Genomic DNA, 54,385 nt, shown 5'->3' on the forward strand with positions numbered 1-54,385 from the left:
CCGCGTCGCCGATCGCGTCCCGCGGCTTCACCTTCTGGTCGCCGCGCTCCGCGGACTTCACCAGACGCGGTGTGACCTTCTTGCCGTGGTTGTCGAAGGTCGCGTAGACCGACGCCATGTCGAGGGGGCTGGCGCCCATCACGCCGAGCGACATCGCCGGCCGCTCCTCGAAACCGCCCGCCTTCTTGCTCATGCCGAGGTTCAGTGCCGTCTGCTTGGTCCGGTCCAGGCCCACGTCGACGACCATCTGGGCGAAGACCGAGTTGACCGAGGCGTTCATCGCCTTCTGGACGGTGATCTGCCCGTAGTCCTTGTCGTCCTCGTTGGGCGGGGCGAAGGGAGTGACGCTGCCGCGCACGGGCCGCTCGCTGGTGCCGTCGTAGACGGTGCTCGCGGTGATGGGCACGCCGTCCTGGGTCTTGGATCCGTTCTGCAGGGCCGAGGCGAAGACGATCGGCTTGAACGTGGAGGCCGGCTGGTAGTCGCGCCGGGTCGCGTTGCTCAGGTAGTGCCGGGTGGCGTCCCTGCCGCCGTAGAGGGCAACGACGTCGCCGGTCTTCGGGTCGACGGACACGGCACCGGCCTGGACGTGGCCGTCCACCTTGCGCTTGTCCGGGTCGAGCTTGGCGTTCAGGGTCTCCTTGACGGCTCGCTCCAGCCGCTTCTGCTTGGACTCGCTGATGGCGAGGGTGATGTCCCAGCCGCGGGCGCCGAGTTCGGCCTCGTCGACGCCGGAGGCGATCAGCTCGTCGTTGGCGGCCTTCACCAGGTATCCGGCCTGGCCGCTGAGTCCGGGGGTGGGCTTCGGGTCCTCGGGCTCCGGGAACTTCATGTCCCGGCGCTCGGCGGGGCCGAGCCACTTCATCTCGACCATGTTGTCCAGCACGTAGTTCCAGCGCTGTTTGACGAGCCGCTTGGAGGTGTCGGTGGCCGACGACCAGTCGTACTGGCTGGGGGCCTGGAGGAGGGCGGCGAGGTAGGCGCCCTGCTCGGTCGTCAGGTCTTTGGAGTCCACGTCGTAGTAGGCCCGGGCCGCGGCCTGGACGCCGTGGGCCCCCCGGCCGTAGTAGCTGGTGTTCATGTAGCCGCTGAGGATGTAATCCTTGCTCCGCTGCTGGTCCACCTTCAGCGCGATGATCATCTCCTTCGCCTTGCGGGTCAGGGTCTGGTCCTGGGTCAGATAGAAGTTCTTCACGTACTGCTGAGTGATCGTCGAGCCACCCTGCTTGCGCCCCATGGCCGTGGATATCAGCCCGCGGAGGGTGCCCTTCAGGTCGACGCCCGCGTCCGTGTAGAACGTCTTGTTCTCGGCGGCGACGAAGGCGTGCTGAACGCCCTTGGGCACCTTGGAGATCGGGACCAGTTCGCGGTTGACCTCGCCGTCCCGGGCGAACACCTTGCCGTTGCTGTACCGGTAGATGTTGCTCTGCTTGCCCGCATCCGCGTTGGCAGTAGTGGGGACGTCGATGTAGATGTAGAGGCCGATGAACGCGGCCATACCGAGGGCGCACACCGCCAGAAAGGCGCCCATCAGCTTCTTCCAGGGGAAACGGCGGCGCCCGCCGCCCGGGGCCTCGGCACGGCGCCTGCCACCCGGCGACTCGGAACGGCGCCTGCCACCCGGCGACTCGGAACGGCCCATGCCACCCGGCGACTCGGAACGGCCCATGCCGCCCGGCGTCTCGGCGCGGCGCGCGCCCCGCTGCCGTGCCCTTCGCTCTTCCGCTCGGCCCATCTCACGCTCTTCCAGTCGATCCGCCCCGGGGAACTCACGAAGCTAGCAGTGCCGGTGGGGACAGCCTGATGCGGACCCCAGGGAAATCAGATAAAGTGATAGCACTTTGCTAGGAGCGGGTGAACGGCCCGCGTCGATACCGGAATCGGGGGCATCCCATGTCGAGCACACCGCATCCCACCACTCCGCACGAGAACGCCGACGGTCCCGACCTGCCGAAGCCCCGGGTGCGCGAGCGAGCGGCCCGCAGCATCGGCGGCGGGCTCGCACTGCTGCTCGGCCTCGTCGGCCTCGCGCTCGGCATCACCGGAATCGTCCTCGGCGCCGGACGGGCCGAGAACGGCGAGAGCGGCGGCACCCCGTTGATCATCGTGGGCGTCCTGGTCGCGCTCGGCTCGCTCTTCGCCATGGCCGGGCTGAACATGGTGGCACCCGGCGAGGCCCGGGTGGTACAGCTCTTCGGCCGCTACACCGGCACCATCCGCACCGACGGGCTGCGCTGGGTCAACCCGCTGACAAGCCGGAAGAAGATCTCGACCCGGGTGCGCAACCACGAGACGGCGGTCCTCAAGGTCAACGACGCCTACGGCAACCCGATCGAGCTCGCTGCCGTCGTCGTCTGGCAGGTCCGGGACACCGCGCAGGCCGTGTTCGAGGTCGACGACTTCCTGGAGTTCGTCTCCACCCAGACCGAGGCGGCCGTCCGCCACATCGCCATCGAGTACCCCTACGACGCCCACGACGAGAGCGGCCTGTCCCTGCGCGGCAACGCCGAGGAGATCACCGAGAAGCTCGCCGTCGAACTCTCCGCGCGTGTCGAGGCCGCCGGTGTCCGGATCATCGAGTCCCGCTTCACGCACCTCGCGTACGCGCCCGAGATCGCCTCGGCCATGCTCCAGCGGCAGCAGGCGGGTGCGGTGGTGGCGGCCCGGCGCCAGATCGTGGACGGCGCGGTCGGCATGGTCGAGGCAGCCCTCGCCCGCCTCACCGAGCAGGACGTCGTGGAGCTGGACGAGGAGCGCAAGGCCGCCATGGTCAGCAACCTCATGGTGGTGCTCTGCGGGGACCGCGCCCCGCAGCCGGTCGTGAACACGGGCACGCTGTACCAGTGACCGGTCGACCTCCGCAGCGGGAGCCGCGGCAGCGCAAGCAGGTGCTGCTGCGGCTCGACCCCGCCGTGCACGACGCGCTCGCCCGCTGGGCGGCCGACGAACTGCGCAGCACCAACGCCCAGATCGACTTCCTGCTGCGCAAGGCCCTGTCCGCGGCCGGGCGCATGCCCGGCTCCGCGGGGCCCGCCGCCCGCCGCGGCCGCCCGCCGCGCAACCGTCCGGAAGCCGACAGCGACGGCGACGGGCCGTAGCGGGGCGTGCGGCCGGGACGCCTCAGCCGGGCGCACTGCCGTGGAGGCCCCGGGGACTGACTGCGCGGCGACACTGTCCGCACCGGCCCGGCCCACTGCGCGCCCTGCTCGACGCGCTCCGCGACGTGAGGGGCGGGTGGAGCGGCCCGGGAACCGGCGCCCCCGCCACAGGCCGCCGTCCACTCCCGCTCAACCGGCGGCGATCCGCACCGGCAGGGACGCCAGCTCCTTGCGCAGCGCCGCCGCGAACTCCTGGAACTCGCCCTGACGGGCCGCCCCGGAACGCATCGCCAGCGCGACCCGCCTCGAGGGCGCCGGGGCGGCGAAGAAGCCGGCCGACAGGTGCTCGCTGCGCCCGGTCTCCACCCGCAGGGCGGTGCGCGGCAGCAGCGTCACCCCGAGCCCTCCGGCCACCAGCTGAACCAGGGTGGACAGTCCGGCCGCGCTGGCGGTGACCGGTGCGCCGCCGGTCCGCCCCGCGTCACGGCAGACGTCCAGCGCCTGGTCGCGCAGGCAGTGCCCCTCGTCCAGCAGCAGCAGGTCGAGGTCGCGCAGAACGTCGCGGGGGATGTCGTCGCGTCCGCCCAGCCGGTGCCCCTGTGGGGTGACGAGCACGAAGTCCTCGTCGAACAGGGGCAGTTCGGTGACCCCGGGCACGCCCAGCGGTACGGCGAGGAGCAGCAGGTCCAGCCGTCCGTGCGCGAGCCCGTCGAGCAGCGAGGCGGTCTGCTCCTCGTGGACCTGGAGGTCCAGTTCCGGATACCGGTCCTGGACCAGGCGCAGCACGGTGGGCAGCAGGTACGGCGCGACGGTGGGGATGACTCCGAAGCGCAGACTTCCGGTGAACGGCGCCCGCGCGGCCTCGGCCTCCTCCATGAGTTCGCCGACCGCTTCCAGAACGGTGCGCGCCCTCGCGGCCAGCCGGTCACCGGCGGGAGAGAGCAGCACCTTGCGGGTGGTGCGCTCCAGGAGTTGCACGCCGAGGCTCTCCTCCAGCGCCGAGACGGCGCCGGAGAGGGCGGGCTGGCTCATGCCGATCGCGGCGGCGGCGTCCCGGAAGTGCAGGTGCTCGGCGACGGCGGAGAAGGCGCGCAGCTGCGAGAGTGTCGGGGACTTCACGGCGCCGCGCGATGGGCCGGGGGTGGCGATGTGGCCCTCCTGGGACGTGGTGCGGTTCCGTCGCGGACGACCGGGGCGGACCGGGGGACGTCTGCGCGACCGCGACCGGCTCGAACGGACATTTCACCAGATAATTTACCGGATCGGGGCGGACAGTCCGGGCCGCCGGCCGTGCCCTTGCTCACACGACGACGACACGGCGCGACCCGCCCACTCTCCGGATCCGCTCCGGCGTCTCACCACCCGGGACGGTCCGCGGACGGCTTTGTGACCCGCGGAGGCCGGACCCTACGATGCCCTGCAGACCCCGCCCGAAGGCCCGGCGAGGCCTCGGCGGCCCACTCGCCCCGGCCGGCGAGGCCCTCCATGCCACCAACGGCGGCCTCCCCCGGCCCCGTTCCCCCGATCGGGCGCCGCACGCCCCGCCCCATGGCGGACGAAGATCCACAGCGAGGCTTCGACCAGCGGTGATAGCAGAACCCGATCAAATCATGCCGTTGATTCGATTTCTTGGATCAGTGCACGCCGTGCCAGGGTTGCCGAAGTCCAACCCCAAGGGAAGTGCGCAACCCGCATTTCCTGCACGAAGGAGCAGATTTGCTTACCGTCGGCGACAAGTTCCCTCAGTTCGACCTGACCGCCTGCGTCTCGCTGGAGAGCGGCAAGGAGTTCGAGCAGATCAACCACAAGTCCCACGAGGGCAAGTGGAAGGTCGTCTTCTTCTGGCCCAAGGACTTCACCTTCGTCTGCCCGACGGAGATCGCCGCGTTCGGCAAGCTGAACGACGAGTTCGCCGACCGCGACGCTCAGATCCTGGGCGTCTCCGGCGACTCCGAGTTCGTGCACCACGCCTGGCGCAAGGACCACGACGACCTGCGTGACCTGCCCTTCCCGATGCTGGCCGACTCCAAGCACGAGCTCATGCGCGACTGCGGCGTCGAGGGCGAGGACGGCTTCGCGCAGCGCGCCGTCTTCATCGTGGACCAGAACAACGAGATCCAGTTCACGATGGTGACCGCCGGTTCCGTCGGCCGTAACCCCAAGGAGGTCCTGCGGGTCCTCGACGCCCTGCAGACCGACGAGCTGTGCCCCTGCAACTGGAGCGCGGGCGAGGACACCCTCGACCCGGTCAAGCTTCTCGCCGGAGAGTGATCTGACATGGCCCTCGACGACCTCAAGGCCGCGGTACCGGCCTACGCCAAGGACCTGAAGCTCAACCTGGGCTCCGTCATCGGCAACTCCGAACTGCCGCAGCAGCAGCTGTGGGGCACGGTGCTCGCCTGCGCCATCGCCTCCCGCTCGCCGCGCGTGCTGAAGGAGCTGGAGCCGGAGGCCCGGGAGAACCTCAAGCCCGAGGCGTACGAAGCCGCGAAGGCCGCCGCCGCCGTCATGGCGATGAACAACGTCTACTACCGGACCCGGCACCTGCTGTCGGACCCGGAGTACGGCAACCTGCGCGCGGGTCTGCGGATGAACGTCATCGGCAACCCGGGTGTGGAGAAGGCCGACTTCGAGCTGTGGTCGCTCGCGGTCTCCGCGATCAACGGCTGCGGCATGTGCCTCGACTCGCACGAGCAGGTGCTCCGCAAGGCCGGCGTGGACCGGGAGACGGTCCAGGAGGCGTTCAAGATCGCCTCCGTGCTCCAGGCCGTCGGCACGACGCTCGACGCCGAGGCCGTGCTCGACCAGGCCTGACCGGACCGCTGTTCACCGAGGGCGCCCCGCCGTTTCCGGCGGGGCGCCCTCGCGGCGTCGGAGAGTCACACTGGGCTGCGGCAGTGAACCGGAAGGCGTACTTCACGCGACGTCGTTCCGTCGTTCGTCTGCGAAGAGATCGGCCAGCAACTCCGCCATCGACACGGTGGGCTCGTCGAGGTGCTGAACGGCTTCGCGCGCGAGCAACTCGTCGGCGGCGTCCTCGAGCGCCTGGTACTCGTCGATCGGCACGATCGCGGCTACGGGTACTCCGTTGCGGGTGATGACGGCGGAGTCGCCGTCCTCAGCCTGATTGATGAGCGCGGCATCGTGGCAATCATCCGGTGAGCGAGACCGGGACCCGGACGTACCGGGGGGCGGGGCCGGTTGCCCGGCCCCGCCCCGCTCAGGCTTCGTTTTCCCGCTGCGGAGCGGCGGCGACCGCTTCGGCCGGGGCGGCCTCCCGCACCGCGTCCCCCGCGACGGGTCCGGCCGACTCGGCCGCGTAGCGGCGCAGGTGGCCGACCATCGTGTTGGTGACGGCGACCAGCGGAACGGCGACCACCGCACCGCCGATTCCGGCGACGAGCGAGCCCACCGCCACCGACAGCACCACGGCGAGCGGATGCACCCGCACCGCGCGGCCCAGGATGAGCGGTTGCAGGACGTGTCCCTCGATCTGCTGCACGACGAGCACCACGATGAGAACCATGAGCGCGGTGAACACGCCCTGGGTCACCAGCGCGACGAGCATCGCCAGCACGCCCGAGACCAGGCCGCCCACGAGGGGGATGAACGCGAACAGGAAGATGATCACGGCCAGCGGAACGGCCAGCGGAACGTCGAGGAAGTACAGCCCGAGGCCGATGAAGACGGCGTCGATGAGGGCCACGAGGACCGTGCCGTGCACGTAGGCGGTCAGGGTGCGCCATGCGCGCGGCCCGGCGCCGGCCAGTCCGGGTCGAGCCTGCGCCGGCACCAGCTTGAGCGCCCAGGTCCAGATCTTCCGCCCGTCGTGCAGCAGGAAGAGCGTGCAGAACATCGCGAGCAGGATGCCGGTGAGCATCTCGACGACGACGGTGACGCCCTGGAGCCCGGCCGACGTCAGGGTCTCGGTGTTGGAGCCGACCGCGTCGCTCAGGTTCTGCGCTATGTCGTTGATCTGCTTCTCGGTCACGTGGAAGGGGCTGTTGAGCAGCCAGCGCTTCAGTTCGTTGATGCCGTCCTGCACCCGGCCGGAGAGGGTGTCGGCGTTCTCCATGACCTGCCAGGCCACGAACCAGCCGACGAGCGCCATGACCAGGAAGCCGAAGATGAAGGTGACGGCGGTGGCCAGTCCGCGGGGCAGCCCGACGCGCTTGAGCCGGGCGACGGCCGGCTGGAGCAGCGCGGTGATCAGCAGTGCGGCGACGAACGACAGCACCACCAGCCGGATCGTGCTGATGACCCGCATCAGCACCCACAGGGTCCCGGCGAGGACCAGCAGCCGCCACGCCGCCTCGCTCGCCACCCGCAGCCCCCAGGGAACCGCGGCGGCGGGTTCCGGCCGGGCCCCCACGGTCGGGGCGTAAGCGGGCCGCGCGGGGACCGGACGCGTCCCGCCGTCAACGGCGGCCGTCGCGTCGTCGAAATACCTGTCGTTGCGGGCCGCACGCGCGGCGAGCCGACGGTTCAGCCTGGCCCCCAGGCCGTCGATCCATTCGGGCAATGTCGCCATGCGGTCCCCCTACCCCGTGCTGAGCTCCGTGCCGCATCGACGGCAGAAGCTGTTGTCCCTTCGGGTCCGGGTCAGGACGAGGCGGCGCAACAGCTTCTCACACGCACCGAGCCCCCGACCGTTGTCGATCGGGGGCTCGGTGATGTCAGGGACCGGCCGCTGGGGCCCGGGGACCGCGCCGGGGCGCGTCCGGGATCAGTACCAGTGGTTTGCCTGCCAGAACGACCAGGCGCCGCAGGGGCTGTCGTACCGGCTGTTCATGTAGTTGAGGCCCCACTTGATCTGGGTGGCCGGGTTGGTGCGCCAGTCGGCGCCCGCGGTGGCCATCTTGGAGCCGGGGAGGGCCTGGACCAGGCCGTATGCGCCGGAGGAGGCGTTCGTCGCCTGATAGTTCCAGCCGCTCTCGCGCGACACGATGTTGCTGAAGCACTGGAACTGGTCGGTCGGCATCATCTGCCGGGCCATCGCCTGGACCTGCGCGACGGTGTAGGAGCTCTTGACCGCGAAGTCGGCGGCGTCGCGGGCCGAACGGCTCGCGGCCTCCTCGGCTTCCGCGCGCTCCTTGGCGGCCTTCTCGGCGGCTTCCTTCTTGGCGGCGGCGTCCTGGGCCGCCTGCTTCCGGGCGGCTTCCATGGCGGACTTCTTCGCCGCGGCGTCGGCCTCGGAGGACTGCGCGTCGATCTGACGCGTGAGGGTCTGCGCCTGTGCCTGGTTCCCAGCGGATATGTCGGCGAGGAGCGTGGCGTCGGCGGCGGTGGCCTCGACATCGGCCGAGCCCTGCTGCGTGCTGCCCGAGGCAACACCGACTACCGCTCCGACGGTGGTGACCGCGGTGGCGGATGCCACGGCGAAACCGCGGACCGAGATCCGGCTCACTCGGGTTTTCCTTCCAGCGTCGTCCGCTTGTGTGACCTCGCGGACGCAATCGTGCCCCTGGCGCGGTCCTCCCCTTGTTCCGTGCCCCGTTGTGCTCGTGGGGCCCGGCTGGTCACGGGAGGCACTGACCCGGTGCGTCCCTCCCTGGGGAGTTCGGCGTGTGCTCGGGCGGCGTACGGCGAACGCTGTTCTGTTGTGTCCGTGCCACTCCCGGACGGGGTCCGAGAAGCACCCGTAGGGGTGGTGACGCGGGATGGTGATGCCGTACGCGGGGCCTGACAGGAACCACACCCTGCCGGAGGACGATGCGTCCAGGCAATTCCCCGGGGGGTGGGAAAGGTCACATCCCGTTTAGTCCCTTGCGTTTTCGGAAATGCAGGCGCGCCAAGACGCCGCGCGGCTAAGCTCGTTGGCTTCCTCCGCGCGGCGTCCTCAACTCTTCGGTCGAAGCGGCCGCAATCGTCGATCGGCTTTCACAAAGGCTCAGATATGGCCTTCCTCCAGCATTTCGGTCACCAGTGCCGCAATCGGCGACCGCTCGGAGCGGTTGAGGGTCACGTGCGCGAAGAGCGGGTGACCCTTGAGCTTCTCGACAACGGCGACCACCCCGTCGTAGCGGCCGACGCGCAGGTTGTCGCGCTGCGCCACGTCATGGGTGAGCACCACGCGGGAGTTCGCCCCGATCCTGGACAGAACGGTCAGAAGCACGTTGCGCTCGAGGGACTGCGCCTCGTCGACGATCACGAACGCGTCGTGCAGCGAGCGGCCGCGGATGTGGGTGAGCGGCAGGACCTCCAGCATGCCGCGTCCGACGACCTCCTCGATCACGTCGGCCGAGGCGACCGCGGACAAGGTGTCGAACACCGCCTGCGCCCAGGGGTTCATCTTCTCGGCCTCGGAGCCGGGGAGATAGCCCAGCTCCTGCCCGCCGACGGCGTACAGCGGCCGGAAAACCATCACCTTGCGGTGCTGGCCACGCTCCAGGACGGCCTCGAGGCCGGCGCACAGCGCGAGGGCGGACTTGCCGGTTCCGGCCCGGCCGCCCATCGAGACGATGCCCACGTCCGGGTCCAGCAGGAGGTCGAGGGCGATGCGCTGCTCGGCGCTGCGCCCGTGGATGCCGAACGCCTCGCGATCACCCCGGACCAGCCGGATCCGGCCGTCGGCGGTGACGCGGCCCAGCGCCTTTCCCCGGTCCGACTGGAGGACGAGCCCGGTGTGCACCGGCAGTTCCGGCATCTCCGGGAGGTACACGCTCTCCACCGAGAACAGTTCGTCCACCTGCTCCGCGCTCATGGACAGTTCGGACATACCGGTCCATCCGGTGTCCGTGATGGCGAGCTCGGCCCGGTACTCCTCGGCGAGCAGGCCGACCGAGGACGCCTTGATGCGCAGCGGCAGGTCCTTGGAGACCACGGTGACGTCGTACCCCTCGGCCTGGAGGTTGCGTGCGACCGCGAGGATCCGGGCGTCGTTGTCGCCCATCCCTCCTCCGTGCCCGAGGAAGGAAGGGGGGAGTATGCCGGGGTCGGAGTGGTTGAGTTCGACCCGGAGCGTCCCGCCGAGCTCACCGGTCGGGATGGGGGCGTCCAGCCTTCCGTACTTCACCCGGTACTCGTCGAGCAGGCGCAGCGCCTGGCGGGCGAAGTAGCCGAGCTCGGGGTGGTGTCTCTTGGCCTCCAGCTCCGTCACCACGACGACGGGCAGCACGACTTCGTGCTCGTCGAAGCGGACCATGGCCGACGGGTCGGCCAGCAGGACGCTGGTGTCGACGACATAGGTGCGCCGGCCGCCTGAGCGGCGCTTCACATGGGTCACCACGATGGGACGAACCCCCTCGCATGAGGTCGGAATGCGACTGCGTCGCGGGAGAAGGGACCGGTTCCGGTCCGCTGCGAGGACCGGAGGCCGGCCCTCCACGTCATCCCCGCGAACGCGGGGTCGTCCGTGCGCAAGGGACCTCCCGGGCGGACGACCCGGTGCCGCCCGCTGTCACCCGGCGCCCGCGGTCGGGCGCCGATGTGTCAGAGGTATTCCCGAGATGACGCGCGGCCATGCCGGGACAAACCGGCCTCAACGGGGCTGCGGGCGGGTCATCAGGAGGCAACACGGCCGGAACGGCGGGTCCGAGGGCGCCTGCGACCAGGGGGTAAAGGCGCGGCAGGCCCACACGAAAGCCGTACGTGTCCTGCACCGGTACTCCGCGGATTTCGCACCGCGTCGGCACGGAGTTGGCCCGGCGCCCACGGAGGATTCACCCGTGCGGGGTGCCGGACCGGACGGCCCGGCACCCCGCCGGGACCGCGGCGACGGCGGTGGCCTCAGGCCCCGTAGCGCCGGTGGCGGGCGGCGTAGTCGCGTAGCGCCCGGAGGAAGTCGACCTTCCGGAAGGCGGGCCAGAAGACCTCGCAGAAGTAGTACTCGGAGTGCGCGCTCTGCCAGAGCATGAACCCGGACAGCCGCTGCTCACCACTCGTTCGGATCACCAGGTCCGGGTCGGGCTGGCCCCGGGTGTACAGGTGCTCGGCAATGTGCTCGACGTCCAGGGACTCGGCGATCTCCTGGATCGAGGTGCCGCGCTCGGCGTGCTGGGAGAGCAGGGACCGCACGGCGTCGGCGATCTCCTGGCGCCCGCCGTAGCCGACCGCGACGTTGACGAGCAGACCGCCGGCCCCGGCCGTGGTCTCCTCGGCCTCCTTGAGGACGGTCTGGGTGCGGGCGGGCAGCAGGTCGGCGTTGCCCACGTGGTGCACCCGCCAGCGTCCGTCCGAGGCGAGGTCGCGCACCGCGTCCTCGATGATGCCGAGGAGGGGGACCAGCTCCGCTTCGGGACGGTCGAGGTTGTCGGTCGACAGCAGCCACAGGGTGACCACCTCGACGTCGGTCTCCTCGCACCAGCCGAGCATCTCCCGGATCTTCTCGGCACCCGCCTGGTGCCCCTGCTCGGTGGTGCCGCCGGAGGCCCGCGCCCAGCGCCGGTTCCCGTCGAGGATGACGCCGATGTGCTTGGGCACCTGGGTGTGGTCGAGCCGGCCTTCGACACGGCGCGCGTAGAGACGTACGACCAGGTCACGGAGCGCCCGGGGGTAAGGGCGGCGCACCCCGAAAGATTGCTGCATCGAGTCCTTCCAACCCTCCGTGCCACGGCGTCCCCGAAGCATTCACCCTACTGCGCGCGCTGGTCGGGCGACCAACCGGACGCCTCGGGACCCGTGATAGGGAGGTGGGCGTGACGAACACCTCCCCTTATCGCGCAGCCGGCGGCCGCTACGACTCCATGGAGTACCGCCGCAGCGGCCGCAGCGGCCTCAAGCTCCCCGCCGTCTCGCTCGGCCTCTGGCACAACTTCGGCGACGACCGCACACTCGAGTCCCAACGGGCCATCCTGCGCCGTGCGTTCGACCTCGGCGTGACGCACTTCGACCTGGCCAACAACTACGGTCCGCCGCCCGGTTCCGCCGAGCTCAACTTCGGCAGGATCTTCGCGCAGGACTTCCGCCCCTACCGGGACGAAATGGTCCTGTCCACGAAGGCCGGCTACGACATGCACCCCGGCCCGTACGGCGAGTGGGGCTCGCGCAAGTACCTGTTGTCGTCGCTCGACGCCTCGCTGAAGCGGATGGGCGTCGACTACGTCGACATCTTCTACTCGCACCGGTTCGACCCGGACACCCCGCTCGAGGAGACCATGGGCGCGCTGGCGTCCGCCGTGCAGCAGGGCAAGGCCCTGTACGTGGGCGTCTCCTCCTACAACGCCCAGCAGACCTCCGAAGCCGCGCGCATCCTGGGGGAGATGGGCGTCCGGCCGCTGATCCACCAGCCGTCCTACTCCATGATCAACCGGTGGACGGAGGACGACCGGCTGCTGGACACCCTGGAGGTGGCGGGCATGGGGTGCATCTCCTTCGCGCCGCTGGCGCAGGGAATGCTGACGGACAAGTACCTCGACGGGATCCCGGAGGGCTCGCGGGCCACCCAGGGCAAGTCCCTCGACCCGGGGCTGCTGACCGAGGACGTCGTGCGGCGGCTGCGCGGGCTGAACGATATCGCCGCACGGCGCGGGCAGTCGCTGGCGCAGCTGGCGCTGTGCTGGGTGCTGCGGGACGAGCGGATGACGTCGGCGCTGATCGGCGCGTCGAGCGTCGGGCAGCTGGAGGCGAACGTGGCGGCGCTGGGCGCCCCGGCGCTCACCGACGAGGAACTCGCGGAGATCGACTCGTTCGCGGTCAGCACCGATGGCGTGAACATCTGGGCCCGCCGGTGATCCTTCCGTCCGGGGGCCGCGGAGCGGCGTAGTCCCCGGGGAAGGAAAACGGGCCGGTCCGTGGGGGGGATACGGACCGGCCCGAGGGGGGGTTTCCACCATAACCGGTCTCAGGCCGTGCTTCACGCGTCGACGGGGGTGACGTTGTGCATGATGCTGACGCGTTTGACGGAACACCGTCAGACAAAACCCCTCCGCCGATGGGATTTCCGCTGCTCAGAGCGGTCCTGGGCCACCCAGGAGCACGCCGAGGAATGCGCCGAAAATCATGAAGGGACCGAACGGCATCGCCGTCTTCCGCCCGGCGCGTCGCAGCAGCATCAGGCCCAGGCCGTACCCGGCACCTGCCACGAATCCGGCGAAAGCCCCGGCGATCAGCACCGGCCATCCGTACCAGCCGAGGGCCAGGCCCACGGCGAGCGCCAGCTTGACGTCGCCGAAACCCATGCCGTTCGGGTTGATCACGAAGAGCAGGACATAGACGGCGCCGAGGGCCGCCCCGCCGAGGAGGGCGCCGGGCCAGGAGCCGGCGTTCCCCGGCAACAGGTCGGCGAGCCCCAGCAGGACGGCGGCGGCCCCGGCGAGCGGCAGGGTCAGTACGTCCGGCAGCCGGTGCACCGCCCGGTCGACGAGGGCCAGGAGGACGGCGACGGGGGTCAGGAGCAGCCACACGGCGAGTTCCGGCCGCGGGCCGACGGCAGCGGCGATCACGGCGCAGCCGGCGCCGGTGACCAGCGATACGGCGACGGTGCGCGGCCCGTACCGGCCCCGTGGGCGATGGGCGCCGGCATGGGCGGTCGCCGGACCGGTGGGGCCTTCGGGGCCGGAGCGCTGGTCGGGGTCCTCGGCTCCCGGGAGGTCTTCGGGCGCGGTCGATGCCGGAGCGCGGGGCTCCGATGCCGTGGCGGGACCGTCCGTCGTCTGCCCGGCGCGGTCTGCGGCAGGGTCGGTGACGGGCACGGAGACCGCGGCCTCACCGGACGCCGCTGCGGCGGATGCAGCGGGACCGGACTCGCCGGACGCTGCGGACGTGGCGGGCGCCCGGCCCCCGCACGGGGCGCACCGTGCGGGGCCGAGCCAACCGCGAGCGGGGCCGGTCAGCGGATGTCCGGCGGGACAGGCCGTGCGCCACGGTTCGTCGGCGGGGACGGCGAGCCGGTACGCGGGGCGGGATACCAACAGCCCTGCGACAACGCCGTATCCGGCGGCGAACAGGCTCAGCATCATCTGCACGGGGCGACTCTACGGGCGCCCGGGCGGCCCTGCATGGGCCTGTGGACCCAGTGGCGGCGCGGCCGCGTTCCTGCAGCCCGGCCTCCGCCTGTCCGCCGCCCCGCCGGCCACGGATGCGCGCCACCGGCGGATCCGAGTCGTCGGCGGGTCCGTGACGTCGGGCCGGGCCCCGCCGCGGGGCCGGGGCTTCCGGGGGCCGCACGCCGGAGCGGTCCGGGCCATGGCCATGGGAGGGCGGCCGTCCCTCTGGTACAACACCGGCAGAGCCGATCGAGGGGGCAGGCATGGGCCGGTGGCGGGACGGCAGGGCGCGGTTGCACGTCGAGGGGGCGGGTGCCGCGGAGCGGGTGCCGGTGGAGGTCGCCGCGTCGTACCGGGCACGCACCCGCGGGCTCCTCGGACGGGACGGTGTCGAGGGCGTCCTGATGCTGACGCCCGCGGGCAGTGTGCACACCTTCCGGATGCGGTTCCCGATCGATGTCGCCTATCTGGACCGGCACTTCGAGGTCATCGCGGTGCGCACCATGCGGCCGGGACGTCTCGGTCTGCCGCGGGTCCGTTCCCGCCACGTCCTGGAGTCGGCGGCGGGCGCGATGGACGGCTGGGGGATCCGGCCCGGGGTGCGGGTGCAGGTGGAGCCGGCCGGAGAGGGCTGAGCGGCCCCGGGGCGGGGCCGGGCATCATGCGCCACCGTCAACAGCACTGCGATACAGGGGAGTTGCACATCCCGCTCTCTTGCGCGAACCGGCAGCGGGCAGCCACCCCGCCTGGCAGGATTCCCCTCATGTCGAACACACAAGCGATGACCTACCGGCGCGTGGGCATGGTCCTCCAGGAGATCGGCATGGTCTCCGAGGAGAAGGTGCGCAGCGTCCTGAAGGAGGCAGAGGAGTTCGCTGACGAGGAGATGGAGCACCACGAGGCGGCCGACGCCCTGGAGGAGTTCGGGGCAGCGGTCTCGGTCCACGCCGACGGCATCGACTCGATTCACTACGCCTACGCGGACCTGCTGACGGACGCCACCGCGGTGGCCGGCGACCGCGTCACCATCACCGACGTGCGACTCGTCGAGGGCGAGGGGGAACTCGCGAACGGACGTTTCGACACCCTGGAGTTCCGGCGGAACGGCAAGCCCGTCTCCATCAGCGCCGAGCACTTCGCCGACGACCACTTCAGTCTCGAGACCGCGTGCCAGGCCGTCCTCGCGACGGCAGACGAGGACGACCCCCGCTCATGGTGCGAAGTCGGCTTCGAGCGCAAGCAGTACGCCGGCGGCGACACCGTCCTGGTCCTCGCCACGCCCGAGCAGGCGGCGGCGCTGCAGGAGCATCTGGGCTTCACGTTCCCCCACGGCGTCCGACGGCGCCGGGTGCGGGTGGAGGCGGCCGGAGAGGGCTGAGCGGCCCCGGGGCGGGGCCGGTCATCATGCGCCACCGTCAACTTGTCCGGCAGACAGGTGGGTTGCATGTCGCGATCATTGTGCGAACCGGCAGTGGGCAGCCATCTCGCCTGACAGGATCCCCCTCATGTCGAACACACAAGCGATGACCTACCGGCGCGTGGGCAGGGTCCTCCAGGAGATCGGCATGGTCTCCGAGGAGAAGGTGCGCAGCGTCCTGAAAGAGGCGGAGAACTACGCGGACGAGGAGGTGGACCAGTACGAGGCGGCCTGTGCCCTGGAGGAGTTCGGGGTGGCGGTCTCGGTCCACGCCGACGACATCGATTCGATTCACGAGGACTACGCGGCCCTGCTGACGGACGCCCTCGCGGTGGCCGGCGACCGCGTCACCATCACCGACGTGCGGCTCGTCGAGGGCGACGGCGAGCTCGAGAACGGACGTTTCGACACCCTGGAGTTCCGGCGGAACGGCAAGCCCGTCTCCATCAGCGCCGAGCACTTCGCCGACGACTACTTCGACCACCAGGCCGCGTGCGAGGCCATCGACGGGACCGCGGATGCGGACGACCCACGCTCGTGGTGCGAAGTCGACTTCGAGCGCAAGCAGTACGCCGGCTACGACACCGTCCTGGTCCTCGCCACGCCCGAGCAGGCGGCGGCGCTGCAGGAGCATCTGGGCTTCACCTGGAATCTCCGAGGGTGCCCCGGCCTTCAGGCCGGGGAGGGATCGGACTCCTGCGAAGCAGGGCAGGGAAAGCCGAATTGCCGTCAGGGGGATTCGGCGTCGGCCGCGGCGGCGTCGCGCTCGACCTCCAGCCGGTAGACGATCTCGGAATTGAGGGACCTGCGGGCGGACCTGGCCTGAGCGGCCAGCCACTCGTGCAGGTCGGCGGGCAGACGGAGCGTGATGCGCTTCTCTTCATCCATGACCCCAGAGTAGTGGGTTTCAAGTGGTCGACCAGTGGTAGAATGACACCATGTCGACACGACCGGCGGTGAATGGGGATACCGGACATGCCCGGTACACCTACCGGCTCCCCGTGTCGTCGATCGCCCGCACCGCCCTCCTCGCCGAGTGGGCGCGGTGCCGGTGGGTGTGGAACGAATGCGTGGCCATGTCCCGCAAGGACCACGGCCTGAACAAGGGCGCCACCGAGAAGGCGACGTGCGGCCCAGCACAGCTCGACAAGATGCTGACCGAGGCCCGTCATTCCATGTCGTGGCTGCGTGAGGGCGCGTCGGTGCCGCAGCAGCAGACCATCCGGGACTACGGCAAGTCCCGCTCCAAGGCGCTGAAGGACATCAAGGACAGGCTTCCGATACGGCGCCGGTCCGGGATGCCCCGGCCGAAGAAGAAGCGCGAGGCGCTGCCCACGCTCAACCACACCACTCGCGGCTTCCGGCTGAAGGACGGCCGACTGCACCTCGCGGGCGGCATCGCGTTGACGGTGGTGTGCTCGCGGGAACTCCCGGCCGCACCATCCTCGGTACGCGTGTACCAGGACTCCATCGGCCACTGGTACGCCTCTTTCGTCGTCGCCACCGAGACCCAGCCGCTTCCCGCGACGGGCCGCATCCTCGGCGTGGACTGGGGCGTCAAGGAGACCGCGACCACCACGAGTGACGCGTACGACTTCCCCCACGCCCAGCACGGCAGAACCGCCGCGCAGAAACTCGCCCGCTATCAGCGGATGATGGCCCGGCGTAAGCCGCCCAAGGGCAGGCCCGGGTCGAAGGGCTACCGGGAAGCGAAGCGGCAGACGGCGAAGCTGCACAAGAAGGTCGCCCGCCAACGGCAGGACACCACCCGCAAGTGGGCCAAGCGCGTGATCCGTGACCATGACGCCATCGCAGTGGAGGACTTCCGGCCGCGCTTCCTCGCGAAGACCACCATGGCCCGCAAAGCGGCCGACGCGGCGATCGGTGCCACCAAGACGGCCCTGATCGAGATGGGCCGCAAGCACGCACGGGATATCCGTCTCGTGCACCCCGCACACACCACCATGGACTGCGCGGCGTGCGGTGCGAGAACCAAGCACGCACTTCCTCTTTCGGAGCGTACCTACACCTGCACCGCGTGCGGAGTCGTATCCCCTCGGGACAAGAACTCCGCCCGCGTGATGCTGGTCCGGGCTGGTCTCAACCCGGCTGGTGCCGAGGGCGTAAGACCTGCGGGAGCGCTGCTCCCACAGGCAGCCTGAGCCAGGAATCCCCTCCCTTCAGGGAAGGGAGGATGTCAAGTTCCCCACGATGTCCGGTTCCGGGCCCGGACGCCAGGTCACGAAGCGGCCCGCAGAGCACTACCGCGACGTGTCCGGGGCGTCCCGCCGGGCGAGGTATTCCTCGAAGGTGGTGCGGCCGACGGCCCGGTCCGGGACCAGGTTGCCGCCCAGGCGCAGGGCCCGGAAGAACCTGCCGGGCGGCCGGACCGGCACTACGCGGCGGCTACGACCGGAGGCCCGGAGAGTCGCCCGGGTGAAGTGGGCGGCGTCGCGGATCTGCGGGCCGCCCATGTCGTCGGCCCGGCCGACGGCGGGCCCGGTGGCGAGGGCGACGAGCCGCGCGGCGACCTCGTCCACGTCGATCGGCTGGAACCGCACCCCGCCGAGCGTGAGCGCGACGGGCAGCCGGCGCTGTGCGTCGGTGAGCAGGGCGACGAGGTCGTGGAACTGGGTGGTGCGCAGCACGGACCAGGGCAGGCCGGAAGTCGCGACGAGTCGTTCGGTGTCGAGCTTGGCCCGGTAGTAGAAGAAGGGCACCCGGTCGATGCCGACGATCGAGATGTGGACGAGATGGGGGCGGCCGGCGGAGCGCAGGACCGCGTCGCTGAGGTTGCGGGTGATCTGCACGTCCTTGCGGTTGCCGGTGCTCGCGCAGTGGACGATCGCGCTGGTGCCCGTGACGGCCGCGTCGATGCCCTCGCCGGTGTTCAGGTCGCCGGTGACCCACTCCGCGTCACCGGGGCTGCCGTCGTCGGCGGGCCGCGGGCGGCGGCTGAGGATGCGGGTGCCGTGGCCGCCGGCGAGCAGTTGCCGGACGACGGCGCGGCCGAGGGTTCCGGTGCCTCCGGTGACGAGAACGGGGCCGTTCATCATGGTTCGCCTCCCTTCGGGGAGCCTACTCCTCCGTCCCCGGCGGGGGTTGTCAGCCGCAGGTGCCGCCGGATGACACCGAGGGCGGTTACGGCCGTCCCCTGTTCGGTCGTAACCACCCCCGGTCGTTCATGGTTGCCCTGCCTGGGCCGGGTGGTCCGCCCCGGGGCAGGCAGGGCGGCTCAGGTGTCGCGGGCGTCGAGGGCCATGTCGGCGGCCATGCCCGCAACACAGCCGACGAGGACCGCGAGGCTGGACATCCAGATGCCCTCGGCGACCACGCTCCCCCACAGGTACGCGAGGTTCGCGACCTGCGAGGCCAGCGGGACGGCCAGCGCCGCCAGCAGGTGCTGCGCCGACGACGTCCGGAACGGTTCGCGGTGCAGCCGGGCTGCGGCCAGCGTCGCCAGCCCCGCCCACAGGGTGGCCGGGAGGTGCAGCAGGAGCAGCCGCCAGCCGAAGCTCTCCAGCCGCTCCGGGCCGGCCAGGTTCTCGAACAGCACCGTCCCCTGGAGGTAGCCCCCGAGGACGAGGACGACGATCGCCGCCGCCCACGACTTCATCAGCGCGAACACGGACGCGCTGCGGCTCTCGTCCTGACGGGAACGGGTGCCCGGGAGGTCGTACCGGGACGCTCCCCTGCTGCCGAATCCCATGGTGTGTCCGTCCGTCGTGGCCGTTCGCGCCACGTGCTGCTGTGCGGCGCCGCGAGCGGTCGTCCGTTCCGCTCGGGAAAAACGCTAGGTGGGAGGGGGTGCGGGCGACATGGGCCCGGGGGCCCACTTCCGGACCCAAGATCTTCGGGCGGTTATGCCCCGGGAATACGACCACCGGCGTGGGGCTCTTCCGGGAACGGTGGAGTCGGCGTGCCCCGGCTCATTCGCCACCGGCGGCCATGACGGCCCGACAGGCCACCGGTACAGCTCTGTTGACGTACAGTCATCGGCCCGGGGCCCGCCGTCGTCCGGACCCGCCCCGCCTGAGCAGCCGGACGACCGCACCGCGTTCGCCTGAGCGCGGGACGGGCGACCGGAAGCAGGTTCCGGTGCCGTGTGCGACCCCCCGTCAGAGGCAGCGGCCGGCGAGGACGCAGAACTCGTTGCCCTCCGGGTCGGTGAGGACGACCCAGCTCTCGTCGTCGCCCTGGCCGACGTCGGCGTGCCGGGCACCCAGGTCGAGCAGACGACGCACCTCGTCCTCCTGCTCCCGGTCGGTGGGGTTCACGTCGATGTGGAGCCGGTTCTTGACGGTCTTGCCCTCGGGCACGCGCGCGAACGTCAGCGTCGGGGGCACCGGGCCGAGGCGGTCCCTGCCCTCGGGCACCAGCGGGGAACCGATGGTGACGATGCCGTCGCCCTCGTCCTCGTCCCGCACCTCGTAGTCGAGGACCGAGCACCAGAACCGGGCAAGGCCGCGGGGATCGGCGCAGTCGATCGCGAGCTCGGTGAACTTACTGGTCATGCCAGGATCTTCCGGCCCGAGGAGCGGGTCGGCCAAGGCCACACGCCGATCGCCGTGTTCGCCGGCGAGTCAGGCCGGACGCGCCATGCGTTCATCGCGGGCCTGGGGGGCGCTGCGTTGCCGGTGGCCTTTCGCGGAGCACCGGAACGGGACTTGGCGATGGCCGCCGCCGTCGTACGAGGTCACCGAGCGGGCTCCACCGCCGCCGTGAAGCGGGCCGCCACGGCCGCCACCGCCGCCCGGAGTTCCGGGCCGCTCTCGACCCGGAACCCGAACGGCATCCTCGCCAGCCACTTCTGCGCGTACATCTCCGGACTGCTCGTGCTGCCGACCAGCACGCACCCGTCGTCCGACGCCTCCAGTCGTCCCATGGGGGGAGTGATCCACCGCGCCACCTCGGGCAGAGGGGCGTCGAACACCACACGGGTGAGGTACTCCCAGCCCGTGCCCAGGTTCTCCTCCAGCACCGCCACCGGGTCGAGGTCGTCGGGCGGGTCGAACGCGCGGGTCGTCCGGTGGACCGTGCCGATCCGGTCGACCCGGTAGGTGCGGATCGCATCCGCGCGATGCGAGTGGCACAGGAGGTACCAGCGCCCGTGGCGGAGGACCACCGCCCAGGGGTCCACCTCGCCCTCCGACTCCCTCCCCGACTCGCTCCGGTACGCCACCCGCACGCTCCGCCGGTCCGCGGACGCCGCGACCAGGGCGCTGATGGTGTCCGGATCGGGCCTGACCGAGTACGGGTCGGGCGCAGCCGAGGCGTGGTCGCGCAGCCGTGCCGCCTGCCGGCCGACGTTCTCCGGCAGCGCTCGGATGACCTTGCTCAGCGCGTTGCCCACGAGTTCGCCGGCGTCGTCGAGCGCTGCCATGACCAGGCTCAGTGCCTCGGGTTCGGTGAAGACCACCGGCGGCAGCCGCGTTCCGCGTCCCAGCCGGTACCCGCCGTACGGGCCCCGGGTCGACTCGACCGGGATGCCCGCCTCCCGGAGGATCCCGATGTACCGGCGCGCGGCCCGCTCCGTGACACCCAGCGACGCGGCGAGCTCGTCCGCGGTCGCGCCGGGTCGGGTCCGGAGGATGTCCATGGTGCGCAGGGCCCGTGCGGTGGGGCTGAGATCGGTCGGCACACGAGCAGATTAGGCGTCGCCTTCTGTACCGGAAGTGGATTGTCCGGAACCGGCCTTAGCCTGACGCATCCGATCGGACGGCAGCCGCGCCGAAGGCCTGGTGCGACTGTCGGACGCCCCTTGGACGCCCGGTCGTGGTCGGTGCGCCGCCGGGAGGAAACATGAGAGAGGGAATCACCGTGTCCGACGATGTCGCATCCACCGGCCGACGGGCCTCGACGGTCGCCACCGGACGGCCTCGCGTCCTGGTCGTCGGCGGCAGCCTCACCCATGTGCGCAAGGCCCGGGAGCTCGGGCTGGACGTGGTTCACGTCCAGTACCCGGACGCGTACGACCGCGGCCACGCGCCTCACGTCGATCAGGCGCTGCCGCTCGACTACGGCGACGTCGACCGGCTCCTGCCACTGGCCCGGGCGCTGCACGAGGCGTACCCGTTCCAGGCAGCCGTGTCGCTGTTCGAGCTCGGCTTGCTGCCGGCGGCGCGGATCAACGAGGCGCTCGGCCTCGGCGGCGAGTCCGTCGCCACCGTGGAACTGCTGCTGGACAAGTGGCGGATGCGCAGGCATCTGACCGCGAAGGGCATCAGCCCGGTGGCCTCCGCGGTCGGCCGTTCCGCGCAGGACGTCCGGGAGTTCGCCGATGCGAACGGGCTCCCGATCGTCGTCAAGCCGGTCCGCGAATCGGGCAGCCTGGGGGTGTTCCGCGTCCGTGACCGGGCCGACGTGGACACCGTCGCCGATCGGTTCCGGTCCCTCGACGACGGGCAGTGGGCCGTCGGGGACCTGGCTTTCGCCGATTCCTTCGCGGAGTTCCTCATGGAGGAGTTCCTGGACGGCCCGGAGATCAGCGTGGAGACCCTGAGCTTCGACGGCCGGCATGTGGTCGTCGCGGTGACCGACAAGGAGTGCGCCGGCCCCGGTTTCGTCGAGATCGGACATGCGCAGCCCAGCGGCTGCCCGGCCGGGACGCTGCGCGAGGTCGAGCAGTTGGTGACGGGCTTCCTCGACGCGGTGGGGCTGCGCAACGGTCCGGGGCACACCGAGGTCAAGCTGACGTCGCGCGGCCCGCGGATCGTCGAGTCGCACAACCGCGTCGGCGGTGACCGGATCAATGATCTGGCCGAGCTCGTCTACGGCGTGGACATGGAGCGCTACGCGCTGGGCGCCCGGTTCGGCCTGGTGGAGCCGCTGACGTCGTCGCCCGGGCCCCGGGGCGGAGCGGCCGTCCGGTTCCTGACACCCGAGCCCGGACGGGTCGTGGAGGTGACCGGCGCCGACGCGGTGCGCGCGGACCCGGCGTGCGCCGACCTCCGGTTGGAGGTGCGGCCGGGTGACGTGGTGCCACCGCTGACCTGGAACGAGGACAAGGCCGGCCACGTCATCGCCCGCGGTGCCGACGCCGCCGAAGCGATCGCCCACAGCAGGCGGTTGGCCTCGACGATCCGCGTGCGCACCGAGCCCGTCTCATGAGCACCGCGCCGCCGGAGCGTTCCGGCGTCGAGGGGCCGGACCGGTCGAGCGACGACGAGCCGCGGTTCCGCGACGCACTGCGCGGCCTGCCCGTCCGGGTGTGGATCATCAGTCTCGGCATCCTGGTCAACCAGGTCGGCAACTTCCTGCCCGTGTTCATCGTGCTCTACCTGACCGAGCGCGGCCATTCCGCCGGAGCCGCGGGGCTGGTGCTGGGCATCTCCGGGGTGGGCAAGGTGTTCGGCAACGCCGTCGGCGGTCACCTCGCCGACCGGATCGGCCGGCGATGGACCATCGTGCTGTCCGCCGTGACCACCTCCGGGCTGACCGCGGTCGTGCCGTTCCTCGAAGCGCTGCCGGTCATCGTCGCGGTGGTCGGTCTCATCGGCGTGACGTCGCAGATCTACCGGCCGGCCGCGGCCGCGGTGCTGGTCGATTCCGTGGCGGCGACCGACCAGCACCGGCTGGCCGCCTTCGGGGTGTTCCGGTTCGCGATGAACATCGGCGCTGCGCTGGGCGGCGTCATCGGCGGTGTACTGGCCGGCACCTCCTACGTGCTTCTCTTCACGGGCAACGCCGTCGCGTGCCTGCTGTTCGGGGTGGTCGTGGGGGCGCTGTTGCGGGATGCGCCCAAGCCGCGGCCCGGCCGGGACGACGCGGATCCGCGGGCGGACCGGGCGGTGGGGTACCGGCAGGTGTTCGCCGACCGCATCCTGGTGCGCTTCCTGCTGATGACCGTGTTCGCCGAGTTCGTCTACATCCAGTCCACCGTCGGCCTGCCCCTGCACGTCAGCCACGTGGGTCTGAGCGAGCGCGACTTCGGTCTCCTCATCGGGCTCAACGGTCTGCTGGTACTGGCCCTCGAGTTGCCCATCACCGGCGCGGTCTCCCGGTACCGGCCGGAGTACGTCCTGGCCATCGGCAACCTGATCACCGGCGCCGGTCTCGCACTGACCGGGTTCGCCACCGACATGGTGATGCTGGCGGCGACGGTGCTGCTCTGGACGTTCGGCGAGATGATGAACAGCTCCATCTCCCAGGCCTACGTGGGGAGTCTGGCTCCCCCGCACATGGTCGGCCGCTACCAAGGGTTGCACGGCGTCGCCTACACCATCGGTACGGGCACCGGACCGATCATCGGCGGCGCCCTGTACGCGTTCGGCCCCTGGGCGCTGTGGGTCCTGATCGGCGCCGCCGGGCTGCTGTCCGCCCAGCTCGGTCTGCCGCGCCGCCGCGTGGCGCCCACCGTTCTCGCACCGGATTCCTGACCGGCATCGCCGCGGGCTTGACTCATCCACCCAAATCATTTGAACACCTGTTCGGATTATGCCAGTGTGGATTGCCACGCGGATGATGAACAACCTTGCGGATGGCGGCAGTTGGCCGCGCTCCGGAACGGGACCGATCGGATCGCCGGGACGACGAAGGCGGACTCCTCGGCGGTGCTCACGTCACGAGCGCGCCGCGCGGCGGGACAAGGAGAGTCACGAGGACAGCACACGAAGAGCACCACGCACGGCATCACCGACGTCGATCGCCCTGATCGACGCCATCGGAGGGCCCGGGCACACGCCTGCGGCGCATCGGATGCCCGTGGTCACCACAGCCGCAGCTGTGCCAGGGGCGTCGGACGTCCTGCCCTGGCTGCAGGCGGGAGCTCCCCGTGGTGACTGCGGAAGGAGAGGGAGCATGACGGTGGACGAGGAGACCGGCGCGAGCGTCGCGGTGGAACTGGAAAGGCTCCGCAGCTCGGTCGACGTCGGTTTCGCCACGACCCGCGGCAGCCTGGCCCTGTTGCTCCAGCGTGCCGACCAGATGGACAAGGTGCTGGAGGAACACGACAAGCGTCTCGAGGCACTGGAGCGCACCCGCTGGCCACTGCCGTCGCTGGCAGCCGTGACATCCTGCGTCGCCCTTGCGCTGGCGCTGTGGGAGAGCGCCGGCCGGTAGATCTGCGGGAGACGGGGATGCGGAGGCCCTGCCCCGCACACCGTCCGCGGGCGGGACGCCGTCCGGACTCCTGCGGCCTGCCCGCCGCACCCCGTTGTTCGGCTCAGCTCCAGTTCGCCGTGGGCCCGCGCAACGGCCGGTAGGGAACCGGGCGTCCGGTGATCGAGTCGAGCAGGACGCGGTCGCCCACGGGTCGGTCCAGCTTCACCGTCACCTGCTGCGATATCGCCTGGTCAGTGCAGAGGCCGACGTCCTCCCGCTTCCTGACGGCGGACCACAGCACCACGCTGCCGCGGGTTTCCAGCACGCTCACCACCGCGCCGTCGTCGCAGGCACCGTGCAGCGCGTCGACGGTCACCGACCGCCCGTCCGGGGTTGTCCGGAAGAGCCCGTGGAGCGGAAGGCCGGGGACACCGCGGGCCCGCCTGATCGGCGGCTCGGGGAGTTTCGACGGGACGACAGCGGCCCGCTTGAGGGGGGAGTCATAGCCGTCGAGGGTGAACAGCCAGGCCGGGACGGTCGCCGGCCCGCGGCTGGTGGCCACGGTCATCTCACCCGGCTTCGCCCCGGTCACCGTGAGATGCGGCTTGCCGCGGGCGGGAGGGCCGGCCATGGACTCGTAGGACTCCTTCGCCCCGACGAGCGGCCGGGTGAGCGAATCACCTCCGGCCCAGGTCACCCGGCCGTCCTCGGGCCCGGTGCCGGGCAACGCGCCCCGCAGGACGAGCATGCGGCCCTGGAGGGCCCGCCTTTCGCCCTCGCTCCGGAGACCCCCGCGCGGCAGCTGGATCACGTCACCCAGGGGGTGGTAGCCCGCCCGCCACGCGGCAGCCGCCGCCGAACCGTCCCAGGCCGCGGCGACCTTTCGGGCACGCTGTGCCCGCGCCTTCGCGTCGGCGACGGCGTCCTGCCGACTGCCGGCCACCTGCTCGCTGCCGCAACCGGTGACGGTTCCCAGGCCGACGGCTGCCAGGACCAGCCCGACGAGCAGACCGGCCGTGCGCGATGCCCTGATGTGCATGTGACCTCCCGAAAGGCGGCGAAGAACACTGTCGGTCCTGTGGGGCGGCCGGGCGGACACCCTCCAGTCAGTGCGCGCCCTTGGAACGAGGCCCACGCCCCGTGAATCCAACGCTCTCTCAACTCCGGAATCTCCGACTCCGGCGATCGGCGTTCGATTCGCGGACGGCGGGCCCAACGTGCCTCGCGGCGACCGCGCTGCGGCTCTCGAGGCGGCCGGTCCGCTCTCCGTCGTACGACCACTCCCCCGGCCGTCCGCCGGCGCCGCGCCGGGGGCTGTGCGTCAGTCGGTGCCGCGCAGTGCACGCCTGCGGTCGTGCAGGACCAGCAGCAGGACCATGCCCGTCATCACGCCGAGGATCGCGCCGCCACCCCGGGCGAGCGCTCCCGCGACGGGGAGTTCGGGAGAGGGCTGCTGCATGTCGGTGAGGGTGAGCAGGCTGTAGAAGCTGTAGGAGAACAGCATGCCGGACGAGACCCATGCGGCAGCCATCGGCGGGAGGAACCTGCGGGCACCGCGGCGGGTGGCCAGAACCAGGATGCCCCAGGCGCCGGCGAGGGCCCAGAGGGCCGTGCTCAGTGACAGCATGCGCCACCACAGGTCACGGTGGTCCAGCTCGGTCCCGTCCAGTCCGAGGGTGCCGCCCGCGGCCCAGAAGACCTTGACGCAGGCGAGCACGACGCAACCGAAGGCGATCAACCTGGCCAGTGGCACCTGCAAGTGGCGTGTACTGCCCACGGGTTCGGCGTACGCGAGCGGTCCTCCCAGGGCTTCGGGCCAGCGCGCCGTGGTGTAACCGGCCAGCGCGACCGGCAGGCCGACCCCGATCCCGACCAGCGAGATCATCACGAGAACCTGTTCGTAGACCCAGAAGTCAGGGGATCCGGCGTCCTGGTCGCGGTTCATGGCAGCCGGGCCGAGCACCGGCGCCACCAGCAGCATCGGTACGAGCAGACCGGTGCCCACCCATACGGGCAGGCCCACCAGCCAGGCGGGCAGGCGTTCGCCCCAGGGTCTGGAGAACGCCATGGCCAGGAAGATGCCGACGGCGGCGAGGAAGGCGGTCGCCGCGTTGATCGCACGCCAGTCGGCGCCGCCCATGTCTCCCGTGGGAACGAAGAGGCCGAAGGACCAGACGATTTTGATGAGCAGATACGGTGTCACCGCCAGTGCGGCCGTCAGGCCGCCGATTCTGCGGAGTTTCGTCAATCGGCCGGTCTGGTTGTCTGCCCCCGTGGTCATGTCCGGAATGCTAGCGATGCCCGCCGGCTCGCGGTGAGTTTTTTTCTACGCCCTGGACGGCCTCTCCCCCACCGTTGTTCGCTCCCGGTCCTGGCCCGGGTGGGGGCCGAGCACCTCGAGGTATTCGCGCGAGTTGCCGACGGTGCTCCGATGTCGTGCCATGGAGGAGTCCGGGCGGTCGAACATCTTCGAACGCCGAATCGACACGCGTGGGCAGCTGACAGAGGTCTCGTGTCGCCTTCTGTCGCAGTGCCTGCCGGATATCTCCGGTGCCCGCGCGTCGATCCCAGGCAAGGGAACCCGAGGTGTGCCGCGTCCGCGGCACACAGCGGGCAGGGAGGACGTCCGATGAGGTACTCGCGCAGCGCCACGGCCGTGGCCGCAGGACTCGGAACACTCGCCCTCGCTCTCTCCGCGGCAGCCCCCGCCGTTGCCGAGAGCACACAGGCCGAAGCGGAGAAGGCCGACGTCTCGGTCTTCCACGCTGTCCCGGGGCTCACCGTGGACGTGTACGCCAACGGCAAGAAACTGCTCCCCGACTTCAAACCCGGCACCCTGACCGCTCCGCAACCGCTGGCGTCCGGCAGCTACGACATCAAGGTGTTCAAGGCCGGCGCCGATCCGCAGGGCAAGCCGGCCATCGAGAAGCAGGTGGAGATCCCGGCGGGCGCCAACGCCACCCTGGTCGCCCACCTGACGGCGGACGGCTCCCCGACCCTCGACGCATACGTCAACGACACGTCGAAGGTCGCACAGGGCAAAGCGCGGCTGACCGTGCGCCACGTGGCGGCGGCACCTGCCGTGGACGTGCGGGCCGACGGCACCCCCGTCTTCAAGGGACTGGTGAACCCCAAGGAGGCAACCGCAGAGGTTCCGGCCGGCAGCATCAACGCCGACGTGGTACTGGCGGGCACGGCCGACGTGGTCATAGGCCCCGCCGAGCTCAACCTGAAGGCGGGCACCAGCACGGTGGTGTATGCCTGGGGCAGCGCCCAGGACAAGAACCTCGCGCTGAAGGTGCAGAACCTCGGCACCGGGCAGACTCCTCCGGGTGTCAGCGGTGGTGAGGGCGACGCCATGGCCGACCGCGGAAACGCGGTGACGTGGGCGGCCTGGGGCGCGCTGGGCACCGCCGCCCTGGCGGGCGCGCTCGTCGTCCGCCGCCGGTCCGCACAGCGCGACTGATGCCGCAGCGCTCGTCGCGCCGGTCGGCGTCGCGTGGAGCGGCAGCCAGGCGTCCCGGCCCGTCCCGGAGGACCGGGACGGGACGGGACGGGCCGGGACCAGCCGGGACGGGCCGCCGACCGGGCGGCGGGATCCGGCGGGTGCCGAGCGCCCGGAGCACGTCATGGATCCTGGCGGCCGTCGCGGCGATCTGCCTGGCCGTCGCGGCGACTCTGCTCCTGACACCGTCCGGTTCCCCGTCGCCTGCGGATTTCGGGTCCGTCCCCACTGCGGCACGGCCGGGCACCGAGGTCCGCGACCCGCCGTCACAGGACGCCGGCCGGAAGGTCGAGCCCGGGGAGGCGGCGCCGTCACGTGTCCGGATCCCCCGCGTCGGTCTGGAGGCCGAAGTGGTGTCCGTGGGCCTCGGCGCCAACGGCGACGTGGCCGTCCCCGGTGATCCCGCACAGGTCGGCTGGTACCGCCGGGGGCCGGCCCCCGGGGACCGCACGGGGTCGGCCGTCCTGGCCGGGCACGTCGACTCCGAGACCGATCGGCTGGGAGCACTGGCGGCGCTGTACGACGTCCGGGCCGGCGACCCGGTGACGGTCGAACGGAAGCGCGGGAAGCCGCTGCGCTACCAGGTCGTCGCACGTCAGCTCGTTCCCAGGGACCGGCTGCCCGAGCACCTGTTCCGCGCGGACGGGCCACCGGTACTGACCTTGATCACGTGTGCGCCCCCTTACGACCGTGAACAAGGCGGCTACCAGAACAACCTCGTCGTCTCGGCGCGACCGGTGCGCTGACGAACCCGCGGCCACCGCTCGCGCCGCGATGTCGGGCGGAGCGCGCACCCACGCCGTGCGAAGGACCGAAGGAAGCGGCCCCCGGACGGCACCCGGGCGGGCGACGGCGACGGACCGCAGAGGCAGTCAACGGCATCGCCCCACAAGGAGGTTGACGGTCGTGGCGTGAGCGCGGAGAGCAGGACGGATCGTCCTCGCTTCGCCCGGACCTCACGAAGCCCTCGGGAAAGGCGGCTCAGCATCCCATGACGGAAAATGAAACCGTGCCGGCGGCTCCGGGTGTGACGCGGGAACGCCTGGCCACCCTCCGCGTCTGGAACCTGGGGCTCACGGCGCTTCACCTGTTCCAGGCCGTGGTGATCGTCCTGCTCTCCGAGGGCTTCTCCGTCACGGTCACCTCCTCCTTCCCGCAGGGGCCTCCGGGAAGTGCGGCGCCTGCCCCGGAACCGCTCTTCCGGGTATCGATCGGCTGGGCCGTCGCCGTATTCCTCTTGCTGGCGGCGCTCGACCACCTCCTGACCGCCACGGTCTTCCGCCGGACCTACGAGCGGGACCTGAGGCGCGGCATCAACCGGTTCCGCTGGACCGAGTACGCCCTGAGCGCCACCTTGATGATCGTCCTGATCAGCTTCTACGCGGGCATCACCGGCTTCAACACCCTCCTCGTCATCGCCGGAGCGAACATCGCCATGATCCTCTTCGGATGGGTCGAGGAGCTGATGAATCCGCCGGGCCGCATGCGGACCACGATGCTTCCGTTCTGGTTCGGCACGCTGGTGGGGCTGACCCCTTGGGCCTCGGTCGTCTTCAACGTCGCCGGTTCCGGGACCGTGCCCGGATTCGTGTACGGCATCGTCGCAGCCCAGGCCGTGCTCTTCTTCAGCTTCGGACTGAACCAGTGGCTCCAGTACCGAGGTGTGGGCAGATGGGCCGACTACGCCTACGGCGAGAAGGGGTACCTGATGCTGAGCCTGGTCGCGAAGTCCCTGCTGGCCTGGCAGATCTTCGCTGGATCGCTGTCCGGCTGAGCACCGCCCCGGCGCAACTCCGCCCGAGGGCACAGCCGCAGAGCGCCCACGGGCTTGTCGCACCGCGGGAGCGGCGTGACGGTGTCGGGGCCGGGCAGGCGCCGTGGACGGCCCGGCGAGCGCGGTTGCTGCGGCGGCTGCTGGTCGTCCCTTCCCGGCCGGAATTCCGCCCCGCGGCGATCACCTGCGACTCAGTAACCGCGGGCTCCTTGCCGGGGCAGGACCGCCCACATCCGGGTACCGCCGCCCGGCTCGCGCGCCTTGCCGAAGCCCCACTCGCCGCCACAGGTCCGGACGACGCGGGCCAGGAGCCGCAGCGCCGACCGGCGGCGGGCGTCGCAGGCGGCGGCGAGGCGGGGATGGGTGTGACGGGGGTGCGCATCGTGGACGATCACGCGCAGGGCGTCGTCCCGGTAGCGGAGTGAGACGTACACCTCGGCCGTCGACGCGAACCGGCAGGCGCAGGCTGTCAGTTCGCCGACGACCTGGACGGCCGGGTCCGTGAGGCCGTCCAGGCCGTGGGCCCGGAGGACGGCCCGGACCGTGGACCGGGCGATGGCCGGCCCGGAGAGAGCGGCGGGCAGGGTGAGGCTGTAGGCGACGGACTCGGGGTCGGGCGGTGCGGCGTCCTCGACGGCATCGCGGCAGGACGACAGGGTCAGGGGCATGACGAACTCCCTTGTTCGCACGGCGGAGTGATCGCGCTCGCGGCTGCTGTGAGCAGTGGCCTGTCTCCCTGAACGCGGGCCCACCCCTCCCAGGGCAGGAGCCACCGGGCAGGCGCGCGTGATGCACTTCAACTCATTTGCGTGAGCGCTGCGTTACTTACTGTAGGGCATGCGAGGGGCAATTTTGCCCCTTCGAAATCAAAGAGGTTCGCCCGTCCATGCACGACGAGCCTGAAAGCGGCAGACTGCCTCCGAGCCTCAGAGAGGACGGGCATGGCTGCGAGGACATCACCGACGGAGCGCCAGCGGAGACTGGGAGCAGAGGTTCGCAGGATGCGTACGGCGGCAGGGATGTCAGCCGAGGCAGCCGCAGGCCTGCTGGGGGTCGATCGCGGCAAGATCTCCAATATCGAGTCCGGGACACGGCCGATCAGCCCGGACCGTTTGCGCACCCTCGCCTACAACTGCGCCTGCCAGGACGATGATTACGTCGAAGCGCTGGTGCGCATGGCCGATCCGGGCGTTCGCGGCTGGTGGGAGAGGTACCGAGGCAGTCTTCCGCCCGGTTTGCTGGACATCGCCGAACTCGAATGCCACGCGGCACGTATGCGGACCGCGCACTCCGTCCACATCCCCGGCCTTCTTCAGACGAGTGATCACGCAACCGCCGTCTTCCGTGCGGTGGTTCCCGCGCTTCCCGAAAACGAGGTCTCACTGCGCCTGGCACAGCGCTTGGAACGGCAGCAGATCCTCGAGGGGAAGCACGCACCTGAGTACGTCGGGATCGTGCACGAAGCGGCTCTCCGCATGCAGTTCGGCGGGCGGAAGGTGGCCCGTGCCCAGCTGGAGCAGTTGCTCACTGTCTCCGAGGGTGGGCGCGTGATCCTGCGCGTCATCCCCTTCGAAGCGGGCGCGTTTCCGGGAGCGGGCCAGACCGTCAACTACGTCGAAGGCCCGGTCCCACAGCTCGACACGGTTCAGGTGGACAGCACACACGGCCCGGAATTCCTCTACCAGGAAGCTCAGTTGGGGAAATACCGCGCTCAACTTGACTGGATGGAGCGAATCGCTCTCGCGCCGGGTACATCACGGGACTTCATCCACAGCATCGCTCAACGACTCTGAAGGAGGACGAATGAAGGACATCACGTGGGAAGAGCCGTTCTGCGGCGAAGGGGCGAGCTGCTTCCGGATAGGGACCGACGACGAGGGCAACGCCTACATCGCCGTCGCCGGGCAGGAGGACCGTTACGTCACGGACTCCCGCGAGGCGCTGCGCAACCTCGTCCGGGACATCAAGGCCGGCAAGGCCGATCACCTGCTGTAGGGACGGCATCCGCGCGGCGAGGGTGGCGGGGGCAGCTCTGTCGTTGGTCCGGAGACTTACCGGGTCGGCCGAGATCAGCCTCGACGTGCCGGCGGATTCTCCGTGGGCTGATCACGGCTCGAGAGTCAGGCCTTGCGGCCGCGGAGACGGAGCTGGACGGTCGACAAGGGCACGACAGATGGCAGTCGCCCAAGCGCCTCTTCGTTCACGCGACTGTGTACTCGGTGTCGCCGAAATCGGCGACGACCCGAAGCCGGCCACCGAGCGCTTCCACGTAGGACCGGAGGGTCGCAACTTCGGTACGGTCGACCTCACCGTGCTCGATCGAGGAAACGCGCGGCGCCGAAACTCCCATCACCGCAGCAACATCACGTTGCGTGAGCGCCTGGTCGCGCCGCACTTCGGCCAGCTGATACGCCCGCACCTCGGCGGCCAGCCGGTCCATGGCCGCCTGCTTCTCTTCGGCCGTACGCAATGGCAGGCCCGCGGCCATGCGACGCTCCCGCGCCTTGCGCTTGGCCTCCTCCCAGCTGACGCTGCTCATTCATACTCCCTGGAGTCAAGTTCGGCGAGATGGCTTTGATAGCGCTTTTCGGCCAGCGGGATACTGGTGTTGTACCAGCCCCGCCAGTCGCCGGCCTTGTCACCGGCAGCGAGAAGCACCGCGCGACGAAACGGGTCGAAGGCAAAAAGGATGCGGATTTCCCCGCTTCCGGACGACCCGGGCCGCAGTTCCTTCATATGGTGCTGTTCGGCACCCTTGATCCGATCGACCAGCGGCCGTCCGAGTGTCGGCCCGGTCGCAGCCAGCACGTCGATCGCATCTTCCACCAGTTCCGCACTGCCCCAGTCGTGGGACCAGGGCATCTCACGCCTTCGAGTGAACCAGTGCCGCAGCCAGCGAATTTTGAGACCCCGCATCGGTGCAAGATCTCGCGCTCGCGCCTGGAGCACGGCTCTGACCAGCGGGTTCTGAGCAGACTCAGCCCGTTTCCGAGTGCCCGGAGTCTCAGGTGCGCGGCAGGATTTTGAAGACACTCCCCAGGCTGCTGCCCCCACCTTTCCGGGCGGGGGCAGCGGGTGGTGATCGGGTACCGCAGGCCGGCGTCAGCCGTTGACCGGCCACTCCAGTGGCTTCTTGGTGAAGCCCTGGAACAGCTCGACCGCGGTTGCCTTTTGCCCCTCCGGGATGAGGAAGGCGGTGCAGACCTTCTCCGACTGGCCGGGGCCGACTTCCTTGTCCCGGTCCGTTGCCGGGCAGTTCGGCCACTTCGCCGAGCCCAGCAGGACGATGAGGGCCCGGGTGCGTTGATCCTTGTCCGTCCTGACGACCAGATCGTCGTCCATATCGCCGAGCTTCATGGGTTTGCCACTCGTGTGCGTGAGCGTGGACCACACATGGACCGGAACCTGCGGGTCGTCGTCCGCATCCCGCTTCAGGCCCGACTTCTCCAGGTCGGCCTTGGTGCCGGCCTGCACCTTGGTCGGCGTGACGGTGAACTTCGCGCCCTTCGACTCCTTCTGGTCGCTCACCTGCTCCGGACTTGCTTCCCCGAGCCGGAAGGTCTCCTTGCCGTCCGATCCGTCCGAGTCCTCGGAACCGGAGCCGGACGACTCGGAGGACTGGGCACTCGACGGCTTCGCTGCGGCGTTGTCGCTTCCCTGAACCGAACCCGAGTCGTTGCAGCCCGTCAGTGCCACGGCCAGCGCGAGAGCCCCATCGCCGCCGAGGCAGCACGAGTCCATGTACGCATGTCGTCCTCGCATTCCCCGTTGATTTCCCCGTTGCCCGGCCGGGGGCGGCCTGCCTGCACAACCGGATTCTCGTTGATCCGGCAGATCCTTGCGGAGAAGGACCGTCCCCTTACCGGGTTTCCGCATCCCGGCTCGGGCGCCGGGATGCGGACCGCCGTCCAGCGCGTGATGCGCGGTGTCGCGTCAGCCGTCGCCCCGAGGGAAGGAGATCTCGACGCGGCGGTTCTTCTTCCTGCCCTCTTCCGTGGAGTTGTCGGCCGTCGGGAAACGCTCTCCGTAGCCGCGGATCTCGAACGTGACCCCGGAGCCCAGCTTCTTGGCCAGCACCTTCTGCACGGCGTTCGCGCGCTGCTTGGAGAGCGTGTCGCCGTGGGCCGACGAGCCCAGGTTGTCGGTGAACCCGAAGACCCGGACCTCCTGCGAGCCCTGCTTATCGATCTCCTCGGCGACCTCGTTGATGCGGACGTTGGCGTCACCGCCGAGCTTCGCACTGTCCTTGCCGAAGAGGACTTCGGCCTGGAGGGCGAACTTGATGTCGGAGTTGGTGTCCTCCCGGCGCTCGTCACCGCCGTCGGACTCGACGACCTGCTTGATGTCGAGGACTTTCGCCGGGGCCAGGCGAGCACCGTCGACCATCCTGAGGTCGGGGTCCTCGGGGTCTACCTTGACGGGCGGTACGGACGTCGCGGCGGCTCCCGGACCGTCGTCCGCCTGGGCGGTGGTGGCGCTGAGCGTCCCGGTCGCCAGCACGGCCGCGACGGCAAGTGCAGCGATAACCCCGTTGCGGTTCAAGTGAGTTGTCGTCATGGCGGCACTCACTCGGAGATCTCGATGGTGGCCGAAGCAAAGGTCGGCAGCTGGAAGGAGACCTCAGAAGTGCCCTCGGGGGGCGCCGGGAACTGCATAAAGATAGGGATGCTCTCGCCGGGCTTCATGGCGCGCATTCCCGTCGTGGTCAGAGGACGCCCCTCCGTGTCCCGAAGCACGTAATAGCGCTTCTTCCCCTCGGAGTCGACGAGGGTCGCACCACCCAGGGATCGCCCGTGCCGGAGAATCTCGGTCTCGTTTCCACTGAGTGCCGAAGAGATGTTCTTCGCCCGGTCGCCCGCGTTCTTGATCTGGCCGTTCACAGTGACGAACCCGCCTGAGTCACGCTTCGCGGAGTTGAGCGTCAGAACGAAGCCTTCTCCACCCTTGAGTTCGGCCAGGACTTCCTGCGGAGACTCCTCCGGGTCCTGCTGCGAGCCATCGTCCTGCTTGCCCGACGGCGCGGAGGAGGACGAGGCTTCGGGCTTCGGGTCGTCCGAACCGCAACCGGCCACGGCGAGGGCCAGACCGGCGGCGATCGCCACCGCAGCCATCCCCCTGCGGGCCTTCGTGGTGTACCGCGTACTCATGCGTGGCGCGTCCTTTGCTCGTCGTTCGCTGGTCAGTCGGTGAGGTGCACGGAGAACAGATCGGCGGCCGTGGGGAAGAGGTGCGGGTCGTCGGGGTCGAGCGAGAAGTCCCGACCGTCGCACCGCAGGGTGCCGACCGGCTTCCTGTCCTCGTCCTCGCCCTCGTCCGATCCGCCACCTCCGTCCTCCTCGTCCGGCTCAGCCTTCTGGAAGGAGCAACGGAAGTCGATGACCGCCTTCGCCGTGGCGGTGGCGTGTTGGTTCTCCGTCCCGGGGACGACCGAGTCGCCGACGGATTCGAGCGTCCTGACCTTGACCTCGAAGCCGCGACGGAAGCCGAAGACCCGGTGACAGCCGTCGTAACCGCCCGTCAGCTCGGCGTCGTTCTTGGCCGCGAACCGGGCGGCCTCCGCACAGCCGCGCGCCTCGGTGAACGGAAGACGTCCGAGGACGTCCTCGAGGTCACCGCCGTCGAGAATGCCGTCCAGCAGTCCTTGGCGGAACGGGTCCCGGGCGTCCTGGGACGCCGCCAGTGCTGCGGCGTCCGCCGCAGTCTGCGCCCCGTTCCGGGCGGCCGCCGCCTGGCCGACTGCAAAGTAGGCGAACGCGAGGAAGAGCAGACCCGCCACCACCGTGATGTAGATGGGGAAGGCCTGCCCTGCGTCGCGGAACCGGCGCGGCTGCATCAGCCGCCGGTGACCTCGGTGATCTTGTCGCTGATGGCGTCGAAGATCGACTGGCCGATGTCCGTGCCCGTGATGGCCAGGACGATCGCCACGACCACCGCGATGATGCCCAGGTACTCGACCGCGGTCTGGCCCTTGTCGGCGCGGCGCTGGACGGCGGCGACGGTGGTGTTGATCCAGGTGCTCATGGTGTGCCCCTCCGGATTCGGCCGACCGGTGGCCGGCCGACACGCGCAATGGTGTGGTGTCGCCGGCGTAACCGGCTTCCTCCCGGCCGGTGCCGCTGGCGACATCCGCAACGTATGCCTGCCCGGCATCCCGCGCAGAGGGCCCATGGGCCCAATTCCAGGCCCAACGCATGCTTGGCCATACCCCGTTGCCGATCACGGCCCGCACATGCACCCCCGCGCGCATGCCCGTCCGATTCGCTGCCCGCATCCGCTCACCCATGCCTGCCCGCCCCCGTTCCCCCGCCGCCGCGCGCTGTCCCCAGCCAGGTGGCGATGGCTTCGCTGCGACTGCTGCTGTGCAACTTCGCAAAGATGCGGTTGATGTGGTTCTTGACGGTCTTCTCGCTGATGAAACAGGTGGCCGCGATCTGCTGGTTGCTCATGCCGGAGGCGATCAGGTCCATCACTTCCACCTCCCTCGAACTCAGGCCGTGGGACGCCCTGTCGTGCGGTTGACGCGAGGGCGGCGGATACGGTTCCGGCTGCGGAACATGTCCCGGCCCGTGGTGTGCCGCCACCTCCCGGCCCGGCCGAGACACTCCCGACTGTGACACATCGGGTTGCATCTGCGAAGGCATTTCGCGCCATCCCGGCGCCGGGGCAGGCGTGTGCTGCCCCTCCCCGCCCGGTCCGCGCAGGTGGGCCAGCAGGGCCTGGGCGGCAGTCGGCGTGAAGTGCGGCCGCCCCTCCTTGATGTCCCGGACCGCTGCGACGAGTTGGTCCGCCGCGAACTCCCCGTGGACGAGATACCCGCCCGCGCCCAGTCGCAGCGCCTCGTGCACGATCTCGTTCTCGCGGCTGTACGTCAGCATCAGCACGGGCGCCACACTCACCAGGTACGGCAGGGCGGAGATGCCGTCGACGCCGGGCATGCGGACGTCGAGCAGGACGACGTCCGGGCGCTGCTGCTGCGCCGCCTGCAGGGCCTCCCGCCCGTCCGCCGCTTCGGCCACGACACGGATGTCGTCGCGCCCGTCGAGCAGAACGGTCAGCCCCGCCCGGACCACCGGGTTGTCGTCGGCGACGACGACCCGCAGAGGCCGGCTCACCGGGGGCTGGGGCTGCGGGAACGCCTCGTCCGGCGGCGGGTACGCCCCGGCCGGCGGATACCGGTCCGGTGACGGCGGGCGCTGCGAGCGTGGCGGCGCGTGGTGCGGCGGGACGGGCGGGAACTGGGGCGGCCCGCCGGCGTGCGACGGCTCGTCCGGCATGGTGCTGCCTCCTCTCATGGGTCGGTGCGGGGCGTTTGCTGCGCGGCGGGCGCCGCAACGGGCGGTGGCATGGCGGGCAGGGCCGCGATGGGCAGGTCGATCCGGACCTCGGTGCCGATCGCCCGGCCCTTGCCGATCCGGATCCGGGCGCCGACCCCCACCGCCCGCTCCACCATGCCGACCAGGCCGAAGTGCCCCGATCGGCGCAGCTCGTCCAGGCTGGTGGCCTCCGGCAGCCCACGGCCGTCGTCGCGCACCGAGATGCGCAGCGAGCCGTCCACCACGCCCGTCTCGACGTGCACCCGCTGCGCCCCGGCGTGGCGGTGGGCGTTCTCCAGGGCCTCCGAGGCGACGGTCAGCAGGTGGCGGGCGACCGCATGGGGCACCTGCGGGACGGGTGCCGGGCCCACGGTGCTGAAGTCGGCGACGATGCCGGTGCTTCGGGCGAAGTCGGCGGTTCGGGCGGCGAGTTCGTCGGCGACGGGCACCCCGATGGTGTCGAGGTCGCCCCGGCGGCGCAGGTCGGAGAGCAGTTCCCGGGATTCGGCGGCGGCCCGGCGCGCCGAGCGGCCGACGAGTTCCGCCTGCTGCCGGACGGTTCCGGGGTGGGCGGTCGCGGCCGAGGCGGCCAGCCCGTCGGCCGCCAGTGCGAGGCCGTGCAGGGTCTTGGCCACCGAGTCGTGCATCTCCCGTGCCAGGCGGGCCCGTTCGCCCCCGACGGCCTCGGCGACCGCCAGCCTGGAGCGGGTCTCCGTCAGCGCCTGGCTGGCCGCGCCGAAGCGCAGCATGAGGTTGCGGAGGGTGACGCCGAGGGCTCCGGTGACGACGCACAGGCCCGGCATGAGGAAGACGCTGTCGAACGGGGTACCGGGGCCGGCCAGGGCCGAGTGGGCGACGACGAGGATCAGCGACTGGAAGCAGACGAAGAACGCCGAGCCGCGCCAGCCGTAGACCAGGCCCGCGAGGAGCGGGGTGCACACGGTGACGTAGGCGAGGGTGGAGTCCGGGCCGGCCGCGAACAGCAGCAGCGAGGCGAACAGGGTGTCGGCGGCGAGCAGCGACGGGTGGCGCAGCAGCAGCGGACCGCAGCGTTCCCAGTCGCGGAACAGCACGTAGTTGCCCATGAAGGTGAGGACGACGGCCGCCCCGACCAGCCGGACGGGCGTGCCGGGGGCGGCGCGCAGCAGGGCGGCCGGGGCGGCGAGGGCGATCATGGCGAGCCGGAAGCCGAACACCTGTCGGCACAGCGCCTGGAGGGCGCTGACCTGGAGCCGCAGGGCCGGGTCCGGGGGTTGCACCGGGCCGGCGTCCGGGACGGGCCCGTCGGCCCGCGCGAGGCCGGCGTGACCCGGGCCCATGGCGAAGTCGCGGGGCCTGCGCAGCTGGAGGGTTCTGGCGGCCACCGCCCTCACCGTCCGGTGATGGAGCCGAAGTCGGTTCCGGAGCCCAGGAAGAGGCCGGCGGCGAGCAGGATCAGGGTGGCCGGGACCATGAACGTGGTGATGACCATGGTGGCCTTGGGGATCGTCCTGGCCGCGCGCCGGCGGGCGTTCTGGGCGTCGGTGCGGCGCATGTCGTTGGCGATCTGGATGAGCGTCTCGACGATGGGCGCGCCGAGTTCCTCGCCCTGCTGGAGTGCGGTGACGAACTGGGCGACCTGCTCGGACCGGTTGCGTTTGCGCAGGCCCTCGAAGGCCTGGCGGCGGCTGACGCCCATGTCCATCTGGCGCAGGGTGATGCGGAGTTCGTCGGCCCAGGGGCCCTCGTACTTGGTGGCGACGCGGTCCAGGGCCTGTCGGAAGCCGAGTCCGGCGCTGACGACGACGGCGAGGACGTCGAGGAAGTCGGGGAGGGTGCGGTCGATCTCGTTCTTGCGGAGGCGGATCGCGGACCAGATGCCGACCTCGGTCCAGACGGCGCCGAAGGCGAAGAGGAGCAGGGCCGCGAGCACGTTGCCCTTGGCGAGCATGACGAGGCCGCCGAGTCCGCCGAGGAAACCGTAGACGGCGCGGCGGGCGGCGTAGCGGTCGATGGTGAGGCCGCCGGGGTTGCCGGCGAGGTCGATGCGGCGGCGGACCCGGTTGACCCGCTTGGGCCCCATGGCGCGCTGTACCGCCGGGGCCCAGCGCATGCCGAGGCGGTCCACGGCGGAGTCCATGGCTCCGGTCCGGGTGGAGCCGACCTCGAGGGCGACGGCGAGGTCCCCGGGGAGCCGGGCCTCGGAGCGGTACATCCGGATGCCGTGGAAGATTCCGGCGGTGGCGAGTGCGGCGGCGAGCGCGAGCAGCAGTCCCATGGGTGGCGGCCCCTTCCCGGGATCAGACGTCGATCTTCGACATGCGGCGGATGACGGCGAAGCCGAGGGCGTAGAGGACGAAAGCGGCGATGACGGCCCCCTGGCCCAGTGCGGAGCCGGTCATGGCCTCCAGTGCCCCGGGTTTGACGTTGTCCATGAGCAGCAGCGAGCCGAGGCCCATGACGGGGACGGCGTAGGCGGTCATGTTGACCTGGGAGAGCTGGGTGCGGACCTCGCGCCGGGTCTCCTTGCGCTCCTCGAGGGTCTCGGTGAGGTTGCGCAGCGAACCGACGACGGTGCCGCCGGCCCGGTTGGAGAGGACGAGGGTGGTGACGAGGACGACGAGTTCGCGGGAGGGCAGCCGTTCGGCGAGTTCGCCGAGGGCGTCGTCGACGGAGTGGCCGACGGACAACTGGTCGGCGACCTTGGCGAGTTCCTCGCCGGCGGGTGCGTCGAGCTCCTCGGCGGCCATGCTGAGGGCCATGCGCAGGGCGAGGCCGGCCTCGGTGGCATTGGCGAGGATGCGGGAGAGCTCCGGCAGTTGGTTGATGAACTTCTCGATGCGTTTCTGGCGCTGCCAGTTGAGGAAGGCGAGCGCCAGCCAGATGCCGATGAGCCCGCAGATCGGGCCGAAGAACGCGGCGAGGACGGCCTGTCCGGTGATCCACAGGCCGGCGACGGTGGCGACCATGTAGACGAAGAACTCGCCGGGGGTGAGGTCGAGACCGGTGGCGGCCAGTTTGATCTCGATCTTCCGGCCGAATCCGGTGCGGCGGATGCGGCGGTCGATGCCGGGGAAGCGGCGGCGGCGTCCGACGACCGGTATCTGTCCGGTGGACGAGAGCCGGTCGACGAGGGCGGCGTGCTGGGCCCGGCCGGTGGCCCAGGCGTGGACGCCGGCGACGGCGAGCACGCAGAACACGAGGGTCACGCCGATCGTCAGGAGCGCGAGATTGTCCATACCGGGCTACCTACTTGGCCTCTCTGGTGGTGAGCTGATCGTCGGTCTCGGCGACGCCGTAGGCCTGTGGCACGGGCTGGCCGGCCATCCGGAGGCGGTCGGCGACGCTGCGGGGCAGCGGCAGGTACCGGAAGTCGCCGTGGACGGTGCCGTCGCCGTCGATCGGCCGGGCGTCGAAGCGGGCGACGGTGGCCAGCCGCAGGTCCTCGCGGCCCCGTGACCGGAGCATGGCGATCTCGCTGATCTTCCGGGAGCCGTCGGGGTGCCGGGTCAGCTGGACGATGCAGTCGACGGCGCTGTTGATCTGGTCGCGCAGCGCCTCGAAGGGGATCTTCACCTCGGACATGGAGGCGAGGGTCTGGAGGCGCATCAGCGCGTCCTCGGCGCTGTTGGCGTGGACGGTGGCCAGCGAGCCGTCGTGGCCGGTCGACATGGCCTGGAGCATGTCGAGGGTCTCGCCGCCGCGGACCTCGCCGACGATGATGCGGTCGGGGCGCATGCGCAGCGAGTTGCGCACCAGGTCGCGGACGGTGATGCGGCCCTTGCCCTCCACGTTGGGCGGGCGGGTCTCCAGCCGGATGACATGGGCCTGCTGGAGCTGGAGTTCGGCGGCGTCCTCGACGGTGATGACGCGCTCGCCCTCGGGGATCAGCCCGGACAGGGCGTTGAGGAGGGTGGTCTTGCCGGAGCCGGTGGCGCCGGAGACGATCACGTTGAACTTGGCCTGGACGAGACCGGACAGCAGCATCACCATCTGCTCGTCGAGCGTGCCGAGGCCGATCATCTCCCGGAGGGTGTAGGAGCGGGGGAAGCGGCGGATGGTGAGGGTGGGGCCGGTCAGCGACAGCGGCGGGATGATGACGTTGACGCGTTCGCCGGACGGCAGGCGGGCGTCGACCATCGGATTCGACTCGTCCACCCGGCGGTTGACCGTGGAGACGATGCGTTCGATGGTCTGCATCAGCTGCTCGGTGGAGGCGAACCGCATGGGCAGCAGCTCGACCCGGCCGGCGCGTTCGACGAAGATCTGGTCCGGCCCGTTGACCATGATCTCGGTGATGGACGCGTCCTCCAGCAGCGGCTCGAGCACGCCGAGGCCGAGGGCTTCGTCGACCACGCGCCGGATGAGCTGGGAGCGTTCGACGGTGGAGAGGACCGGGCCCTCGCGGCTGATGATGTGCCCGAGGACGCGCTCGAGCCTGGCCCGGCGCTCGGCGGCTGCGAGCGAGGACATCTCCGCGAGGTCGATCTCCTCGAGCAGCTTGGCGCGGTAGACGGCGACGAGGTGGCCGTCCTCCCGTCCCCCGCCGTTCTCCTCGGGGGCGCTGATGCGTGCCCTCAGGCTCATCGGTGCCGTACTCCTCACTGACGTGGCGGTGGCCGGCCGGGGTCGTTCCGCCCGGCCTGCCGGGGCTTCAGTCGCTGGGCATGGTCGCGCTCTTGGTCGCCGTGCCGAAGCCGACGCCGGGGACGATGGACGGGATCGTGACCTCGGCGGTCCAGGTGACCTCGTGCGGGCCTCCCCCGGTGGATCTGAGGCGGGTTTTCAGCCAGCTGCTGACCGCGGCCTCGCCCGCTGTCCGCGGCGACAGCCCGCTGCGGTGGTAGCCGTCGGCGCGGGCGGCGGCCCGGGCAGCGGTGCCGGCCTGCTGAACGGCATAGGCGGCGAGGCCCAGTTGGACGACCGCGAGGCCGACGGCGAGCAGGACGGGCAGGAAGCCCAGGTACTCGACGGCGGCCTGGCCGCGGTCGCGGTCGCCTGCCCGGATCCGGCGCCGGCCGCTGTGCGGGCTCCCGTGCCGTGCCGTGCGCGTTCCCCCGGTCATGACGTCACCCTTCTTCCTCGACGGCGCCGGCGTGGCCCCGGACGGTGAACGGGAAGTCGACGGCTCCCGGGAACAGCACCGGGACCTTGAGGCCGACGGTGGCCTTCACCATGCCGCCCGGTGACGCGCAGGCGACCCGGGCGCTGCCCTTCCAGGAGTCGGGGAGCTTGTCCGTCCCGGCCTCGTCGCAGACCGTCGCGCGTTCGTACGGCTCGGCCGCCGCCGCGCTGCGGGCCGCCTCGTCCGCCGCGTTCCCGGCGAGCGTGAACGTGTAGCCGACGAGCACGAACTGCCAGAGCAGGACCAGGGTGAGGACGAGCAGCGGCACCATGCCGAGGAACTCGACCGTTGCCTGCCCGGAGTCGCCCGGACGCGGCGGTTCCGGTGCCGGGCGCCGAAGGCGTCCGCCCATGGGGCGACGGTCGCCTCGCCCCTTGCCCTGCTGCGCGCCGTCCGCGGATCCGACCAGGCCGAGTTCGCCCGCCAGCCCCCACAGGGCCTGCTTGACGGTGCTCCGGCTGTCGAGGTCCTGCATCCGGCCGGAGTCGACGGCGGGCTGGAGGTCCTTGAAGCCTGCGGGGACGGCGGTGCGGGCGACCCGGGTGCCGGTGATGCGCTCGACGAGGGATGGCTGGATCTCGGTGTTCCGGGTGTGCCGGTTGACCAGTGCCACGGTCTCCTCGGCCTTGCGGATCTGCAGCCGGTCCCACATCCGCACCAGGCGCTTGGCCGCCCGCACCGCGACGACGTCCGGGGTGAGCACCAGCAGGGCGGTGTCGGCCATCTCCACGGCGGCGGCGTTGGCCCCGTTCATGTGGCTGCCGCAGTCGATGACGACGACCTCGTAGCGGCTGCGCAGCGCGCTGACGACCTGGCGGGCGGTGCGGTCGGTGACCTCCTCGCCGCGTTCGCCCTCCCCGGGGGCCAGCAGCAGGCCGAGCCCGGTCGGGTGGGTGAACACCGCGTCCTGGAGGACGCGCGGCGAGATGTCCTGGATGCCGGCCAGATCGACGATGGAGCGGCGGTACTGCACGTCGAGGAACGAGGCGACGTCCCCGGACTGGAGGTCCATGTCGACCAGCGCGGCGCTGCGGCCCGACGCCTGTGCGGCGAGGGCGAGTTGGACGGCGGTCAGGGTGGCGCCCACTCCGCCCTTGGCGCCGGTGACGGTGACGACCGTGCCGCCGGGTCCGGTGAACACGTCGCCGCCGCTGCCCAGATGGCGGCGCACCCCGGCCGACCACTGGGCGGCGGCGTGCACCCGGGCCGCCAGGTCCTCGTACGACAGGGGCAGACCGATGAGACCGCGGGCGCCGGAGTCCATGGCGGCCGAGTACAGCGCCGGGCCGGTGTCGGCGCTGATCAGCACCACACCGACGGCTGGGAAGCGCAGCGCGACCTCGCGGACGAGTTCGAGGGCGGGCACCGGCCCGATCCGCTCGTGCACCAGCACCACTTCGGGCAGCTCGTCCAGCGACTCCCCGGCCAGCCGGGCGAGGGTGTCGAGCAGCGACGTCGAGTCGCCGACGGGCGCGGCGGGCTCGGCGTCCGGCAGCTGGCTGAGCAGCGTCGTGACGGACCGGGCGGCGTCGGCGTCCCCGACGGCGGGGAGGATCCTGATCGTCATCCGGGCCGCCTCACTTGTCGCCGTCGAGGGTGTACGTGCGGTCCCCCGGGCGGATCGTGGTGTCGCTGCCGGGTGCGACGAGGGCGAGGCGCACGTGGGTGGCGAACGACTCGGCATAGGCGACGCGCTGCGCGTCGAGGGTGTCGAGGGCGAAGGTGATCGGCACCGCCTCGGTCGCCTGCCGCCGGGAGTCCTCCGTGGGCTCCAGCGCGGTGAGCCGGCCGACGTCGATGACGGCGGCGTTCGCCACGATGACCTTGGAGACGGCGGAGGAGCCCTGCTTCTGCCCGTCGAACGTGGCGTAGATGTTGACGGTCGCACCCGGGGTGATCTTGCCGGCGACACCGGTCGCCGCATCGATCATGATCGCGATCTCCTGCTGGCCCGTCTTCAGCGCGGGCCGCCGGACCAGCATGTCCTCCTGGAGCAGCGAGCCCTTGTGCAGCGTGGTGACGGCGATCCGGCCGTTCAGCTCGCTCAGGTCGGTGACGGCCGTCGCCGGCAACCACCGCTTGGGCATCGAGACCTTCTCGAACTGCTCGGCGCTCAGCTCCCTGTAGGGGCGTATGTCGTTCTTGATCCGGTAGGCGACCCGCTCCGGCCCGACCTTGGAGTTCACGTCGCTGATCACCGAAAGCACCCCGGCGAACACGCCGAAGGCGCAGAGGACGGACAGGAGCAGCAGGATGATGCCGCGGCGCTGGCGTGAGTTCATGGGACGGGCAACCTCGTTCGGGTACGGATCCGGTGGTGAACGGCGAGCGGGTGGTGCGGGTCGGGCGACACGGCGGCCGGGTGCGGGGCGGGCGCCTTGCGCGCTCAGGTTCCGGGGTGCGCTGCCGGCTCCCGTGCGGTGACGCCTGCGGAGCGGCTGCGGTTCTCGGCGGGGAGCACCGGTGCGGAGCAGAACGTGCAGCGGTCGCCGATGAGTTCGGCGGAGCACCAGGAACAGTTCTCCCGCCGGACCGACGCCACCAACTGGTAGAGCACGGAGAGGTCGGGGATGAAGGCGGTGAACTCCGTCAGCTTCGAGGTCCCCCACCAGCGCGAGGAGTCGGCGGGCAGGGTGGCCTGGCGGACTGCGTGCACCCGCCAGGCCGGGGCGAGGGTCGTCGTCACCCACTCCGACGGGAGCTGGCCCTGCGCGAGCAGCAGGTGGGTGGCGTAGCCGGGGCCGCTCGGAACGCCGCCGTCGCCGATCCTCAGCAGTTGCGGGTGGGGGTGCGCCAGCACGGCGAACTGGGATCCGGGCACCCAGGACCTGGCGTGGGAGGACAGGCTGACGGGGACCCGGTCGAGTTTCGCCACCGAGTTGAGGACGGCTCCGGCGTGCACATAGTGCGCGAGGAGGCCGGCCGCCCCGGCGAGCACGCCGGGACTGAAGTCGCAGACCGACAGCATCCTCAACTGCTGGGCCAGCACCGCGATTCCGAGCGGCGGCAGGTCCAGCGGCAGCAGCGCGATCCGGTCGCTCTCGAGCACCGAGCGCACCGTGTGCAGCCGTTGTACCCGGGCCGGCGGCAACGAGGAGGAGTACAGGACGACGACGTGGCCGTGCTGTTCGAGCAGCAGGTTCATGTCGGCGAGGGCCGCGTCCAACGACTGCGACTCGGGCGGCTGGAGCACGGCCGCGTGGGGCAGGGGAGGCACCGTCGAGCCGGGCACCTGCCCATCGGGTGGTGCCGGCACCAGATCGGGACTGGTGACAGCTATCGCGGTCGGCACGTTGCTTCCCCGTTCACTCCGGCCGCGGGAGGCGCCGGAGATCGTCATTGCTACGTCCTTTTCAGCACTTTAGCCACCTGGGACGGCTCAGAGAACACCTCCATGCGTGAGGGCGATTGGACCACGTATGCCGCCGGACGGGGAGGGTTTCCCGGGTCCGGGGCAGGCCCACTTTTCCTGGGCCCCGGCAACTGGCCGTCAGTGGGCCCGGTTTGGGGCCTCGGGGCCCACGACCCGGGGCAGTCGCCGTTCGTACGATCCGGGTCCGGCCGAGAGCCATCGGCATCCTTGCGCGTCGCGCATCACGACCCAGGAGCGTCGCTATGCATCAGGGGGGCGGCACACGCGGCACACCGCCGGTGTTCAGGGGCAACGACCGCGGTGCGACCGCGTCCGAGTACCTGGGCACGATCGTCGTGGTCGCGGCCATCGTCACCGCGGTGACCGGTTCGTCGCTGGGCACGCAGGTCGCCGACGCGATCGGCACCCAGATCTGCCGGCTGACCGGCGGCAGCGACTGCGGCACGGATACCCGGGCGGGCGACGGGCCGAAGACGGACGCCGACTACGAGCCGCCGCTGTGCAACGTCTCCACGATCTCCGACAAGGCCGGTGCGGAGGCGAAGATCGCCTGGTTCACCTGGGGCAACGAGTACGGCTTCCAGCAGCAGACGTTCCAGGCCAACACGGACGTCAACGGGGACGGCACGGTCGATGAGAACGACCAGAAGGTGCTGCTGACGTTCACCGACGCCGCGTCCGTCGGCGCCAAGGGCGACTGGAAGCCGGGGCTGAGCGTCGGCAAGCTCGGCACCGAGAAGGTCGAACTCGGCGGCGGCATCAAGGTGACCAACGGCGACACCTGGGCGTTCGACAGCCCCGAGCAGGCCGAGGAGTTCCGCGACGACATCGAGGAGATGAAGACGTGGGAGACCTCGATGAAGTACGGGGGCAGCCCGTACGGCGGCGGCAACCCGTACGCCGCCTACAAGTGGGCCGACAAGGCCGAGGAGATCGAGAAGAAGCTCGGCGACCGCCACATCAGCTACGGCAAGGTGGCCCTCGACGTCGCGGCGGATGCCGGGCTGAAGCTGTCGGCCTCCGACGAGAGCAAGCTGTCGGCGAAGCTCGGCGGCACGTTCCGCTTCTCCCCCGAGGTGACCGTGACCAACAACAACATCGACGGCACCCAGTCGTACACGTACGCGGCGTCCATGACGTACGGGCTCAAGGGCGGCTACGAGGCGGGGCCGATCAGCGGCAGCAGCGGCGGCTCGACCACCCGCACCGGCACCATGACCGTCACGCGCGACGAGGAGACCGGGGAGATCGTCCGGATCGACATGACGCAGACGGTCGAGGGCAAGCAGACCGACGGCGCGAAGGCCGACGGCAAGGGCGACAACGGCAAGAAGGGTGACGGCAAGCGGGGCGGCGGTGTCTCGGCCGGCGGCAGCGAGTCGTCGAAGGACATCCGGATCGTCACCAACTCGATCAGCTTCGAGCCGGGGGACGCCGGGGCCGCCGACCGCCGGATCGCCGAGGCGTGGCTGGAGGGCAGCGGCGACAACACGGCGCCGTTCGCGTACATGTTCGGCGACCACGCGCCGGAGAGCCGCCCCGGCGCCGACGACCCCTTCGGCCAACTGCTCTTCGACGAGGGGCAGTCCAGCAGGATGCGCTACACCGGCGAGACGGATGCCGCCGAGTACGGCTTCGACCTCACCCTCGGCATGAGCCTCGGCTTCAAGGTGACCATGGAGAACAGTTCGCAGACCCTGCAGGACGCCGAGTTCCTGGGCGCGCCGAAGGGCGACCGGCGCTCGTACCTGCCGTACAGCTACTGCGCCGCATAGCGGCACCCGGGCCCGGCTCCTGACGTCCGTCGCGGACGGGAGCCGGGTCCCGGGGCTAGGGTCGGTGGTGGAAGTCCCGTCCGGTCCGCGGCGCCCGGCCCCGCCCCAGGGGCGCGCTACTTTCACCACAGACCCCGGATTGCACCCGACAGGCCCGCGACAGAGGGAGCCCCCATGATGAACGCAGCGATGCGCCGGACCGCCCTGGCGGCCGCGATCACCGCCCTCGCCGGGACGCTGCTCGCCGGATGCGCGGACCCCGGCTCCGGGCAGGGCGGCGCGGGCGGCGACGGGTGGGGGACGCTCACCACCGACCGTCTGACCGTGTCCTACCCGAAGGGCTGGCAGAAGCTGTCGGGCAAGGCTCTCGGCCGGCACAACGACGCCGCGGCCGTGCTCACCGAGGACGGCGCCGAGGTGGGCAGGATCGGCGTCCAGCTCGACTTCATGACGGCGTCCGACGCGCAGATGGCGGCCGTCGGTGCGGCCGGAACCTACGTGACCGGCGGTCGCACCAGGAGCCGCGAGGCCGTCGAGGTGAACGGGACGGACGACGCGCGGCGGATCGAGTACCACGACCGGAAGTCCGCCGGCGGGGACGGCGCACCCCCGAAGGGTTCGGTGGTCCGGGCCACGGACGTGGTCGGCATGGACGGCCGGGACGAGGCGTTCCTGGTGCGGATCAACGTGGTCGAGGGCACGCTCTCGGAGCGCGACATCGACCGGATCGTGCAGAGCATCGAGGTCCGGTAGGGGCGGGGCGCGCGGCCCGGCCATCGAGTCGACACCTCTGCCCCGTCGGCCGGTTACCTCCGGGCACCGGCAACCGACCGGCAACTTCGCAGTGAGACCAGACGGGAGCACCACCGACATGCGCGGACGACCCGTTCACGAGCCCGGCACCCCTCGCACCGCGAGGCACGACTGGTGGGGTGTGGTGCTGGAGGCGCCCGACCCGCATGCGCTGGCGCGCTTCTACGCGGAGCTGCTGGGGTGGGAGATCGCCAAGGAGGACGCCGAGGGAGCGGCGATCGCGGCGGCGGACGGCGTCGCCTACCTCGGCTTCCAGTTCTCGGACGGCTATGTCCCGCCCGTGTGGCCCGCGGAGGAGGGCGCCCAGCGGATGACCATGCACCTCGACTTCGAGGTCGAGGACCTGCCGTCCGCCGTCGGGCACGCGCTCGAACTCGGCGCCCGGGAGGCGGGTCGCCAGCCGCAGGACAACGTCCGGGTGATGCTCGACCCGGCCGGTCACCCGTTCTGCCTCTACGTGGACGGCGGCTCCGGCTGACCGCCCCGCACCGGTGACGTGCGGCGCCCCGCACCGTCGGGGGCGCCGCACGCCGTGCTCACCAGGGCAGTTCGCGGACCTGCTGCACGCAGAGGACGACGAACAGCAGCCCCGCCGCGGCCAGCATCACGTTGCTGAGCGGGCCGTTGCGCCACTGCTGCGGGGTCCGCTTCGAGTTGAGCAGCCAGAGCAGCGTCAGCGCCAGGAAGGGCATGAAGAACGCGCCGAGCACGCCGTATCCGACGACCAGGGCGAACGGCTGGTCCAGGAAGAGCAGGCTGATCGGCGGGAAAGTGAGCCAGAGCAGGTATGCCCGGAACGGCCACGACTTCTCGGTCTCGCCGGCGGCCACCTTCTCGGCGCCGGTCTCCGTTGCGGCGTCCGCGCGGGCCGCGCGCCAGCGCTCCACGAAGTCGGCGAACATCAGGCTCACGCCGTGCCACACGCCGATCAGCGACGAGAACGAGGCGGCGAAGAAGCCGACCAGGAACAGCTTGGCGGTCGGACCGCCGAACTTGGCCTCCAGGACCCTGCCGAGGTCGAGCAGTCCCTTGTCGCCCTCGGTCAGCGCGACGTTCGCGGCGTTCAGCAGCTCGGCGCCCACGATGAGCATGGCGACCACGAAGATGCCGGTGGTGATGTAGGCGGTGCGGTTGTCGAGCCGCATCACCTTCATCCAGGAGCTGTCCTTCCAGCCCTTCGCGTTCACCCAGTAGCCGTAGGCGGCCATGGTGATGGTGCCGCCGACGCCGCCGACGAGGCCCAGCGTGTAGAGCAGCGATCCGTCGGGCAGCGCCGGGACGAGCCCGGCGAAGGCGGAGCCCCGGTCCGGGCCGACCCGGACCGCGAGGTAGACCACGACCACGAACATGATGCCGACCAGCACCGTCATCAGCTTCTCGAAGACGGCGTAACGGTTGAACCAGACGAAGGCCAGACCGAGCAGTCCGGTCAGGACCGCCCAGACCTTGAGGTCGAGGAATCCCGGGAAGAGCGCCACCAGGGGCAGGGCGCTGGACGACATCGCCGTGGCGCCGTAGACGAAGCCCCAGATCACCACATAGACAGCGAAATAGACCGTCGTCCACGATCCCAGGCTGCGCCAGCCGTCGAAGAGCGTGCGGCCGGTGGCCAGGTGCCAGCGTCCGGTGGTCTCCGCCAGCGCGATCTTGACCAGGCAGCCGATGACAGCCGCCCACATCAGGGTGTAGCCGAACTTGCTTCCGGCGATCAGTGTCGCGACGAGGTCACCGGCGCCGACGCCGGTGGCCGCGACCACGATGCCGGGCCCGATGGAGCGCCAGCTCGACCGGCGCGGTGGTTTCTGTCCGGCCGTCCCGGGGGCGTTCCCGGTGTCCGTCTGCGTCGTGGGGGTCACTGAGGTTTCTCCGTGCTCGTGGTGCTGCGACCCAGGGGTCAAACCGGTTCAGGGGGGTGTGCACAAGGGGGGAGCAGGGGGCCAATACGCGGGCGAGCCAGCCCCGTACGATGCCCCTCACCTGCGGCTTTGCGCCCCTCCTCGGATCGGTCGGGCCGCTGTCAACGGGCGGAGGAATCATGAGGGTTGGGCCGTTCCGCTCGGCGGTGCTGGCGAGGAAATCAGTCGCGCCCCGCGAGGTCAGCCGTTAGCTTCCGGCTGAGCGCAGCGTGTGCGGGACACGGGCGCGAGGGGAGCGGGACATGGGGATCGACGGCACGCGGACCGACCGTCTGGGGTTGCTGCTGGAGCAGTTCGACCAGGCCAGGGAGTCGGCTCAGGTGCGGCTGACGGGGCTGAGCGACGAGGAGTACCTGTGGGAGCCGGTGCCCGGTTGCTGGTCGATCCGGCGCCGCGGCGAGGCGACGACCCCGAGGGCGTTCGGGCCGGGTGAGTGGGTGCTCGACCAGGGCGCTCCGGACATCCCGGCGAGCGAGTACGCCGAGGTGGCCCGGCAGGCCGCCGGTGGCATGACCGTCGAGAAGATCGCGGACGACTGGAGCGTGAGCGTCGAGCGGGTCGAGCAGGTCCTCGCCCACACCGGGGAGCCTGAGCCCGACGCCACCCCGATCACGACGATTGCCTGGCGGCTGGCGCACCTGCACTTCCACTTCGCGGGCGGATGGGAGTGGGCCTTCGGCGAACGGCGTCAGGAACCGAAGCAGCTGGTCGACTTCACCCCCGCCGCCGCCGTGGAACTCGAGCGGTTCTGGGCGCTGATCGACCGCTGGCGCGACAGCGTCGGCGCCGTCACCGAGGAGCAGCTCGACACGGTCGGCTTCTCGCAGTACCCGTACAGCAACGACGCCGACTACCCCTTCGTCAACGTGCTGGCGGGGGCCAACCTCGAATTCATCCATCACATGTCCGAGATTGCGCTGCTCCGCGACCTGTGGCGGGCCCGGTTCACCACTGCGGGGTGAGCCGGAGCGGCGTCGCGAGGGCATCCGGCTGCACTCCCGACACGGACGCCAGGTCTGCATCCGCTGTCCGGCCCCTGGGGCCCGCCCCACCGCGCTGCCCCGGCGGAGCAGGCGAGCTGGCAGCCACGCCCCGCGCGGTCGACCCCGAGGACCACGACCTTGACCCACGTCATCCGCGAGTACACCGCCGCCGACGAGCCCTCCTGGCTGCGCTGCCGGGTGCTCTCCTTTCTGGACACCGCCTACTACGACGACGTCGATCGCACCAAGCCCGTCGTGCCGGCTCCCGGCCTCGAACTGGTGGCGGTCGACCGGACGGACACCGTCGTGGGGATCATGGACACCCTGGTGGAGGGGTCGCTGGCCACCATCGACACCGCCGCGGTCCATCCCGAGCATCAGCACCGCGGCCTCGGTCGCGCCCTGCTCCGGCGAACCTGCATCCGGGCCCGGGAACTGGGAGCCACCACGCTCGACGCCTGGACGCGGGACGACCCGGACACCCTGCGCTGGTACCGGGCGATGGGCTTCGTGGAGAGCGACCACTACCTCCACGTCTTCGCGCACGCGTACACCGCTCCGGACGAGCCGGCCCGGGCGATCCGCAGCCCGCGACCGGGGCTGCGGCTCGTGGCTGCCTTCCTGCACGCGAGGCTGGAGGACGAGGCGCAACTGCGTCGCGAGTTCGACCGGGTACACATGTGCAGGCGCTTCGCGCTGACGCTCTGAGAACGCCGTTGCCGGCGTGGAACGCAGCCGCCCGCCTGCGGCCAGTCCACGGCTGTACGCACCCTTGCGCCTCTGTTCGTGAGCCGCACCCTCGTGACGGCGCGTGTGGATGCCCACGCTTCGGGGCATCACCGGGCTCGCACGATGTGCGCCCAGGGTGCAACCGCGGATCAGACCTTTACGACAGTGGCGCGCGTTCCGCACAGGGCCACGAGATCCTCCGGGTCCGAGGTGAGGATCGTGACCGGCCCGGGGGCAGCAAGGGCGGTGGCGCCGAGCATGGCGTCGATGGCGTGCTTGTGGCCGTGAAGACCTGCTCCGGAGAGCAGGGCAGCGGCCTGTCGTGCAATGGGTTCAGTGACCGGTTCGACGATGACGCGGGACAGCGTCCACTCCAGAGCCGGCCGGTTGATCCGGGGATGGACCACCTCCACCAGGGTGGCCGCGGACGTGATCACCCTGAGATCGTCGGCGCGAGCCAGGGCGAGCCAGGCGGTCACCGCGCGCTCGCGGAGCACGGCCTTGGCCAGTCCATCGCTGTCGAGGACGAGGGTGCCGCCCGGGTCGCCGGCTGTGCGGGTCACGCGGCGTCCGCCCCGTCCTGCGTACGCTCGGTCTGCTCACGGCGTGCCTGGTGGAGCTGATCACGAAGGGCTTGAATCTCCTCGTCCGCGATGGGCCCGTGTTCGGCCTCGGCGACCTGAATCAGCTCGTTGAGGTTGTCCCGCTCGATCTGGCGGGCCACGGCGGCGGACACATAGGCGGACAGGCCTGAAGGGCCACTGCGGGCGCGCGCTGCGGCAGCGACATCACGCGGCATAGTGATCGAGTACTTACTGGTAGGCTCGCTCATGCGACTTATCCTACCTCTCATCCTCCGACCGAGCCGAGAAAGCGACGCATCACACCCACATGCGGGGGCGTCGTGTACGACTGCGCCACCCCTGAGTCCTCGGACACCGGAAGCGGCGACAAGGGCAGCGCTCCGTCCCCCTGTCAGCAGATGGGGGCGACGCTCCCTCCCGCGTCTCGATTGCAGGGCAACTGGTGAGAGATCCGCTCTCGCCTCATCACGCCTCCGAGGTGCAGGACGCGCAGTCCAGGAAGTCGTCGAACCCTTCCAGCACCTCGTCGGGTTTCGACTTTCGGGTGCCACCAGCGAGGCCGAATGCGCGATGGCGCACACCCCGCCCGGGCGTGCGGCGCCCCCGCCCAGCAGGGGCACCGCACGGACGTCAACCCGGCTGAGGCTCAGGCCGGTTCGGGGAGGGTGCAGCCCGGCAGGCTCAGGTCGATCTTGTTGCCGGTGGTGACGCACTCGGTGATGCCGTACGTCTGCTGGGCGTAGTTGATGCCCTGGCGCACCGTCACGTTGCCGCTCTCGTCGACCTCGCACGGGTTGTTGAGGGTGCAGGTGCCGCCGTCCTCGTTGCCGGTGTTGTTCACCGCGACGACCTTGCCGCTCGCAGAATCGATCACGGGCGAGCCGGACGTGCCGCCTATGGTGTCGCAGGCCGAGGTGTAGCGGACCGAGTCCTTCCAGGTCCAGTCGCCCTCCTTGAGGCGGTACACGAAACCGTCGATGTTGCAGCTGTAGATGCGCTTCCAGTACCCGGAGACCACGCTGATCGCGGTTCCCGCCACCGGGTGCGTGGCGGACAGTTCGAGGGCGTCGATGCCGTACGACTGCTCGATCTGGCCGTAGGTGGTGGTGAGTTCGTAGAGCGCCACGTCGGTGTCCGTCATCGTGGCGTACGCGATCTTGCTCGCGCGCAGCGTGCCCACGCTGTTCCCACGGGAGTTCAGCAGGCTGAAGGTGCGGCTGGACGGCTGGTCGACGACGACCTCGCCCGCGTCGGGCATGCCGGTCTCGAGGCAGTGGCCGTTCGTCATGACGAGCGCCGGGTCGCCGGGCTGGGAGTCCGGCATGCGCACCACGGAGCCGGAGCAGTTGCTCAGTGCCACCGTGCCGGCGAAATCGACGGCCTTGGCTTTCGGGCCGCCCTTGGCGGCGACGGCGGGTGCGGCTGCCGGGGTGGCCGCGGTGGCGGGGGCCGCGACGCCGGTGACGGTCGCTCCGGTCAGGAGCAGCGTCACCAGTGCGCCGACGAGAGGCTTCTTCATAGGGGGTCCTCTCCGAACCGAATGTCTTCCGGTTTTGTCATGCGCATTCTTGAGGAAAGGACCCCTGCCCGGACAGCTTTCATCCGGACTTCCTGACGTCAAGCCCCGGACATATACGTGCAGTTGGACACGAACCGGCCGGCCCGGCCGTCAGTCCAGCACGGCGAGGGCGTCGATCTCCACCAGCAGACCGGCGGGCAGGCCGACATACACCGTGGTGCGGGCCGAGGGCGGCTGCCGGAGGTCGGCGAAGAACTCGTCGTAGACGGCGTTGAATTCGGCGAAGTGCGAGGTGTCCGTCAGGTAGACGCGCACCATCATCGCGTCCTCCCAGGTGGCCCCACCCTCCTCCAGGACGGCCTGCACGTTGCGCAGCGTCTGGATCGTCTGCTCGCGCAGGCCCGGCCCGACCGGGGCGGGAGCCCGGCCCTCGACCGCCGGGCCGAAGGCGACCTGGCCCGCGACCTGGAGGAGGTTGCCCTTGCGCACGCCGTGGGAGAACTTGGCGGGCGGCG

The 54,385-nt window shown here is 70.7% G+C and carries 59 protein-coding genes (2 of these 59 running past the window's edge); 22 read left to right on the forward strand and 37 right to left on the reverse strand.

Annotated features, from left to right (window positions below):
- Window positions 1-1,735, reverse strand: the 5' portion of a protein-coding gene (locus M1E25_RS02700) for a transglycosylase domain-containing protein (protein ID WP_251408849.1). 596 nt of this gene lie to the left of the window's left edge; the window shows 1,735 of its 2,331 coding nt (coding positions 1-1,735); its start codon is at window positions 1,733-1,735; the stop codon falls past the left edge of the window.
- Window positions 1,736-1,893: 158 nt separating this feature from the next.
- On the opposite strand from M1E25_RS02700, the gene M1E25_RS02705 reads away from it, so the two are divergent.
- Window positions 1,894-2,847 carry an SPFH domain-containing protein gene (locus tag M1E25_RS02705; RefSeq protein WP_251408852.1) on the forward strand — a complete coding sequence of 318 codons (954 nt, stop codon included), beginning with the start codon at window positions 1,894-1,896 and terminating at the stop codon, window positions 2,845-2,847.
- Window positions 2,844-3,098: a type II toxin-antitoxin system antitoxin gene (locus tag M1E25_RS02710; RefSeq protein WP_251408855.1), complete on the forward strand. Its 255-nt coding sequence runs from the start codon at window positions 2,844-2,846 to the stop codon at window positions 3,096-3,098. Before M1E25_RS02705 ends, M1E25_RS02710 begins: the two co-directional genes overlap by 4 nt.
- Window positions 3,099-3,287: 189 nt before the next feature.
- Here the strand turns inward: M1E25_RS02710 and M1E25_RS02715 are convergent, their stop codons facing one another.
- The gene (locus M1E25_RS02715; RefSeq protein WP_251408858.1) at window positions 3,288-4,217 is read right to left on the reverse strand and encodes a hydrogen peroxide-inducible genes activator; all 930 of its coding nucleotides are present in this window, start codon (window positions 4,215-4,217) and stop codon (window positions 3,288-3,290) included.
- Window positions 4,218-4,814: 597 nt separating this feature from the next.
- Here M1E25_RS02715 and M1E25_RS02720 point away from each other — a divergent pair.
- Both M1E25_RS02720 and M1E25_RS02725 read left to right on the forward strand, forming a co-directional pair.
- Window positions 4,815-5,369 carry a peroxiredoxin gene (locus M1E25_RS02720; RefSeq protein WP_251408860.1) on the forward strand — a complete coding sequence of 185 codons (555 nt, stop codon included), beginning with the start codon at window positions 4,815-4,817 and terminating at the stop codon, window positions 5,367-5,369.
- Window positions 5,370-5,375: 6 nt separating this feature from the next.
- Window positions 5,376-5,912: an alkyl hydroperoxide reductase gene (locus M1E25_RS02725; protein WP_251408863.1), complete on the forward strand. Its 537-nt coding sequence runs from the start codon at window positions 5,376-5,378 to the stop codon at window positions 5,910-5,912.
- A 102-nt stretch (window positions 5,913-6,014) separates the two neighbouring features.
- On the opposite strand, the gene M1E25_RS02730 is transcribed toward M1E25_RS02725, so the two are convergent.
- The 5 genes from M1E25_RS02730 to M1E25_RS02750 form a co-directional block, all read right to left on the reverse strand.
- Window positions 6,015-6,230: a type II toxin-antitoxin system Phd/YefM family antitoxin gene (locus M1E25_RS02730; RefSeq protein ID WP_251409055.1), complete on the reverse strand. Its 216-nt coding sequence runs from the start codon at window positions 6,228-6,230 to the stop codon at window positions 6,015-6,017.
- A gap of 88 nt (window positions 6,231-6,318) precedes the next feature.
- On the reverse strand, window positions 6,319-7,629 hold the full coding sequence (locus M1E25_RS02735) for an AI-2E family transporter (RefSeq protein WP_251408866.1): 1,311 nt from the start codon (window positions 7,627-7,629) through the stop codon (window positions 6,319-6,321).
- A gap of 195 nt (window positions 7,630-7,824) precedes the next feature.
- Window positions 7,825-8,505: an aggregation-promoting factor C-terminal-like domain-containing protein gene (locus M1E25_RS02740; protein WP_251408869.1), complete on the reverse strand. Its 681-nt coding sequence runs from the start codon at window positions 8,503-8,505 to the stop codon at window positions 7,825-7,827.
- Window positions 8,506-8,988: 483 nt separating this feature from the next.
- The gene (gene phoH2, locus M1E25_RS02745; protein WP_251408871.1) at window positions 8,989-10,326 is read right to left on the reverse strand and encodes an RNA 5'-3' helicase PhoH2; all 1,338 of its coding nucleotides are present in this window, start codon (window positions 10,324-10,326) and stop codon (window positions 8,989-8,991) included.
- Between the two features lie 500 nt (window positions 10,327-10,826).
- Window positions 10,827-11,624 (reverse strand): isoprenyl transferase, encoded by a 798-nt coding sequence (locus M1E25_RS02750; protein ID WP_251408874.1) that lies wholly within the window; start codon window positions 11,622-11,624, stop codon window positions 10,827-10,829.
- A gap of 110 nt (window positions 11,625-11,734) precedes the next feature.
- On the opposite strand from M1E25_RS02750, the gene mgrA reads away from it, so the two are divergent.
- Entirely contained in the window at window positions 11,735-12,769 is a 1,035-nt protein-coding gene (gene mgrA / locus M1E25_RS02755; RefSeq protein ID WP_308290379.1) for an L-glyceraldehyde 3-phosphate reductase, read from the forward strand.
- Window positions 12,770-12,985: 216 nt separating this feature from the next.
- Here mgrA and M1E25_RS02760 read toward each other — a convergent pair whose 3' ends face one another.
- The gene (locus tag M1E25_RS02760; RefSeq protein ID WP_251409059.1) at window positions 12,986-13,996 is read right to left on the reverse strand and encodes a prepilin peptidase; all 1,011 of its coding nucleotides are present in this window, start codon (window positions 13,994-13,996) and stop codon (window positions 12,986-12,988) included.
- 290 nt (window positions 13,997-14,286) lie between these two features.
- Here M1E25_RS02760 and M1E25_RS02765 point away from each other — a divergent pair, with 290 nt between their 5' ends.
- From M1E25_RS02765 to M1E25_RS02775, 3 genes are all read left to right on the forward strand, one after another.
- Complete coding sequence (locus M1E25_RS02765) at window positions 14,287-14,658, forward strand: DUF192 domain-containing protein (RefSeq protein WP_251408877.1); 372 nt, start codon at window positions 14,287-14,289, stop codon at window positions 14,656-14,658.
- A 128-nt stretch (window positions 14,659-14,786) separates the two neighbouring features.
- The gene (locus M1E25_RS02770; protein WP_251408880.1) at window positions 14,787-15,401 is read left to right on the forward strand and encodes a hypothetical protein; all 615 of its coding nucleotides are present in this window, start codon (window positions 14,787-14,789) and stop codon (window positions 15,399-15,401) included.
- Between the two features lie 127 nt (window positions 15,402-15,528).
- Complete coding sequence (locus tag M1E25_RS02775) at window positions 15,529-16,224, forward strand: hypothetical protein (RefSeq protein WP_251408883.1); 696 nt, start codon at window positions 15,529-15,531, stop codon at window positions 16,222-16,224.
- Here the strand turns inward: M1E25_RS02775 and M1E25_RS02780 are convergent.
- Window positions 16,170-16,328: an Arc family DNA-binding protein gene (locus M1E25_RS02780; RefSeq protein ID WP_251408886.1), complete on the reverse strand. Its 159-nt coding sequence runs from the start codon at window positions 16,326-16,328 to the stop codon at window positions 16,170-16,172. The genes M1E25_RS02775 and M1E25_RS02780 overlap by 55 nt on opposite strands.
- Window positions 16,329-16,378: 50 nt before the next feature.
- On the opposite strand from M1E25_RS02780, the gene M1E25_RS02785 reads away from it, so the two are divergent.
- Entirely contained in the window at window positions 16,379-17,602 is a 1,224-nt protein-coding gene (locus tag M1E25_RS02785; RefSeq protein WP_251408889.1) for an RNA-guided endonuclease InsQ/TnpB family protein, read from the forward strand.
- A 99-nt stretch (window positions 17,603-17,701) separates the two neighbouring features.
- Here the strand turns inward: M1E25_RS02785 and M1E25_RS02790 are convergent, their stop codons facing one another.
- The 4 genes from M1E25_RS02790 to M1E25_RS02805 all read right to left on the reverse strand — a co-directional run bounded on the left by M1E25_RS02790 (window position 17,702) and on the right by M1E25_RS02805 (window position 21,081).
- The gene (locus M1E25_RS02790) at window positions 17,702-18,496 is read right to left on the reverse strand and encodes an SDR family oxidoreductase (RefSeq protein WP_308290380.1); all 795 of its coding nucleotides are present in this window, start codon (window positions 18,494-18,496) and stop codon (window positions 17,702-17,704) included.
- Between the two features lie 179 nt (window positions 18,497-18,675).
- Window positions 18,676-19,149 (reverse strand): hypothetical protein, encoded by a 474-nt coding sequence (locus M1E25_RS02795; RefSeq protein WP_251408893.1) that lies wholly within the window; start codon window positions 19,147-19,149, stop codon window positions 18,676-18,678.
- Between the two features lie 409 nt (window positions 19,150-19,558).
- Window positions 19,559-19,954, reverse strand: coding sequence for a VOC family protein (locus M1E25_RS02800; protein ID WP_251408896.1), 396 nt, complete (start codon window positions 19,952-19,954; stop codon window positions 19,559-19,561).
- A 182-nt stretch (window positions 19,955-20,136) separates the two neighbouring features.
- Window positions 20,137-21,081, reverse strand: coding sequence for a helix-turn-helix transcriptional regulator (locus tag M1E25_RS02805; protein ID WP_251408898.1), 945 nt, complete (start codon window positions 21,079-21,081; stop codon window positions 20,137-20,139).
- 161 nt (window positions 21,082-21,242) lie between these two features.
- Between M1E25_RS02805 and M1E25_RS02810 the strand changes: the two genes are divergently transcribed.
- From M1E25_RS02810 to M1E25_RS02820, 3 genes are all read left to right on the forward strand, one after another.
- Window positions 21,243-22,550, forward strand: coding sequence for an ATP-grasp domain-containing protein (locus tag M1E25_RS02810; protein WP_251408901.1), 1,308 nt, complete (start codon window positions 21,243-21,245; stop codon window positions 22,548-22,550).
- Window positions 22,547-23,818, forward strand: a complete 1,272-nt coding sequence (locus M1E25_RS02815; protein WP_251408904.1) for an MFS transporter — start codon at window positions 22,547-22,549, stop codon at window positions 23,816-23,818. Before M1E25_RS02810 ends, M1E25_RS02815 begins: the two co-directional genes overlap by 4 nt.
- Window positions 23,819-24,239: 421 nt before the next feature.
- Window positions 24,240-24,500 carry a hypothetical protein gene (locus M1E25_RS02820; RefSeq protein WP_251408908.1) on the forward strand — a complete coding sequence of 87 codons (261 nt, stop codon included), beginning with the start codon at window positions 24,240-24,242 and terminating at the stop codon, window positions 24,498-24,500.
- A 103-nt stretch (window positions 24,501-24,603) separates the two neighbouring features.
- Here M1E25_RS02820 and M1E25_RS02825 read toward each other — a convergent pair whose 3' ends face one another.
- On the reverse strand, window positions 24,604-25,521 hold the full coding sequence (locus M1E25_RS02825; protein WP_251408911.1) for a hypothetical protein: 918 nt from the start codon (window positions 25,519-25,521) through the stop codon (window positions 24,604-24,606).
- Between the two features lie 282 nt (window positions 25,522-25,803).
- Window positions 25,804-26,763, reverse strand: coding sequence for a hypothetical protein (locus tag M1E25_RS02830; protein ID WP_251408914.1), 960 nt, complete (start codon window positions 26,761-26,763; stop codon window positions 25,804-25,806).
- A gap of 348 nt (window positions 26,764-27,111) precedes the next feature.
- On the opposite strand from M1E25_RS02830, the gene M1E25_RS02835 reads away from it, so the two are divergent.
- The 3 genes from M1E25_RS02835 to heR all read left to right on the forward strand — a co-directional run bounded on the left by M1E25_RS02835 (window position 27,112) and on the right by heR (window position 29,761).
- Complete coding sequence (locus tag M1E25_RS02835; protein WP_251408917.1) at window positions 27,112-27,948, forward strand: DUF4397 domain-containing protein; 837 nt, start codon at window positions 27,112-27,114, stop codon at window positions 27,946-27,948.
- 140 nt (window positions 27,949-28,088) lie between these two features.
- The gene (locus M1E25_RS02840) at window positions 28,089-28,733 is read left to right on the forward strand and encodes a class F sortase (RefSeq protein WP_251408920.1); all 645 of its coding nucleotides are present in this window, start codon (window positions 28,089-28,091) and stop codon (window positions 28,731-28,733) included.
- A gap of 245 nt (window positions 28,734-28,978) precedes the next feature.
- Window positions 28,979-29,761, forward strand: coding sequence for a heliorhodopsin HeR (gene heR, locus M1E25_RS02845; RefSeq protein ID WP_251408923.1), 783 nt, complete (start codon window positions 28,979-28,981; stop codon window positions 29,759-29,761).
- A 191-nt stretch (window positions 29,762-29,952) separates the two neighbouring features.
- Here heR and M1E25_RS02850 read toward each other — a convergent pair whose 3' ends face one another.
- Window positions 29,953-30,429: an ATP-binding protein gene (locus M1E25_RS02850; RefSeq protein WP_251408926.1), complete on the reverse strand. Its 477-nt coding sequence runs from the start codon at window positions 30,427-30,429 to the stop codon at window positions 29,953-29,955.
- 273 nt (window positions 30,430-30,702) lie between these two features.
- On the opposite strand from M1E25_RS02850, the gene M1E25_RS02855 reads away from it, so the two are divergent.
- Complete coding sequence (locus tag M1E25_RS02855) at window positions 30,703-31,554, forward strand: helix-turn-helix domain-containing protein (RefSeq protein WP_251408929.1); 852 nt, start codon at window positions 30,703-30,705, stop codon at window positions 31,552-31,554.
- A 10-nt stretch (window positions 31,555-31,564) separates the two neighbouring features.
- On the forward strand, window positions 31,565-31,756 hold the full coding sequence (locus M1E25_RS02860; RefSeq protein WP_251408932.1) for a hypothetical protein: 192 nt from the start codon (window positions 31,565-31,567) through the stop codon (window positions 31,754-31,756).
- Window positions 31,757-31,961: 205 nt separating this feature from the next.
- Here M1E25_RS02860 and M1E25_RS02865 read toward each other — a convergent pair whose 3' ends face one another.
- The 16 genes from M1E25_RS02865 to M1E25_RS02940 form a co-directional block, all read right to left on the reverse strand.
- On the reverse strand, window positions 31,962-32,300 hold the full coding sequence (locus M1E25_RS02865; protein WP_251408934.1) for an XRE family transcriptional regulator: 339 nt from the start codon (window positions 32,298-32,300) through the stop codon (window positions 31,962-31,964).
- Window positions 32,297-32,677 (reverse strand): type II toxin-antitoxin system RelE/ParE family toxin, encoded by a 381-nt coding sequence (locus tag M1E25_RS02870; RefSeq protein WP_372500501.1) that lies wholly within the window; start codon window positions 32,675-32,677, stop codon window positions 32,297-32,299. The genes M1E25_RS02865 and M1E25_RS02870 overlap by 4 nt, the downstream gene beginning before the upstream one ends.
- Window positions 32,678-32,863: 186 nt before the next feature.
- A complete protein-coding gene (locus tag M1E25_RS02875; RefSeq protein WP_251408937.1) occupies window positions 32,864-33,523 on the reverse strand; it encodes a hypothetical protein in 660 nt (219 codons plus the stop codon).
- Between the two features lie 171 nt (window positions 33,524-33,694).
- Complete coding sequence (locus M1E25_RS02880) at window positions 33,695-34,318, reverse strand: OmpA family protein (protein WP_251408940.1); 624 nt, start codon at window positions 34,316-34,318, stop codon at window positions 33,695-33,697.
- Between the two features lie 8 nt (window positions 34,319-34,326).
- The gene (locus M1E25_RS02885; protein ID WP_251408942.1) at window positions 34,327-34,908 is read right to left on the reverse strand and encodes a hypothetical protein; all 582 of its coding nucleotides are present in this window, start codon (window positions 34,906-34,908) and stop codon (window positions 34,327-34,329) included.
- Window positions 34,909-34,940: 32 nt separating this feature from the next.
- Window positions 34,941-35,594, reverse strand: a complete 654-nt coding sequence (locus M1E25_RS02890) for a pilus assembly protein TadG-related protein (RefSeq protein WP_251408945.1) — start codon at window positions 35,592-35,594, stop codon at window positions 34,941-34,943.
- Window positions 35,594-35,782, reverse strand: a complete 189-nt coding sequence (locus M1E25_RS02895) for a Flp family type IVb pilin (protein WP_251408948.1) — start codon at window positions 35,780-35,782, stop codon at window positions 35,594-35,596. The genes M1E25_RS02890 and M1E25_RS02895 overlap by 1 nt, the downstream gene beginning before the upstream one ends.
- 254 nt (window positions 35,783-36,036) lie before the next feature.
- Window positions 36,037-37,035, reverse strand: a complete 999-nt coding sequence (locus M1E25_RS02900) for a response regulator transcription factor (protein ID WP_251408951.1) — start codon at window positions 37,033-37,035, stop codon at window positions 36,037-36,039.
- Between the two features lie 14 nt (window positions 37,036-37,049).
- Window positions 37,050-38,393: a sensor histidine kinase gene (locus tag M1E25_RS02905; RefSeq protein WP_285830297.1), complete on the reverse strand. Its 1,344-nt coding sequence runs from the start codon at window positions 38,391-38,393 to the stop codon at window positions 37,050-37,052.
- Window positions 38,394-38,443: 50 nt separating this feature from the next.
- Window positions 38,444-39,331 (reverse strand): DUF5936 domain-containing protein, encoded by an 888-nt coding sequence (locus M1E25_RS02910; RefSeq protein ID WP_251408957.1) that lies wholly within the window; start codon window positions 39,329-39,331, stop codon window positions 38,444-38,446.
- Window positions 39,332-39,353: 22 nt separating this feature from the next.
- Entirely contained in the window at window positions 39,354-40,292 is a 939-nt protein-coding gene (locus tag M1E25_RS02915) for a type II secretion system F family protein (protein WP_251408960.1), read from the reverse strand.
- Window positions 40,293-40,302: 10 nt separating this feature from the next.
- Complete coding sequence (locus M1E25_RS02920) at window positions 40,303-41,640, reverse strand: TadA family conjugal transfer-associated ATPase (RefSeq protein WP_251408963.1); 1,338 nt, start codon at window positions 41,638-41,640, stop codon at window positions 40,303-40,305.
- A 67-nt stretch (window positions 41,641-41,707) separates the two neighbouring features.
- Window positions 41,708-42,118, reverse strand: a complete 411-nt coding sequence (locus tag M1E25_RS02925; RefSeq protein WP_251408966.1) for a TadE family protein — start codon at window positions 42,116-42,118, stop codon at window positions 41,708-41,710.
- Between the two features lie 4 nt (window positions 42,119-42,122).
- Complete coding sequence (locus M1E25_RS02930) at window positions 42,123-43,745, reverse strand: CpaE/TadZ family protein (RefSeq protein WP_251408968.1); 1,623 nt, start codon at window positions 43,743-43,745, stop codon at window positions 42,123-42,125.
- Between the two features lie 10 nt (window positions 43,746-43,755).
- Window positions 43,756-44,460 (reverse strand): Flp pilus assembly protein CpaB, encoded by a 705-nt coding sequence (cpaB, locus tag M1E25_RS02935; protein WP_251408971.1) that lies wholly within the window; start codon window positions 44,458-44,460, stop codon window positions 43,756-43,758.
- 104 nt (window positions 44,461-44,564) lie between these two features.
- On the reverse strand, window positions 44,565-45,518 hold the full coding sequence (locus M1E25_RS02940; RefSeq protein ID WP_251408974.1) for a thioredoxin-like domain-containing protein: 954 nt from the start codon (window positions 45,516-45,518) through the stop codon (window positions 44,565-44,567).
- Window positions 45,519-45,793: 275 nt separating this feature from the next.
- On the opposite strand from M1E25_RS02940, the gene M1E25_RS02945 reads away from it, so the two are divergent.
- From M1E25_RS02945 to M1E25_RS02955, 3 genes are all read left to right on the forward strand, one after another.
- On the forward strand, window positions 45,794-47,326 hold the full coding sequence (locus tag M1E25_RS02945; RefSeq protein ID WP_251408977.1) for a hypothetical protein: 1,533 nt from the start codon (window positions 45,794-45,796) through the stop codon (window positions 47,324-47,326).
- Between the two features lie 174 nt (window positions 47,327-47,500).
- Window positions 47,501-48,079 carry a hypothetical protein gene (locus tag M1E25_RS02950; protein WP_251408980.1) on the forward strand — a complete coding sequence of 193 codons (579 nt, stop codon included), beginning with the start codon at window positions 47,501-47,503 and terminating at the stop codon, window positions 48,077-48,079.
- Window positions 48,080-48,197: 118 nt separating this feature from the next.
- On the forward strand, window positions 48,198-48,617 hold the full coding sequence (locus M1E25_RS02955; protein ID WP_251408983.1) for a VOC family protein: 420 nt from the start codon (window positions 48,198-48,200) through the stop codon (window positions 48,615-48,617).
- 58 nt (window positions 48,618-48,675) lie between these two features.
- On the opposite strand, the gene M1E25_RS02960 is transcribed toward M1E25_RS02955, so the two are convergent.
- Window positions 48,676-49,995, reverse strand: a complete 1,320-nt coding sequence (locus M1E25_RS02960; RefSeq protein WP_251408986.1) for an Nramp family divalent metal transporter — start codon at window positions 49,993-49,995, stop codon at window positions 48,676-48,678.
- Between the two features lie 302 nt (window positions 49,996-50,297).
- On the opposite strand from M1E25_RS02960, the gene M1E25_RS02965 reads away from it, so the two are divergent.
- Window positions 50,298-51,017 (forward strand): DinB family protein, encoded by a 720-nt coding sequence (locus M1E25_RS02965; protein WP_251408989.1) that lies wholly within the window; start codon window positions 50,298-50,300, stop codon window positions 51,015-51,017.
- 159 nt (window positions 51,018-51,176) lie between these two features.
- Window positions 51,177-51,746, forward strand: coding sequence for a GNAT family N-acetyltransferase (locus M1E25_RS02970; protein WP_251408992.1), 570 nt, complete (start codon window positions 51,177-51,179; stop codon window positions 51,744-51,746).
- Window positions 51,747-51,916: 170 nt separating this feature from the next.
- Here the strand turns inward: M1E25_RS02970 and M1E25_RS02975 are convergent, their stop codons facing one another.
- From M1E25_RS02975 to M1E25_RS02990, 4 genes are all read right to left on the reverse strand, one after another.
- Window positions 51,917-52,330 carry a PIN domain-containing protein gene (locus tag M1E25_RS02975; RefSeq protein ID WP_251408995.1) on the reverse strand — a complete coding sequence of 138 codons (414 nt, stop codon included), beginning with the start codon at window positions 52,328-52,330 and terminating at the stop codon, window positions 51,917-51,919.
- Entirely contained in the window at window positions 52,327-52,599 is a 273-nt protein-coding gene (locus M1E25_RS02980) for a CopG family transcriptional regulator (protein ID WP_251408998.1), read from the reverse strand. Before M1E25_RS02980 ends, M1E25_RS02975 begins: the two co-directional genes overlap by 4 nt.
- A 398-nt stretch (window positions 52,600-52,997) precedes the next feature.
- The gene (locus tag M1E25_RS02985) at window positions 52,998-53,870 is read right to left on the reverse strand and encodes a trypsin-like serine peptidase (RefSeq protein WP_251409001.1); all 873 of its coding nucleotides are present in this window, start codon (window positions 53,868-53,870) and stop codon (window positions 52,998-53,000) included.
- A 150-nt stretch (window positions 53,871-54,020) separates the two neighbouring features.
- Window positions 54,021-54,385 carry the 3' portion of a RidA family protein gene (locus tag M1E25_RS02990; RefSeq protein ID WP_251409004.1) on the reverse strand. The gene runs 40 nt beyond the window's last position, so 365 of the gene's 405 nt are visible here — the last part of the coding sequence; its start codon lies beyond the right edge, outside the window — the gene reads right to left on this strand; its stop codon occupies window positions 54,021-54,023.

The sequence above is a fragment of the Streptomyces meridianus genome, from assembly GCF_023703325.1.
GTDB lineage: Bacteria > Actinomycetota > Actinomycetes > Streptomycetales > Streptomycetaceae > Streptomyces > Streptomyces meridianus.

Coding starts and splice junctions, on each gene's coding strand:
- M1E25_RS02705 (WP_251408852.1), top strand. CDS start 1,894: ATGTCGAGCACACCGCATCCCACCACTCCGCACGAGAACGCCGACGGT.
- M1E25_RS02725 (WP_251408863.1), top strand. CDS start 5,376: ATGGCCCTCGACGACCTCAAGGCCGCGGTACCGGCCTACGCCAAGGAC.
- M1E25_RS02735 (WP_251408866.1), bottom strand. CDS start 7,629: ATGGCGACATTGCCCGAATGGATCGACGGCCTGGGGGCCAGGCTGAAC.
- M1E25_RS02750 (WP_251408874.1), bottom strand. CDS start 11,624: ATGCAGCAATCTTTCGGGGTGCGCCGCCCTTACCCCCGGGCGCTCCGT.
- M1E25_RS02760 (WP_251409059.1), bottom strand. CDS start 13,996: ATGATGCTGAGCCTGTTCGCCGCCGGATACGGCGTTGTCGCAGGGCTG.
- M1E25_RS02765 (WP_251408877.1), top strand. CDS start 14,287: ATGGGCCGGTGGCGGGACGGCAGGGCGCGGTTGCACGTCGAGGGGGCG.
- M1E25_RS02770 (WP_251408880.1), top strand. CDS start 14,787: ATGTCGAACACACAAGCGATGACCTACCGGCGCGTGGGCATGGTCCTC.
- M1E25_RS02775 (WP_251408883.1), top strand. CDS start 15,529: ATGTCGAACACACAAGCGATGACCTACCGGCGCGTGGGCAGGGTCCTC.
- M1E25_RS02780 (WP_251408886.1), bottom strand. CDS start 16,328: ATGGATGAAGAGAAGCGCATCACGCTCCGTCTGCCCGCCGACCTGCAC.
- M1E25_RS02785 (WP_251408889.1), top strand. CDS start 16,379: ATGTCGACACGACCGGCGGTGAATGGGGATACCGGACATGCCCGGTAC.
- M1E25_RS02790 (WP_308290380.1), bottom strand. CDS start 18,496: ATGATGAACGGCCCCGTTCTCGTCACCGGAGGCACCGGAACCCTCGGC.
- M1E25_RS02795 (WP_251408893.1), bottom strand. CDS start 19,149: ATGGGATTCGGCAGCAGGGGAGCGTCCCGGTACGACCTCCCGGGCACC.
- M1E25_RS02800 (WP_251408896.1), bottom strand. CDS start 19,954: ATGACCAGTAAGTTCACCGAGCTCGCGATCGACTGCGCCGATCCCCGC.
- M1E25_RS02810 (WP_251408901.1), top strand. CDS start 21,243: ATGAGAGAGGGAATCACCGTGTCCGACGATGTCGCATCCACCGGCCGA.
- M1E25_RS02815 (WP_251408904.1), top strand. CDS start 22,547: ATGAGCACCGCGCCGCCGGAGCGTTCCGGCGTCGAGGGGCCGGACCGG.
- M1E25_RS02820 (WP_251408908.1), top strand. CDS start 24,240: ATGACGGTGGACGAGGAGACCGGCGCGAGCGTCGCGGTGGAACTGGAA.
- M1E25_RS02825 (WP_251408911.1), bottom strand. CDS start 25,521: ATGCACATCAGGGCATCGCGCACGGCCGGTCTGCTCGTCGGGCTGGTC.
- M1E25_RS02830 (WP_251408914.1), bottom strand. CDS start 26,763: ATGACCACGGGGGCAGACAACCAGACCGGCCGATTGACGAAACTCCGC.
- M1E25_RS02835 (WP_251408917.1), top strand. CDS start 27,112: ATGAGGTACTCGCGCAGCGCCACGGCCGTGGCCGCAGGACTCGGAACA.
- heR (WP_251408923.1), top strand. CDS start 28,979: ATGACGGAAAATGAAACCGTGCCGGCGGCTCCGGGTGTGACGCGGGAA.
- M1E25_RS02850 (WP_251408926.1), bottom strand. CDS start 30,429: ATGCCCCTGACCCTGTCGTCCTGCCGCGATGCCGTCGAGGACGCCGCA.
- M1E25_RS02855 (WP_251408929.1), top strand. CDS start 30,703: ATGGCTGCGAGGACATCACCGACGGAGCGCCAGCGGAGACTGGGAGCA.
- M1E25_RS02860 (WP_251408932.1), top strand. CDS start 31,565: ATGAAGGACATCACGTGGGAAGAGCCGTTCTGCGGCGAAGGGGCGAGC.
- M1E25_RS02865 (WP_251408934.1), bottom strand. CDS start 32,300: ATGAGCAGCGTCAGCTGGGAGGAGGCCAAGCGCAAGGCGCGGGAGCGT.
- M1E25_RS02870 (WP_372500501.1), bottom strand. CDS start 32,677: ATGCGGGGTCTCAAAATTCGCTGGCTGCGGCACTGGTTCACTCGAAGG.
- M1E25_RS02875 (WP_251408937.1), bottom strand. CDS start 33,523: ATGCGAGGACGACATGCGTACATGGACTCGTGCTGCCTCGGCGGCGAT.
- M1E25_RS02880 (WP_251408940.1), bottom strand. CDS start 34,318: ATGACGACAACTCACTTGAACCGCAACGGGGTTATCGCTGCACTTGCC.
- M1E25_RS02885 (WP_251408942.1), bottom strand. CDS start 34,908: ATGAGTACGCGGTACACCACGAAGGCCCGCAGGGGGATGGCTGCGGTG.
- M1E25_RS02890 (WP_251408945.1), bottom strand. CDS start 35,594: ATGCAGCCGCGCCGGTTCCGCGACGCAGGGCAGGCCTTCCCCATCTAC.
- M1E25_RS02895 (WP_251408948.1), bottom strand. CDS start 35,782: ATGAGCACCTGGATCAACACCACCGTCGCCGCCGTCCAGCGCCGCGCC.
- M1E25_RS02900 (WP_251408951.1), bottom strand. CDS start 37,035: ATGCCGGACGAGCCGTCGCACGCCGGCGGGCCGCCCCAGTTCCCGCCC.
- M1E25_RS02905 (WP_285830297.1), bottom strand. CDS start 38,393: ATGGGCCCGGGTCACGCCGGCCTCGCGCGGGCCGACGGGCCCGTCCCG.
- M1E25_RS02910 (WP_251408957.1), bottom strand. CDS start 39,331: ATGGGACTGCTGCTCGCGCTCGCCGCCGCACTCGCCACCGCCGGAATC.
- M1E25_RS02915 (WP_251408960.1), bottom strand. CDS start 40,292: ATGGACAATCTCGCGCTCCTGACGATCGGCGTGACCCTCGTGTTCTGC.
- M1E25_RS02920 (WP_251408963.1), bottom strand. CDS start 41,640: ATGAGCCTGAGGGCACGCATCAGCGCCCCCGAGGAGAACGGCGGGGGA.
- M1E25_RS02925 (WP_251408966.1), bottom strand. CDS start 42,118: ATGACCGGGGGAACGCGCACGGCACGGCACGGGAGCCCGCACAGCGGC.
- M1E25_RS02930 (WP_251408968.1), bottom strand. CDS start 43,745: ATGACGATCAGGATCCTCCCCGCCGTCGGGGACGCCGACGCCGCCCGG.
- cpaB (WP_251408971.1), bottom strand. CDS start 44,460: ATGAACTCACGCCAGCGCCGCGGCATCATCCTGCTGCTCCTGTCCGTC.
- M1E25_RS02940 (WP_251408974.1), bottom strand. CDS start 45,518: ATGACGATCTCCGGCGCCTCCCGCGGCCGGAGTGAACGGGGAAGCAAC.
- M1E25_RS02945 (WP_251408977.1), top strand. CDS start 45,794: ATGCATCAGGGGGGCGGCACACGCGGCACACCGCCGGTGTTCAGGGGC.
- M1E25_RS02950 (WP_251408980.1), top strand. CDS start 47,501: ATGATGAACGCAGCGATGCGCCGGACCGCCCTGGCGGCCGCGATCACC.
- M1E25_RS02955 (WP_251408983.1), top strand. CDS start 48,198: ATGCGCGGACGACCCGTTCACGAGCCCGGCACCCCTCGCACCGCGAGG.
- M1E25_RS02965 (WP_251408989.1), top strand. CDS start 50,298: ATGGGGATCGACGGCACGCGGACCGACCGTCTGGGGTTGCTGCTGGAG.
- M1E25_RS02980 (WP_251408998.1), bottom strand. CDS start 52,599: ATGAGCGAGCCTACCAGTAAGTACTCGATCACTATGCCGCGTGATGTC.
- M1E25_RS02985 (WP_251409001.1), bottom strand. CDS start 53,870: ATGAAGAAGCCTCTCGTCGGCGCACTGGTGACGCTGCTCCTGACCGGA.